Source organism: Metalysinibacillus jejuensis (genome assembly GCF_003057615.1).
GTDB classification, from domain to species: domain Bacteria; phylum Bacillota; class Bacilli; order Bacillales_A; family Planococcaceae; genus Metalysinibacillus; species Metalysinibacillus jejuensis.
Map to the genome: position 1 here is coordinate 1 of NZ_QAFW01000019.1, position 43,495 is coordinate 43,495.

Here is a 43,495-nt window from a genome sequence, read left to right on the forward strand (position 1 = left end):
CCTAAACGTTTTGAAAGTGTCGAATAGTCCACTGATTTTAAGCCGTGTGCGGGTGCAACATCCGCAGCGTGGCGCATACTTTTCCATTCAAATGTAGCAGCACCAACCAAGTAGTCTAAAAGTGTCGTTACATTACATTTACGAGCCGTATCTTCAAACTGAAACTCAGCTAGAATCCCGTCCAGTTCTTCCTGTGAAATAAAGTTTTGAAGTAATGTGAAAATCGTGGTATTCTTAGCCATGAGAGATTCCTCCTCGTAAATGTTGGTGTGGTAACTTACATTTTACATGGAATCTCTCTTTTTTATTAGTTTTTTATAGGAAAATTTAGTTAATCAACAGACGTGTAAATATATAAAACAAACCATGGTAGAACTTTTTTAGGGGGAGTAAGCATTGGCTAAAAGTCAGTTACTAAAAGATTTTGTGAAAAACGAAGGGAATTTAGAAACGATTTTACTTCGTTACATTGATAAACAAAATGAAATCTCTAATGTCGGATTTTAACCATTTGTGTTTTGCAACAGAAAAGTGGCTCTTACGCACTTTTGGTGTTCAGAAAGCGTGGATATGTATAAAGAAATTAAATGTTATTTCAGAAAAATATCAATGTCGAAAAAGGACTCTTTTTTCCAATAATGTAACGCTGGCTCGTCCATATAAACGACGCTTTTCCGTTTTTAATCGATTCACATGTCCTTCGACGAAACCGTTTGTATAAGGATAGTCAAATGCATTTTTCACCGCTTTTAAATCCTGTCTTAAACGTGACGCATAGGCATAGAATGGTTGTGTTTGAGCGAAAAGCTGTTCGGTTAGCCACGTCAAAAATCGTGAATAATCACGTGCTTCTACAGCTTTTCGAAAAGTTTGTACTTGCTCATAGATTTCTTTTAACATCGGATATTCAAGGAGTACATAGGCGAGCCATTGTGCTTGGTCCGTTGTCAGTTGCTCGGCCCATTTCCAAAGTAACGCACTCACTTGTGGTCGCTTCATTAAATCTCCCTGCTCGCTGTCTAGATTTAGTTTTCTTGCTTTACGAATCGATTCCACCGTCATACGTGTGGCACCATAAGTACCTGAAAAACCTTCTTTTACAAGTTGCGCATGGATGTTTTTAACGGTCATACGTGTTGTCTCTAACTCGACAATGCGTGCATGAAATGGATGTGGTGTTTTTCTACGAGCTGCTTCTAACCAAGCGTCGCCAGCAGTCACATATTTTTTTATGGTTCGAGAATCTAGCTGAAAATAGTGAGCTAATTGACGAATGGAATTCCCTGACTGATAGGCTTCTCTGACACGTACGATCAATCGTTTTTTCTGTTCTTTTCTTTCAATTGCACGTTGTTCAGCTTTAGAAAGTGGCAAGGTTGGTGATTCTTCGGTTGTGTTTTTGCGTTCGATTGAGGACGGAATAGCGGATAAAAGTAAATCGTCTAACCGCTTTTTACAATTTTTAATGAAATGCCAACGATCTGATATTTGGATAATCTTTGGATTTGCTTCATCAATGGCTTCTTTAAAGGCAAGTAAACCGTCTCGACTCACAATTTGAATATGAGGATGTTGTTTGAGCCAACGAGAAATAGTTTCTGGCTGCCGATCCGGTAACACAGCGACAATACGGCTCGTAACGAAATCGCAAACAATCGTTCCATAAGTATGTCCTGTTCGCCAAGCAAACTCATCGATTCCAATGACAGCCGAAATCGCTCGTGGTGTGACGTCTGTTCGATAAATAAGACGTAGTAGCGTATCATGGCTAACGGAAATACCAGCCGTCTTCGCTAATTTCGCTGCCACTACGCAACTTGTAGCGAAAGCGAAGTGCTGTAATAAATGAAGAACACGCAGCGTTTTCCTCGCATAAGGCGTAAGCCAAGAAAAGCGTTCTGTAAAAATTCGCTGAGAACAAGTTGGCACATGACAGCGCCATTTTGAAGCCGTCAAATGAATGTCAACAGAAAAATTAGCACAAGGAAGATCTTGAATATGCCGTGTATACGTACTATGTTTTTTCGTTGTTTGACGACCACACTGCGGACAAGTAGCGGCTGATTTTGTACTAGCTAACGCAACCTTATAGCCGTTTGATTGTTCTGTGATGGAAACGAGACGGACGAAGGAATCTGGGAATTGCCATGGGATAAGCATATAAATCAATCCTTTTTATATGATATACCCGTATAATATCGAGATGAACCTTGCACCAACTTTGCGTAAGAACCACTTTTATTTTGCAATAAACACCATTTTTCAAACAATACAATCCTTTCAGTGCAGTCTATTTAATTGTATCTACTAAACAATACACATGGAAAGAATACATGGCAATATGCTATTATTAAACACGTTGATATTTTTTAGTGCATATAATGGAAGGATGAAATAAATATGAATAACGAGCTACCAAAGACCGTGAGTCTATATACGTTAGGTTGTAAGGTAAACCATTACGAAACAGAGGCCATTTGGCAATTATTTGAGGCGGATGGCTATGAGCGTGTTGACTTTGAGCATCAATCAGATGTCTATGTCATTAATACATGTACGGTAACAAATACGGGGGATAAAAAATCACGTCAAGTCATTCGTCGTGCAATTCGCCAAAATCCTGATGCAGTAATTTGTGTAACGGGCTGTTACGCACAAACATCACCAGCAGAGATTATGGCAATCCCAGGTGTTGATATTGTTGTTGGTACACAAGACCGCACAAAAATGCTAGGTTTAATTGAAGAATACCGCAAAGAGCGTAAGCCAATTAATGCCGTGCGTAATATTATGAAAAACCGCGTCTATGAAGAATTAGACGTACCAGCGTTTACTGACCGTACGCGTGCATCACTTAAAATCCAAGAGGGATGCAATAACTTCTGTACGTTTTGTATTATCCCTTGGGCGCGTGGTTTAATGCGCTCGCGTGATCCGCAAGAAGTAGTTAAGCAAGCACAGCAATTAGTTGATGCAGGCTATCTTGAAATCGTATTAACAGGTATTCACACAGGTGGTTATGGTGAAGATTTAAAAGACTATAATCTTGCGCAATTATTACGTGACTTAGAAGCAAATGTGAAGGGGCTTAAACGTCTGCGTATTTCTTCTATTGAAGCTTCACAGTTATCAGATGAAGTGATTGATGTGCTACGTGAATCAAAAATCGTTGTTAATCATTTACACATCCCAATTCAATCGGGTTCAGATACCGTATTAAAACGCATGCGTCGTAAATACACGATGGACTTCTTCTCTGACCGTATTACACGCTTAACAGAAGCACTACCAAATTTAGCGGTAACATCTGATGTGATTGTAGGTTTCCCAGGTGAAACAGAAGAAGAATTTATGGAAACGTATAACTTTATCCGCGACCATAAGTTTTCAGAGCTACATGTTTTCCCTTATTCAAAACGTACAGGTACGCCAGCAGCGCGTATGCCAGACCAAATTGATGAGGAAATTAAAAATGAACGTGTACATCGCCTAATCGCGTTAAATGACCAGTTAGCGAAGGAATATGCGAGCCGTTTTGAAGGCGAAGTTGTTGAGGTTATCCCTGAAGAGAAGTTTAAAGATAACGACGGTCAAGATTTATACGTAGGCTATACCGATAATTATTTAAAAGTTGTATTTGAAGGCAATGAAGCGATGATTGGTGATATCGTAGCGGTAAAACTGACGAAATCAGGCTATCCTTATAATGAAGGTCAAGTATTACGTACAATTGAACAACATTAAGTGTTAGAGGTGCTACACTATGGTAGTACCTCTTTTTTGAGTCCATAGCCCTATAATTAGCAAGAACGTATGTTTAAAAAATAAGGCATAGGGAATAGAATAGAAAAACGTAAGATAGAGGGGGCTCCTCGTAATGGACAAGGAGTTATGCGAAGTTAAAATACCGAATGATGTAGTAGGTAATATTAAACAGTTTCGAAATTATGATGAAGTACGCATTAAAAAATATGTGTTACGCGATGGTTATCTTTCTTTATATATGACACAAGCCGACAAAGCGCTCGCGCTACAAGAATTTAAAGAACTATTTAGCACATTTTATGAAGTCGTACAGGCGCAAGCATTGCCTGAAGCACAAGCGTATTGTAATTTTATTGTAAGTGAAGATTTACGCGTCTTTACGTTTTATATGAAAGATCAAGCGTATTACCGCGATCTTTTAACCGCGGTAATTGAACCGGCTTTATTAATGGAAGCGTTTTATTATCAACTTTATGAAGGAAATGAAGCACCGCAAGTTACGACTCGCTATGTGTCGTCTGACGGCGCTATCATATATGCAGAAAAAACGTATGACCATATCGAAGAACCTTCACGCAATCAGACAGATGTATGATATAGTAAAGAGGTACGTACAACTAAAAGGTGGATTAAGGAGTTTACTTATGACAACAAATTATGCTCAATATATTGATCACACATTATTAAAAGCAGACGCTACGCGTGAGCAAGTAGCGAAAGTTTGCGAAGAAGCCAAACAGTACAATTTTGCATCGGTATGTGTCAACCCAACATGGGTTCATTACTGTGCGGAGGCGTTAAAAGGTACAGACGTGGCCGTATGTACAGTAATCGGTTTTCCGTTAGGCACAACAACTTCAGCGGTCAAAGCATTTGAAACAAAAGACGCTATAGCAAACGGCGCAACAGAAATCGATATGGTGATTAATATCGGTGCGTTAAAAGACGGCAATGATGTGCAAGTTGAAGCGGATATTAAAGCGGTAGTTGAAGCTGCAAATGGTACGTTAGTAAAAGTAATTATTGAAACATGCTTATTAACTGACGAAGAAAAGGTGCGCGCTTGTCAATTAAGCAAAAAAGCAGGCGCAACTTTCGTTAAAACATCTACTGGATTTTCAACAGGAGGTGCGACAGCTGAAGACGTAGCTTTAATGCGTAAAACAGTGGGCGATGCGCTCGGTGTTAAAGCTTCAGGTGGTGTGCGTAGCAAAGCCGACTTACAAGCAATGGTAGCCGCTGGTGCGACACGCATTGGCGCAAGCTCAGGTGTTGCGATTATGAATGATAAAACGTCAAAAGAAAATTATTAATTGTTGACCAAAAAGATGGAGTACGGTATAATTTTCTAGTACACAACGTACATGAATTTGTATGTCTGTGTTGATGTGTGTTCGGAGGGAGGGAAAGAGAGATGTCAAAAACTGTAGTTCGCAAAAACGAATCGCTTGAAGATGCTCTTCGCCGCTTCAAACGTACTGTATCAAAAAGTGGTACAATTCAGGAAGTTAGAAAGCGCGAGTTTTACGAAAAGCCAAGTATTAAACGTAAAAAGAAATCAGAAGCTGCACGTAAACGTAAGTGGTAATTTAGTTCTTTACTCAATCCCGCACGTTATTCAACACGCAATTTGATTTTACTGAACAGACAATTGATATGCCTAGTACGAATTTATTCGTACTAGGCATTTTTCGTATCGTTACATTTGCGTATGCGCCGCTATATCGTATGACGTATGTTAGCGGAAGTGCTAAAATCGACGCAACTTTTAATTTTTTGAAACTTTTTAATTTTTCTCACGTAGAATAAGTAAAGGCTTACAAGGAAGGAGGTTGTTAGTGTGAAGGTGAAACATTTTGCGAGGTTATTGTGCGCATTCATCCTCAGCACTGTGTTATGGATTCCAGCGCTTACAACAGCAAGTGCGGCAACTTACACCGCTAATGCTGTATATCATATTCCCATTCATGAAGAGGTTGAAAAAGGCTTATACGCTTTTTTACAACGTGCTTTTAAAGAAGCTAAAGAAAACCAAGCGGATGCTATTGTGCTAGATATTAATACGCCAGGTGGTTTTACGTCTGCTGCCGGGCAAATTGCGATGTTGATGCAAGAAACAGATATTCGTACCATTGCTTACATTAATAAAGATGCGCTATCTGCTGGGGCTTTTTTAGCGCTGTATGCCGATGAAATTTATATGGCACCAGGCGCGACGATGGGCGCAGCGGCGGTCATCGATCAAGCAGGCAACGCGGCGGATAAAAAAGCACAAAGCGCATGGTTAAAGCAGATGAAAGCGGCAGCAGAGTCATCAGGGCGTAACCCTAAGTATGCGATGGCAATGGCTGACGACACGATTGATGTTTCGGAGTACGGTGCACCTAAAGGAAAGTTGTTAACACTTTCGCCATCAGAGGCGCAAGAAATTAACTATTCGCAAGGTACGATGGCAACATTAGGCGATGTGTTAAAAGCAACTAAGCTTGACGGACGTGACGTGGTAGAAGTGACACCAACCTTTTTTGAAAATGTAGCACGCTTTATTACTAACCCTATTATTGTTCCTATTTTATTATCGATTGCGAGTTTAGGTCTTGTGCTTGAACTGTATTCGCCTGGTTTTGGCATTCCTGGTACGATGGGGCTTTCGGCGCTAGGGCTGTTTTTCTTCGGTCACCTTGTCGCTGGCTTTGCGGGCTATGAGTCGTTACTATTATTAGTATTAGGGATTGCGCTAATCGGTGCAGAATTTTTTATACCTGGTGGCATTATTGGTATGATAGGTACAGTGATGGTCATTGCGAGTTTATTGACAGCAGGTGCAGACGTTACCCATATGATGTTGTCCATTGTCATTGCAGGATTTGTCGCAATTATAGGGATGGTGGTTATTATGAAAGTGTTTGGTAAAAAGTTATCGATGTTAAATCGTCTCGTATTAAAAGATGCAACCACAACTGAAGACGGCTACGTGTCAAATGTTAATCGCATTGATTTGATTGGGCGCGTAGGGATAACGGCAACACCACTTCGTCCTGCAGGTGTGATTACTATTCAAGATGAGCGCTTAGATGTCGTAAGTGAAGGTGCTTATATTGAAGCAGACGAACGTGTAGAAGTAATTAAAGTAGAAGGTTCACGCATTGTCGTGAGAAAAACTAAGGAGGCATAACGAATGGATTTATCAACAATTAGTTTAGGTATCGGTATCGTAGTAATTTTAATTGTACTTGCGGTATTCTTTACATTCGTACCTGTCGCGCTATGGATTTCGGCATTAGCAGCAGGCGTTAAAGTAAGTATTTTCACATTAATTGGTATGCGCTTACGTCGTGTAATTCCGTCGCGTATCGTAAACCCGTTAATTAAGGCACATAAAGCAGGTTTACCTGTAACGATTAATCAGTTAGAGAGTCACTACTTAGCAGGTGGTAATGTTGACCGCGTAGTCAATGCGTTAATTGCAGCGCACCGTGCTAATATTGAATTAACATTTGAACGCTGTGCAGCTATCGACTTAGCAGGTCGTGATGTACTAGAAGCGGTACAAATGTCAGTAAACCCTAAAGTAATCGAAACACCATTTATCGCAGGTGTTGCGATGAACGGTATCGAAGTAAAAGCAAAAGCACGTATTACAGTGCGCGCTAACATCGAGCGTCTTGTTGGTGGTGCGGGTGAAGAAACAATCGTTGCCCGTGTTGGTGAAGGTATCGTATCAACCATTGGTTCTTCAGTAAGCCACACACAAGTATTAGAAAACCCAGATATGATTTCGCAAACCGTACTCGCAAAAGGTTTAGACTCAGGTACAGCTTTCGAGATTCTATCTATTGACATTGCAGACGTTGATATCGGCAAAAACATCGGTGCTGAGCTACAAATTGAGCAAGCGCAGGCTGACAAAAACATTGCACAAGCGAAAGCTGAAGAGCGTCGTGCAATGGCGGTAGCAAAAGAGCAAGAGATGATCGCTAAAGTACAAGAAATGAAAGCAAAAGTAGTTGAGGCAGAAGCAGAAGTACCATTTGCGATGTCTGAAGCATTACGTAAAGGTAATTTAGGCGTAATGGACTTTATTAACTATAATAATATTCAAGCAGATACATCAATGCGTGAGTCAATCGCTAAAGGTGCAAAGCTTGATAAGCATGACGACCAAGAGTAATCAAAGGAGTGACACCGCATGGAACCGTTAGTTTTCTTAATTATCGCTGCGGTTGTCAGTGCGATTATTGATAAGTCTAAGAAAAAAGAGCAACAATCGCCAAAACCAACCCCAGTGCAAAAGGTAGAGCCTACAGCACCACCTGTGAAACAAGAGCGTCCGGTTGCGATGCCTAAACCTTTATTTCCTACAGAAAAGCGCCCGACATTTGAAGAATTTGCGCGTGAGATTTTAGGAGAGCTAGAGCCAAAAGCACCGGCAGAGCCTAAGCCAGCGCCAATACTTGAGCCGCAGCCGGAGCCCGTTATGGAATCTGTTACGCGGGTTAGGGAGTCAATGCAGGAGCGCATGGAAAAATCATCGGTAGTAGATACTACGGTAAAGCCTATCGAAGTCGTGCGTAAATCGCCTAAACATCAAGATTTAATACAGGCAGTGATTATGTCTGAGGTACTTGGCCAGCCAAAATCACGCAAAAATCGTCGTTAATTATAGTCAGCAACACGAAAACTCGTGTTTGCTGGCTGTTTTTTTATGGATGGACATATACTGACCGCTAACCTTGTTATACTAAAAATATATATAAATGGTAGGTGATGACGGTGAATTATAAAAATAAAACACAACGTGTAACATGGATGTTTAGAGAATTACAAGAAGGTAAAATTTTAAAAAAGAAAGAATTAGCACTACAATTTAATGTGAGTTTAAAAACGATACAACGAGATATCGATGAGTTACGCAGTATTTTTGGTGAAGATTACTCTCCGTATCATCTCGTTTACAGTAAAGCGCAAGGTGGCTATGTTTTAGATGCAGAGACGACGGACATTTTAAACGAACAAGAAATTTTAGCTACGCTTAAAATATTGTTAGAGTCCCGTGCATTTTTAAAAGAAGAGATGAAAGCGATTTTAAAGAAGATGTATCGCCATTTACCGCGTGAACGCCAGCGCATGATCGATGCTTATGTGAGCAATGAAATGCATTATTACGTAGAGCTTACTCATCGCTCTTCTATCATGGATAAAGTGTATGAGCTAGCAGAGGCGAGTCGCGGCAAACAAGCGGTAATGATCATGTATAAAAAAGAGCATGAACCTGAAGCGAAGGCTTATCATATTGAGCCGTTGGGTGTTGTTTTTTCCGAATTTTATTTTTATGTAATTGCGGAAAGCCATAACCCTGAGCGTCCTCATCCGGTCGCTTATCGCATTGATCGCATTGAGCATATTCATTGTAAGCAACGTTTTGAACGCTCAGAAACACAGCGCTTTGAAGAAAGTAAATTTCAGCAACGCATTCACTTTATGCATACTGGTGAAGTAGCGGTCGTGAAGTTACGCTTTAGCGGTACCTCGCCCGAAGCAGTGCTTGACCGCTTGCCGACGGGTAAAATTATTAAACGCGAAGCCAGTGCCGTAATAATTGAAGCTGAGGTGTATTTACGAGGTATTGAAATGTGGTTGCTTAGCCAAGGTGAAAACATGGAAGTGCTCGCTCCAGCAAGTTTACGAAAGCGCATGCAAGAGCGTGCAGAAAAATTAGTTAATTTGTATAAATAATATGGCAAAACCTTTTACAGATAAGCGTTTGAGTGATACAGTTAAACTGTGAAAAATCTGTAGTAAGGGGATTAGTGAATGTCAGAAAATAAAGCAACTTTGCAAGTCGATGACCCAAATGAAGCCATTATGCTACTTGGGATGGCAGATGCCAATATTAAAATGATTGAAGAAGCTTTTCATGTGCAAATTGTCACACGCGGTGAAAGTATCCAACTCATGGGTGAAGACGACGCAACCCAGCGTGCCACTGATGTGCTGAATGCTTTACTGCAGGTCATTCGTAAAAATAGCAATATTGATATGCGCGATGTTGCTTCAGCTATCGAAATGGAGCATAAAGGCACCTTAGCTTTTTTTAGCGCGTTATATGATGAAGAAATTGCGCGCAGTGCCAAGGGGAAGCCAATCCGTGCTAAAACGATTGGGCAGCGCGAGTATATTCGTGCCATACGCCATCGCGACGTAGTCTTTGGCATAGGGCCAGCAGGTACAGGTAAAACGTATTTAGCTGTCGTTATGGCAACGCAAGCATTGCGTACGGGACAAGTGAAAAAAATTATTTTAACACGCCCAGCCGTAGAGGCAGGCGAGTCGCTCGGTTTCTTACCAGGTGACTTAAAAGAGAAGGTCGATCCGTATTTACGTCCGCTGTATGATGCGCTGCACGATATGTACGGGGCGGAGCAAACGGACCGCTTAATTGAACGTGGTACAATTGAAATTGCGCCGCTTGCCTATATGCGTGGTCGTACGTTAGATGATGCTTTCGTCATTTTAGACGAAGCGCAAAACACGACGCACCCGCAAATGAAAATGTTTTTAACGCGCTTAGGTTTTAACTCTAAAATGGTTGTAACTGGTGATAAAACGCAAATTGACTTGCCGCGCAATACGAAGTCAGGGCTCATTATTGCGGAGCGCATTTTGCAAAATGTTGAGGGAATTCATATTCAAACATTAGAGCAAGGCGATGTCGTGCGTCACCCGATGGTAGCTAAAATTATTCAAGCGTATACAGAGAACGAAAATGAAATGTGACAGCTACAAATTTTGTAGCTGTTTTTTTGGCTTTTTTACGGTAAAACGGCGCATAACTTGTTATGATAAGTAATGGAAGGAGTGCGTTTTGTGGAAAAACAAATCGATAAAATAATGAAGTTAATTAATTTTCGTTATTTTTTAGTCGTTGTACTTGCCTTAACCGGATTATTGCAATTTAGTTTAATGCTTGGCAATGTACAAGGCACCACGTATAATTTTAAACCTTTGCAATTAGCACCAGAGACGGTTCGATCAACGAAAACGATTGAAGATACCGTTAAAACCGAACAAGAAAAAGCGAAGGCTGCGCTAGAAGTAAAACCTGTGTATGTTTTTTCGGACGCCATTGTAGGGCAACGAACCGCAATTGTTACCTCGCTATTTGATTATATAACGACTGCACAAGAAGAAGCCGACACCAAAGAGGCGCAACTAAAAGCACTAAAGAAAAAGCTAGCTTCTGTAGATAATAAAGAAATTAAAATCGATTTATCGGATGAGCAACTAACCGCGTTACTCGCGCTCGATAATAAACAGCTCGTGCACGCTAAAAAAGAAGTGGTGAGCTTTGTGAAAGCGGCGCTCGAACGCCCGATTCGTACAGAGCGTGTAGCGAGTGAGCAAGATGCGGTAGAGTCTAAAATACGCGCGCGTTTGCCGCTAAATTTAGCAGCACAAGATGCCATCGTACATATTGGTCGAGCGAGCATCGTAGAAACAGAAATACTAGATAAGGACCAAACGAATAAACTGATAGAACAGGCGCGAGCAAGCGTTGAGCCAACGCGTGTGTTACAAGGGCAAATTATCGTGCAAGAAGGCCAAATTATTAACGATGATATGTATCGTCAGCTCGAGTTACTCGGCATGACTGATAATCAGCGTTCTTTAAAGCCAGTAGCTGGTTTAGCGCTCTTTATTTTACTGGAGATGACCTTTATTTATATGCTGTTTGAGCGAGAGCCATTAACGCTGCGCAAAAAGCGTAACGCGCTGCTGATTACGATGATTATTTATGCGATGTCCATCGTTTTAATGAAGCTCGTTAGCTTAATTGCCAATGATTTTGATATGCTCATTTTCTTCGTTTTCCCGACGGCTTTAGCGACCATGCTCGTACGCATGCTAGTTAATGAGCGCACCGCTATTTTAATTACCGTGCTCATTGCAGCGGCAGCGGGTGTTATTTTCCAAGAAGGCTATTCGGCTGTATTACAAATGGAAATGGCGCTCTATATTATTTTCGGTGGCTTTGCGAGCTTGTTCTTTATGCGCACGGTCGAAAAACGTTCGCATATTTTAACGGCAAGTGGTATTGTTTCGCTCGTTAACCTTGTGTTTATTATGTTTTACTTATTGATGACACAGTCAAACTATGGCATGAAAGAGCTGTTATTTTATGCAGTAGCGGCGTTTGCCTCGGGCTTTATGTCAGGAACGCTCGCGATGGGCTTATTGCCATTTTTCGAATCAGCGTTCGGGGTATTATCGGCCCTGCGCTTAATTGAGCTATCTAACCCTAACCACCCGCTATTGAAAAAATTACTCGTTGAAACGCCAGGCACGTATCATCATAGTGTGATGGTAGCTAATTTAGCTGAGGCGGCATGTGAGGAGATTGGGGCAGACGGCTTGCTAGCGCGCGTTGGTTGTTATTATCATGACGTAGGTAAAACAGTACGCCCGACCTTCTTCATTGAAAACCAAATGGCAGGCATGAACCCACACGATGCGATGGCACCTGAAAAAAGTGCTGAAATTATTATGGCGCATACGACAGACGGTGCTGATTTACTGCGCAAACATAAAATGCCGCAAGAAATTATTGATATCGCGCTTCAACACCATGGTACGAGTTTATTAAAGTTTTTCTGGTATAAAGCGAAAGAAGAGGGGAAAGAATTAGACGAAGCCGACTTCCGCTACCCTGGTCCTAAGCCACAAACGACCGAGGCGGCAGTCATTAGTGTAGCCGATAGCGTAGAAGCTGCGGTGCGCTCAATGAAAGAGCCAACACCTGAGAAAATTCGTAAGCTGGTGCAAGCCATTATTGATGATCGTTTAAAAGATGATCAATTTGATGAATGTGATATTTCCATTAAACAATTAAAAACGATAGAAGAAGTACTATGCGAAACATTGAACGGGATTTTCCATTCACGCATTGAGTACCCTGAAATGAAGTAAGGAGCGAATGGTATGGTAACGATTGATTTTTTAGATGAAACAGCTGAGGTGAAGCCAGCTCATCAACAACTTGTGGATGCGATTTTACGCCACGCACTCACGCACTTAGGCATTAAGGAAGACGCGGAGATTTCGGTAACATTTGTAACGAATGCGGCCATCCAAGAAATTAATCGCGACTACCGCGATAAAGATGCACCGACCGACGTCATTTCTTTTGCCCTCGAGGAAGAAGAAGACATCGTCGTACCAGGTATGCCACGCATGCTAGGTGATATTATTATTTCGACGGAGCGCACAGCGGAGCAAGCAGCGTCGTACGGACATACCTTTGAGCGTGAACTCGGATTTTTAGCCGTGCACGGTTTACTGCATTTACTTGGCTATGACCATATGAATGAAGCGGATGAGCGTGAAATGTTTAGTAAACAAGACGAAATTTTAACTACTTTCGGTTTAGCGCGCGAATGAACGTCACCAAATTTATTCGTTCATTTGGTTACGCCTTTGCCGGCATACGCAGTAGCTTTAGCGAACAAAATTTTCGCTCGCATTGTTTAAGTGCCATCGTCGTCATTATTGCCGCGTGGTGGACTGGTTTTACATTAATCGAGTGGTGTGTGTTATTGCTCGTCATCGGCGTGATGCTTGCGCTAGAAATGCTAAATACAGCGATTGAGCGCGTGGTAGATTTAGCATCGCCTGACGTGCATCCACTTGCTAAACAAGCGAAGGATATTGCTGCAGGTGCTGTGTTAGTATTTGCTTGCATTAGTGCACTAATTGGCGCATTATTATTTTTACCGAAATGGTTATAAGGAGCTTTTAAATGGAAAAATTACTTCAACTAGCAAAACAAGCGCGTGAACATGCGCACGTACCGTATTCTAAATTTCCTGTAGGTGCAGCAGTACTAACGAAAGATGGTACCGTATACCAAGGATGCAATATTGAAAACGCGAGCTTCGGCTTAACAAATTGTGCAGAACGTACCGCGATTTTTAAAGCTGTATCAGAAGGGCAAAAAGCGTTTGAGGCCATTGCGGTCATCGCAGATACAGAAGGACCTGTATCTCCTTGTGGCGCTTGTCGTCAAGTTATGGTAGAATTTTGCGAACCAACGATGCCGGTTTATTTAACGAATTTAAACGGCGATGTACAACAAACTACAGTAGGTGAGCTGTTACCAGGCGCATTTACAACGGAGGACTTACAAGATGCAGGAAACTAATTTTAAATCAGGCTTTATTTCAATTATTGGCCGCCCGAACGTCGGCAAATCCACTTTTTTAAACCGTGTCATCGGTCAAAAAATTGCGATTATGTCAGACAAGCCGCAAACGACACGTAATAAAGTACAAGGCGTCTTAACGACGGACGATAGCCAACTCATTTTTATTGATACACCAGGGATTCATAAACCGAAGCATAAGCTAGGTGAGTTTATGTTAAAAACCTCAAAAAACACATTGCGTGAAGTAGACGTTATTATGTTTATGGTGAACGCTGAACAAAAGCTAGGGCCTGGTGACCAATTTATTATGGACTTACTCGAAGGTAATGACACGCCAGTGTTTTTAATTATTAATAAAATTGACCGCGTGCACCCTGATGAGTTACTGACGATTATTGATCGCTATAAAGAAAAATATGACTTTGCAGAAATCGTACCTATCTCAGCACTTGAAGGGCATAACGTTGACAATTTATTAACGACGTTAAAAAAATATATGCCAGAAGGCCCGCAGTACTACCCAGCAGACCAAGTGACGGACCACCCTGAGCGCTTCATTATTTCAGAGTTAATCCGTGAGAAGGTTCTCCATTTAACACGTGAAGAAATCCCGCATTCGGTCGCGGTAGTTATCGATAAAATTAAGCGTGACGAAGATAACCCTGAAAAAATTCGTGTGCAAGCGACGATTATGGTAGAGCGCGACTCGCAAAAAGGTATCGTAATCGGTAAGCAAGGTGCCATGTTAAAACAAGTAGGTACGCGTGCACGTAAAGATATCGAAATGCTACTGGGCTCAAAAGTATATTTAGAGCTATGGGTAAAAGTACAAAAAGATTGGCGTAATAAATCTACACATTTACGCGACTTTGGCTTTAACGAAGACGAATATTAAGCAAGAGGAGGGCTTATGGCCTTCCTCTTTTTAAAGGAGTGAGGCGCAGATGTTACACAAATGGGAAGGCTATGTTTTGCGCACGCATGACTACGGCGAAGCGAATAAAATCGTTGTGCTCATGACGCGTGAGGCGGGGAAAGTAGCAGTTATGGCGCGCGGGGCACGTCGTCCGAAAAGCCGTTTAGCTGCAATGACGCAAGTGTTTACGCACGGGCAGTTTATGGTACAGCGCTACACGGGCATGGGCACGTTAAATCAAGCCGAGCCGCTAGAAGCACTGCGTCATTTGCGCTCGGATATTATCGCGATGGCCTACGGTAGCTACATTGTAGAGCTACTCGACCGTGTCGTTGAAGAAGGCAACCCGGAGCCGTTTGCATTTGATGTGTTGCAATATGCGTTGCAAGCGATAGATGAACAAGACGACCCTGAAGCGGTGGCGCTCGTTGTAGCGTGGAAGTTGCTATCGTATACAGGCGTGCAACCGATTTTACACGCCTGTGCAGGGTGCGGTGCAACAGAAGGCGAATTTGCCTTTTCATTTACGCAAGGCGGCTTTTTATGTCACAATTGCTTTTCATTAGATCCGTATATTATTCGGCTAAAGCCCGTACATGTGCGTTTAATTCGCATGTTTTATACGGTGCCGATCGATCAAATTGGCAAAATTACGCTCAAGCCGGCGACGAAACGCTTAATCAAAACGATTATTTCTACCATTTATGAGGAGCAAACCGGCATTCAGCTGAAGTCGAAAAAATTTATTGATCAACTAGATAAAATGCAACTACCAGCGCAACGAGAGTAGGCCACAAAGCGTGCAATTCCTTCGAGGGATTGCACGTTTTTTATTAGCATTGTAGCTAAATGCGATGTAAGCGAAAGTGTATTAAGTCACGTAGTTACAATTGTGCGAATATAGTAGTGACACGTTCGATGATAACTTTGCTACCGAATGATATTTTGTAGAGGGTAGACGATTTTTGCCTAAATTAGTTGGAATTGCTACAACTCCAATACTATATAAAGTTTTAGCAATATTTTTAATGTCGTGGAACGTCGCACTTTGTACATCATAGGCTTGTGAAAGCTCTTCCCCTACGTTTAAAAAAACGCTAATCATTTACCTCTAGTCCATTAGTGGCTAGAGGTTTTTTGCTGTGTTGCTTCTCGCTATGATGAATGTTTGTAGGCGTCTATTCATGTAAGTTATTTCTTTACTTAAGCCACTTAAGCGGTGTATTATGCATAAATGTTGTATAATGAAGATGTAGCATTCCTACAAAAATCATCAGGAAGAAGGGAACGGTTTGTTTAAAGATGATCGATTTGCGCATTATAATGCAGCTGGCTTTCGTCGTGACATGGTGGCAGGGATTACGGTAGGTATCGTAGCTATCCCCCTTGGCATGGCGTTTGCGATTGCTTCTGGTGTGAAACCCGAATACGGCTTGTATACGACAATTATTGCCGGATTTCTCGTTGCACTACTCGGCGGCTCTCGCTACCAGGTTGCAGGACCGACAGGCGCATTTATCCCAATACTGCTCGCTATTGTGTTGCAGTACGGATATGAAGATTTATTAATCGCAGGCTTTTTAGCGGGTATCTTTTTGCTCATTATGAGTGTATTAGGGGTGAGCCAGCTCATTCAGTTTGTGCCTCGCTCAGTGACGATAGGTTTTACCGCAGGCATTGCCGTCATTATTTTTAGTGGGCAGATTGCCAATTTCTTTGGCTTAACGGATGTCAAAAAATATGAGTATTTTCACCAAAATATGCTCGAGCTTTGGCACCGAGCGAGCACGTATAATGGCTATAGTATAGCGCTTGCTCTTATCGGCTTTGCGACGATTTTACTCGTGACGAAGTTTGCGAAGCGCTTACCTGTACTACTTGTGGCGCTCGTTGTACCGACGGCTATTTCCGTACTATTTTTTGATGGAAAAGTAGATACGATTGGTACGGCATTTGGCGGTATTCCGAGTGCGTTACCGTCATTTATTTGGCCACAAATCACGTTTGAAAAAGTAATGTATTTATGGCAACCTGCGCTCATTATTGCTGCGCTCGGCGCTATTGAGTCGCTATTATCGACTGTAGTGGCAGATGAAATGACGCATACGAAACATAATGCGAAGCGCGAGCTATTCGGTCAAGGGATTGCCAATATGGTAACGCCGCTATTCGGTGGTATTCCCGCTACGGGTGCCATTGCACGTACGGCGACAAATATTCGTTCGGGTGGCGTTAGCCCCGTGTCGAGCATGGTGCAAAGTGTTTTTGTGCTACTTTTCGTCGTACTGCTCGGCCCGTATGCTTCATACATCCCGCTTGCCGCGATGGCACCTATTTTAATGCATGTATCATGGAATATGGTATCGCGCGACGCGTTTATGCAAATTGGGCGTGTGAAATCAGGCGATGCAGTCGTGCTATGGGTAACTTTTTTACTGACTATCTTCGTGGATTTAACGACAGCTGTCCAAGTCGGGATTTTACTCGCAGCAGTCTTTTTCTTAAAGAAAATGATCGGCGAACTGCGCTTTCACGTCGTGGCACCGACCGCTGCGGAGACGAGCCAATTTGGTAGTGCTGTAACGAAATGTGTCGTAAAAGGTCCGCTCTTTTTCGGTACCGCTAAACGCTTTGAAGAAGCATTTCCGGATTGGTTAACGAGCGACATATTATTGCTAGACTGTGCGGGTGTATCTGCACTGGATGCGACAGGGGAAGCGGCGCTCGCGAGCTTAGTTGCACGTGCGCAGGAAGAGGATATCCGTCTCATTATTAAAAAGTTGCCGCTTGAACAACGCTCGTGGTTAAAACGAAGTGGTTTGTATACGCAAATTGGTGAACATAATTTTTATAATGCTTAAAGAGAAAACGCATGAAATCGTAGGAGGGGAAAGTGCCTCCTTGATTTCATGCGTTTCTTTAACGTAACTGGAATTGTGTAACTTCATCTTGCAAGTCTTGTGCGACATTTGCGAGTGATTGTGTACTTGTAGAAATTTGTTGCATAGCAGCGAGTTGTTGTTCCGTAGCAGCGCCAGTATCTTGAGCGGTGTTAGCAGATTGCTGTGCTAAATCTTGCAATTGATTCGTACTGCGTAAAACTTCCGATGCCATCGCTTGAATTTGCTGTACAGCTGCAGACACCGTCTCTACACGGCCGTTGACATCATCAACAGATTGTTCAATCGTCGTAAAGACGTCGCGGGAGGCAGCGGAGCGATTTAGCCCTTCTGCGACCGTTGCCTGACCAGTTTGAATAGATTGTACCGCTTGTTCAGCAGCTTGACGTACATCTTGAATCATCGTTTCGATACGCGTAGCCGATTGCTTTGATTCTTCAGCGAGCTTACGTACTTCATCAGCTACGACAGCGAAGCCTTTGCCGTTTTCGCCAGCGCGTGCCGCTTCGATGGCTGCATTGAGTGCAAGTAAATTCGTTTGTTCCGAAATGCCTGTAATTAGCGCCGACACTTCCTCAATTTCAACCGCACGTTTGGCCATCACTTCCATAATCGAAGTAGACTCACCAATCGTCGTATCAATTGCTGTCATATGCGTAGATACTTCATGCACGACGTCTACGCCTTCATGGACTAGACTGCGCATTGTCGTTGCAGCTTGCAACATTTCTTCATTGCTTTCGGCAATTTGATCAATGCCTTCACCGACTTCATGCAATGAGTCAATGGACTGTAAAATATAATTCGCTTGTGTTTCACTTGTCGTCATATTTTGCTCTGCCGCTTGCGCTACCATTTCTGAAGAAGCTAAGCTTTGTTCGGCACTCGCAGACAATTCTTCAGATTGTGCGGCAAGTTCGGTAGCGGAGTGTTCCATTTTGCGAACGACGCCATTCCACGTCTGCAGTAAAGTGTTAACGGCTGTAGCCATTGCTCCTAATTCACCTTCTGCTTTCACGTCGAGTGGGGCGATGTTTAAGTTACCTTTTGCCATCTCTTCAATCGTACGTGTCGTAGCAATGACGGGTGGCGAAATGCCGCGGTTCGCCACATACGTAATCACTAAGCTTGCGAGTAGCGTTACGACAAGTGCACCTGCGATAAACCATAATGATTTCGTCGTTATCGCATTCAGCTCGTTATTATGTTCAGCTAAATCCGCTTCGATTTGGTCTTTTAAAGCGAGTGTTTCGCTAAGTAGCTTCTCATTCGCTTCTGTGCCGATGGCTAACACTTCATTTAAACGAGCTTCATTCGTTAAATTCGTTAAAATTTGGTCGGAGCTGGTCGTATAAAGCGTTGCCGCATCAAGTATCGTTTGGACAGCTGGTTCATACTCCTTATGTACCATCGTTTGTAGCGTAGTAAGTATGTCGTGTAATTGTTGTTGCTCATTGTCGACAGTTTCAATATAAGCGTCGTCTTGATAAAGTAAAAATCCTCGTATGCCTGCTACAATTTGCCCTTGTAAAATCATGACGTTTTCTAAATGGTTAACTTGCTCTACGTCATCCTCTAATAGCCCCGTGTAGTTGTTATTGATAATGCGTGCGGTATTGATGCCAATCCCGCCGATAAGTAGTGTTAATAAAATTAAAATAGAAAATGAAACTAACAATTTCCCCCGAATCGTCTTTAACATTGTCTTCATAACTCCTTTACATTTATGTCTTATTACTTACTATTATCGGGTACGAATAGTATAAAGTCAAAGTAGCTGTTTAGGTAAAAAGATATTATTAAGAGAATGTTACTACTGGTGCTAATAAACTGGTTCCAAAGTCTGGAAAACGATAAAAAAACAAGTTATGACATCAAATTGTCATAACTTGTTTGTAGTACATATTTTAGGCGTTTGGATAAATCATCGTTTTAGGGTCAACATATTTATCAAATTCTTCGGCGGTTAATAAGCCAGATGCGAGTGCCGCTTCTCGTAAAGAAGTCCCTTGTTCATGTGCGGCTTTAGCAATTTTTGCGGCATTTTCATAGCCGATATAAGGGTTTAAAGCCGTAACTAACATCAAAGAATTATCAACATTGCGTGCGAGCACTTCGAGATTTGGCTCGATACCAATAGCGCAATGTTCATCAAATGACTGCAAGGCATCGGCTAGTAAGCGTACGGACTGCAAGAAGTTATAAATAATGACCGGCTTAAAGACGTTTAGTTCAAAGTTACCTTGGCTCGCAGCGAAGGCAATCGTTGCGTCATTGCCGACGACTTGTGTAACTACCATCGTTAACGCTTCACTTTGTGTAGGGTTCACTTTACCTGGCATAATCGAAGAGCCTGGCTCGTTCGCTGGAATGATAAGTTCACCGATACCACTGCGCGGGCCACTCGCTAAAAAGCGTACGTCATTGGCAATTTTCATCGCATCGGCAGCGAGCGCTTTAATTGCGCCGTGTGTCGTCACGACTTCATCATGGCTCGTTAGCGCATGGAATTTATTTTCAGCCGACGTAAAGTTAATGCCTGTTTCTTCGCTAATATAACTTGCGGTGCGATCGCCGAACTCAGGATGCGCATTAATACCTGTGCCTACCGCTGTACCACCGATTGCGAGTTCTTTCATATAATTGACGTTTGTCGCAATCATATGAGCTGATTTCTTAAGCATAGCGACCCAACCGCTAAACTCTTGGCCGAGGGTAAGGGGTGTAGCATCTTGTAAATGCGTACGTCCAATTTTAATAATATCGTCAAACTGTACCGCTTTATCTTCAAGTGTTTCGGCTAAGCCGCGCACGCGTGGCAATAAGTAATTTTCGACTTTTATTACACCAGCTACGTGCAGTGCGGTAGGAAAAGTATCGTTTGAACTTTGTGATTTATTGACGTCATCATTCGGATGCACGCGGTCACTGCTCGCTTGATTGTGTAAAATTTGGTTAGCGCGGTTCGCAATGACTTCGTTAACGTTCATATTCGTTTGTGTGCCGCTTCCTGTTTGCCATACGACAAGTGGGAAGTGATCGTCCCATTGCCCAGCGATAATTTCGTCTGCTGCTTTAACGATGGCTTTCATTTTATGTTCACTTAGCTTGCCTAAATCAAAATTAGCACGTGCAGCGCTTTTTTTTAGGATGGCTAAGGCGTGAATGACTTCAATTGGCATTAACGTATCGCCAATTTTAAAATTCATTTTACTGCGGCCGGTTTGTGCGCCCCATAATTTATTTGCGGGTACTTGTACTTCACCCATTGTGTCTTTTTCAATACGGTAATCCATCGTACATCTCTCCCTTAATTGTCATTCTATTTAATGATAACAATTCTCAATTAATAGCGTCAAGTTGTCTGCTTATCCTATTCCTTTTTAGGCAAAAAGAAAACATTAGCGCAAAATACGCTAATGTTATTCTTCGACGGGTTGCGGCATGGCACTCCGAATTTTGAGTTTCATCTCGATATTTTGTAAAAAAATATCTAAAAAGTATTTAAGCTCATTAAACTCTTCGGTATTTTGATCTTGCGTGTACGCAATATAATCGCTACCTAAAGCTTGGGCGAGATCGCGCTGAACGAGTACAAATAAATCGGGGAAGTATGTTTCGGCACATTCGACAAGCGGCATTTTACGAATGACTTCTGCACGTTCAGGCTGCTCGAGCTTAGCGAAGTCTTTTACTAAAATTTCGAGTGCGAGACGGTAACCTGCTGCAGCAAGCTCAGTATGGCGCTCAAGCTCTGCGGTATGGGCTTGACGATAAATTTGAATAAACTTAGGTGAGAACTGCATAATTACAGGTGAAATTTCCATATTAACGGCAGGCGGATAAATCGACTTAAATGTCGTCGCTTGCGTTTGTTTATCCAACAAATGCGTTGTTAAAAATTTGCCTTCACAGCCTTTGCACTTATGTAATAAAAAAATAAATTCCTCTTGTTTTGTATAATCAATGCCTGATGCGCGTAGTGAATAGGGCGCTACAGTAATGCCGCAGTGCGGGCATTGTTGCGGGATTTTGTAAGTACGCCCACCGTAATGGGGGATACTGCTTTGAAATGTAACGCTTTGTAAAGTCATAGTCATATTCAAGGCCTCCTAATACGGCTATTGTACCAAATAATGCACGAAAAAAGCATAACCATTTCCATTCTGTGCGCTTTTTCTTTTCGAACGTCAAAGAAACTGTTACTATATAAAATAGTATGCATGAGTGAGAGTGGTGAAACAAATGGAAAATCAAGATCAAACAACAAAGCCGGCAGGGCGTTATTTACGCATTAAGCCCTTTACTTTTTTAATGCTTGTTTTTGTTGTTATCTTACTGACAGCTGGCTTAACGATTTTTGCCCTAACCTTTGGTGAAGAGAAAGTCGTAGAAGTGAAAGTGCCTGTCGAACGTCAAGAGTTTGCGCAATTATACGATGCTTTTGATGAATTAAAAAAACAATACTATGTTGAAGTAGACGAAGAAAAATTAGTTGAGGGTGCCGTTAACGGAATGGTTGATGCGCTAGATGACCCATATTCTGATTTTATGACAAAAAAAGAAGCCGAAGAATTTAATGAAAGCTTAAGTGGCAGCTTCCAAGGCATTGGCGCTGAGGTGCAAGATCGTAATGGGCAAATTACAATTGTTTCACCAATAAAAAACTCGCCAGCTGAGCGAGCGGGGTTATTACCAAACGATATTATTGTAGAAGTAGATGGCAAAAATATTGAAGGTAAAACAACGACTGAAGCGGTATCAATGATCCGCGGTGAAAAAGGTACCGAAGTGAAATTATTAATTAAACGCGGAGAAGCAAGCCCGATGACCGTAACGATTAAACGTGACGACATCCCGCTTGAAACAGTGTATGGTGAAATGCTACCAAACGGCATTGCGCACGTACAAATTACTTCGTTTAGTGAAACGACTAAAGATGAGCTTGTCGCAATTTTAGATTCGCTTGAAGGGCTAAAAGGTATCGTGTTAGATATGCGTCAAAACCCTGGTGGCTATTTAGATCAAGCGTATGCGATCGCCAACTTATTTTTAGAAGATGGCAAACCTGTTTATCAAATTCAATTACGCAAAGGTGAGCCGCAAATTAAATATGCGAAAGGCCCGAAAATTTATGATGTACCTGTAACGGTAGTCGTAGATGAGGGAAGTGCATCCGCTTCTGAAATTGTAGCTGCTGCGCTTCAAGAGTCAGCCGACGCTAAAGTTGTAGGTGTGCAGTCATTCGGTAAAGGCACAATGCAAACGGTTGAGGAGTATAAAGACGGCTCTAGTCTGAAGTTTACGCAAGGTAAGTGGCTAACGCCAAAAGGTAACTGGATCAACGAAAAAGGGGTAACGCCAAATGTTGAAGCGAAATTACCTGACTTTGCGACATTGCCGTATTTAGATACGAAAACCGAGCTGAAAAAAGGCATGGTGAGCGAACAAGTGCAAACGGCTAAAAAAATGCTAACGGCGCTTGACTTTAAACCGGGTGAAGGCAACGTGTTTGACGATGCTACAGTAAGTGCTGTATATGCGTTCCAAGCGGCGAATAACCTACCGCAAGACGGCGTGTTAAAAGGCGAAACGACACAAAAGTTAATGGAGCAATTACGCGATAAATTAAAAGCCGACGACCCGCAATTAAAAGCGGCTGTCGATGCATTAAAATAATAAGGTGGAGGGGGTGGCCGAGCTACTCCCTCTTTTTTTAGGAGGAAATGACATGAAGGATGTCTATTTATTTAGTGGATTTTTAGGTAGTGGTAAAACATCGATGTTGACGGACGTACTGCGTCAATTAAAAGAAGCCAACTTGCGCCCAGCTGTCATTATGAATGAGTTAGGTAAGTTAGCGTTTGATACGCAGGCGGTAGATGAAGACATTCCGCTCCGTGAAATGTTAGAAGGGTGTATTTGTTGTACGGGTTCAGAAAAAACCGAAGCGCAAATTCAAACGTTACTACATGAAGATAATTTTGACGTGCTCGTTATTGAAACAACAGGGGCAGCCCATCCTGTAGAAGCACTCGATGCGGTATATTCGCCGCTCTTTGCCGAGCAACTGCGCGTTAAAGGCATTGTAACTGTAGCAGATAGCCGTCTGTTTTTAGATCGTCATACGCTACCTGTACAAATGCGCTCCTTGTTTTTAGAGCAAATTCGTCATGCGCATTTACTGCTTGCTAATAAAATGGATTTATTAACGGAACAAGAGCAAGCGACTGTTGTGACTGAAATGCAAGGCATTAATCAACATGCGTTTATTTTACAAACGACAAATGGCAAAGTGCCGCTCGCTTTACTGCAAAAATTAGAAGCGACGCCAACCGCACCACATGAGGCGGCGCCGATTAGTAAACTGCATTTATCGACCCGCGTCGTTACGTTTACCACACCAGTGAGCCAAGCGGCGTTTGAAGACTGGGTGCGCCAATTGCCTGCGACCATTTACCGCATGAAAGGGTATGTGCTTGTAGAAGGGAATGCTAAGCCGATGCTATTTCAATACGCGTATGGCATGGTGCAGTGGCTCCCTGAATATATTAAAATGAAGCCGCAACTTGTCATTATTGGCGAGGATGTGCAGGCGCTTGAAGTTCCTGGTTGTTGTTAACTAGGTCGCAAGTTGTGAATTTTCCGAAAATCTCAAAAAAAGAGAATAGGCTGGGGGGCTTTTTTCTCACGTGCGATGTATGCTACAATAAATGAATGAAAAAAGCAAAACGTTCACAACGAAGCACGAAAGTTAGCTGAAGAACAGGAGCATAACGATTGGAACACAAAACAATTATTTTAACAGGTGGCGGCACAGCGGGGCATGTGTCACTTAATCAAGCAATTATTCCGTCACTCTTACAAAAAGGGTATGACGTTCATTATATTGGTTCAACAGATGGTATCGAGCAAGAATTAATCGGAGACGCGTTTCCGAAAGTGCCTTTTTACGGCATTGCAAGCGGCAAATTACGCCGCTATTTCTCTTTAAAAAACTTCACAGATCCGTTTCGCGTCGTTCGCGGTGTTGCACAAGCTTTTAGCATCATCCGTAAAGTGAAGCCGAGCGTGGTATTTTCTAAAGGGGGATTCGTGTCGGTACCGGTTGTTATTGCAGCGAAGTTAGCCAATGTACCGATCGTCATTCATGAGTCAGATGTGACACCAGGGCTTGCCAATAAAATCGCCTTGCCGTTTGCCTCACATGTTTTTACCGTATTTGAAGAAACATTGAAGCATTTACCATCAGACCGTTCAACGTGCACAGGCTCGATTATTCGCTCAAGCCTTTTTACCGGTGACCGCGATAAAGGTATTGCGCGCTGTGAGTTTACAGGTGATAAAGAAATTTTATTACTCATGGGCGGTAGCCAAGGGTCAAAATTACTCAATGATATTGTGCGCGATAACTTACCGCGTTTACTCGCACGCTTTGATATTATTCATCTTTGTGGTAAAGGTAATGTCGACGTTAACCTATACAATACACCAGGGTATAAGCAGTTTGAGTACGTGACCGACGAACTTTCTGACTTACTACATGCGTCAGATTACATCGTATCGCGTGCGGGCTCTAACGCCATTTTTGAGTTTTTAACCTTGCATAAGCCGATGTTACTCATCCCACTATCAGCGAAACAAAGCCGCGGCGATCAAGTATTAAACGCTAACTTGTTTAAGCGCCAAGGTTTTGCGGAAGTAATAGAAGAGGAAGCGTTAACTCAAGAAACGTTCTTCGAGGGCTTGAAAGCATTAATTGACAAGGCGCCGACGTATATTGAGCGCATGGCGGATACCCAGACGCCAAAAACGCCCGAAGAGATGGTGGAGTTAATTATCCAATACGAAAAATGAGGGGATGCTATTGTTTATTTTACAGATTTCCCGAACGAGAAAGCCCTTGCCTTTAGGCTTGGGATGAAAGTGAGGTCAGATAAGGAACGCCTACTAGGGTGTTCTAATTATCTGAATTTTTCTATGTCTTTTTATTGTAGTTAGAGTGATTAACTGATATAATCAGTAGTATGAAAAACGGTTTTGGCATGAGCCGATGCGAACGCTAATGATGGCAATGGTCGTCTTGTTCGTTAAAGTCTAAAGGAAATAAGATAGTGTCTTTGTGTTGTACCCAACCAGTAACATCGGTTGATGGGAGAGCAAAGAAGAAATCTTTTGTACTTTAGAACCTCACTTATTTATGAGTGGGAGTGTCAGCCGTCCACGATCAACTGCAATTGCAATTGTTAGAGCCACATGATGCCGAGGCACTCGTAACGCTAATTACAGCAGAGCATATGCATTTAAAGCAGTGGCTAGGTTGGCTTGAAGAGGTACCTTCGCTCGAACAACAACGCGCATTTATCGCCCAAAGCTTACAGCAGTTTGCCAGTGGCGAAGCGCTCGTTACAGGCATTCGCTATGCGGGGGTGTTATGCGGTGTCATAAGTGTCAACCGCTTTGATCATCAAACAAAGACCGCTACGCTCGGCTACTGGTTAAGTGAGCGCTACACAGGTCAGGGCATTATGACAGATGCGGTGCGTGCGATGATGTCGCTATGCTTTTTTGAGCGCGCGATGCAAGTCGTCGAAATACGCGTCGCACAACATAACGTCAAAAGCCGCATGGTCGCAAAGCGTTTAGGCTTTACAGAAGCAGAAACCGTACCAGCAGCGGAAAATTTGTATGGTCGTTTCGTCGATCACGTCGTATACCGCATGACGCGTGAAGCGTATAATCACGGATGAAAAAAGCCCGTAGCAACTGTCAATGTAGACAACTGCTGCGGGCTTTCTTTTGTATTACATTGCCTCGTGGGCAGCGTCTGCATCGGCATTCGCTGTTACAAGGTAGAATAAGTCACGTGGAATTTGGTATAATTTAAATTTTTTGTCGCCAGCATTAATTTGCTCAAGTAGTGTAGGGTGTGTATCATTCGCCTCTACAACGTATGGCAGTTTTGCTGCTGCTTTTTGTGATTTAACGTTCTCTTCGCGAATGCGTAAGAAAACAGTTTGGAAATCTAATTCAAAAAATAATTCAGATAGAAAATCGTGCTTTGCTTTTTGGTTATACCCCATGCCTTGGAACGGAAGCCCAATCCATGTGCCTAAAAAGCCAGCGCCATCTTCAATGTCGAATAAGCTAATTGTCCCAATTACTTGACCCCAATCATCAGTAATTGTGCGTGAAATAGCTGTGCCTACAGCTTCTTCTTCCATTAGCTGTTTCGTCATAAACCAGTACTCATCAGCGGATGTTGCTTTTTGACGAACATACGGGAAAACGGTCGGGTGCGATAATAACTCATATAATTCATTGCATTCTACTAACTCACGTTTTTTTAACATGCGAAACGCCTCCTTTTAAGGTCGAAAATTAATTCACTAGACGAAGCGACATCTTCTTTACGTCAAACTTTTCCCCAAGGTGAAAAAGGATAAACCTGCAAAGGAAAATAAATTATTACTATAATGAAAGTGTAATCGTTATTTTTCGAAAATGCAATTATTTTCTAGTATTTGTTCCGTAAATACTCATAAATGACTACTCATTGATTGTAAATATTATTTCATCATGCGTTTTTCTCGTAATGATTTCACGTCCAGCAAGAAGTATCATAAGTCAAAAAAAACAAGAAAGCTATAGTTATTTTTCCTGCAGAAATGGAAAATATTTTCGTCTGACACGAATTTGTCACTTGCTTTAAATATAGGGTTAAACGTGTCGTGTTTTTGCTAAAGAAAGCGTACAATTACTACTAAAGAAGGTGATAGCATGCAAAGAATTTTATTGGTAGAAGATGAAGCGAGTATCGCGCGCTTTATTGAGCTCGAACTGCAGCATGAAGGCTTTGACGTTACGGTGTTGCACGATGGACGCGAGGGGCTAGAAGCGGCGCTTACTGAGCCGTTTGATGTGCTGCTGCTCGATGTGATGTTACCGCAGTTAAGCGGCACGGAAATTTGCCGGCGCGTGCGTAAACAATCCGACGTGCCTATTATTTTAGTGACGGCGCGCGATGCGGTAACTGACCGTGTGAGCGGTTTAGATGCGGGGGCTGATGATTACATCGTCAAGCCTTTTGCAATTGAAGAGTTGCTTGCGCGTATTCGTACGATTTTACGCCGCGTGACGCCGCCAACAGAAACAACGTATGAGGTAGGTGAGGTCGTCGTCTACCCAAAGCAGCGGGCAGTGACGGCGGCGCAACAAGCGGTAGAGCTAACGAAAACAGAGTATGATTTATTAGTGTATTTAATAGAACACCGCAATCAGGTGTGTAGCCGCGACCAAATTTTAACGGCAGTATGGGGCTTTGACAGTGAAGTGGAAACGAATGTCGTGGACGTTTATATTCGTCATTTGCGCGCCAAGCTCGGCAATTATTTAACGATTGATACGGTGCGCGGTGTAGGGTATGTGATGCGCGCATGACGCTTAAACAAAAGTGGGCACTAACGGCAGGTTTATTAATCGTTGCGACGTATGCCGTCGTATGTATCGTGCTCTACGGCTTCGTTTACAACTGGTTATTGACGGAGGAACGGGCAAAGGCAGAACGCACGCTGGTCGATGTTACTTCTTATATAAATGACGGCTTGTCTATGGAAGAGTTACGTAGACAGCGCGGCATGTTAACGACGATTATTGATCAGCAAGAGACCGTTCGCATCTTTAATCAAGACGGCTTAGAAGTCGTGCGCATTAATGATAAATCTTCTGCCCAGCCACTTGAGTTAGCATTTGTCGAGCGCGTGGTAGATGGTGAGCGCGCTTTCGTAACGACGCTGCCGATACAAGTGGGCATGATGCAAGGCTATATTCAGCTCGTACATCCGTTAACGCAATTTTTAGCGATGATGCGCTATTTACTGACAGCGATGTTGCTTGCAGGCGTGATTGCGTTAATTATTGCGGTAGCTGGCGGGTACTATCTGGCAGGCTTCTTTATGCGCCCCGTGCTGACGCTGCGTGATGCGATGCGAGAAGTGGCAGAGACGGGCTTTGAAAAACGTACCGCGCTCGTAGCACGCGATGATGAAATTGGCGAATTGATCGTCGTCTATGAGCAAATGATAGCGGAGCTTGAAGCGGCTTTTTTACAGCAACATCAATTTGTGTCGGATGCTTCACACGAACTGCGCACGCCGCTCCACGCGGTAGAAGGGCATTTATCGCTACTGAAGCGCTGGGGTAAAGATGATCCTGCTGTACTCGACGAATCACTGACGCTAGCTTTAGCAGAAACAGCGCGCATGAAGACGCTAATTGAAGCGCTCCTTGCACTCGCGCGCCGAACGTCGAGCGATGAGCCGGTGAAGACGCAACTTAACGATACGATTGCTGCGGTGGAAAAAACGGTGCAAGCCGCTCATCCGCACGTGAGAATTACGACAAACCTTGCCGAAAACGTCGCTGTAAAAATTACTGCGAGCGGTCTCACACAAATTTTGCAAAATCTTTTAGTAAATGCGGTACACTATAGTAAGCAAGACCCAATCATCACTATTACGACTACAATTTCGTCTCGTAGCGCAGTCGTCACTGTCGCAGATAACGGCATCGGCATACCCGCGCAAGATTTACCGCACATCTTCGACCGCTTTTATCGTGCTGACCATGCGCGCAAACGCATCGATGGTAGCGGTCTTGGGCTGAGCATCGTGCGCATGCTTGTGGACAAGTACCAAGCGGATATTTCAGTGACGTCTGGCGAAGCGGGCACCGTGTTTACATTGACCTTGCCGCGCTGCCTATGAGGAAAGTTGCTGAATTTGACGAAAAGTATTGTATTTTTTGTGAAGAGTAGTAATATTGATATGAAAAAAAGTTCTTCTACATTGTAAGCGCTCGCTATTTGCTGTAAAAATGACTGAATAGTATCGCTTTCGGTAGGTTTAGCATCGATTGGTGTGAGTCGGAGCAAACATCGTGCAACACACTGTAAAGAATGATAGAATGTTATATGAAATGCAACATAAAATTTAACTATTGTAAATGCCGCACAAGGCAAAAATTTGGAGGTAATTTTTCATGTCGAACAATGTTACACCTTGGTCAGCTTTCGAAGGTCCTAACTTAGGGTATGTAATGGAGCAATACGACTTATTTTTACAGTCACCTGAAGAAGTCGAGCCAGGCCTAGTCGCTTTATTTGAGCAATATGGTGAACCAATCTTCGCGGACGGCACTCAACCTGCAGCCCCAACAGCAGCGCAAGCGCCAGCCAACGTTACAAAGATTTTAGCAGCGATGAAATTAGCAGAAGAAATCCGTCACCTAGGGCACTTAGCAGCAGACATTTACCCACTGAAAGACCGCAAGCTTGATTTTTCACATATCGAGCCAAAAGCCTTTGGTCTAACAGACGCAGACCTTGCAGCCCTACCGGCGACAATTTTCTTTGAAACTGTCCCAGCAGGTGTTACAAACGGTAAGCAAGCAGTAGATTATTTACGTGGTATTTATACAGGCAAAATTGCTTTTGAATACGACCATGTTGTAGTAGACGATGAGCGTAATTGGTTACGCGCTAAAATTGAGTCAGGCGCATTAAATGCACCGCTTACTACAGAAGAGAAAAAAGCCCTTCTTGAGCGCTTAACTCGCGTAGAAGGTTTCGAAAAATTCATCCACAAAACATTCGTTGGTCAAAAACGTTTCTCAATCGAAGGTTTAGACACACTTGTTGTATTAATTGATGAGTTAGATCGCTTATCACAAAAATCACACATGAACGTTTTACAAATTGGTATGGCGCACCGTGGTCGCCTAAACGTATTAACACATGTGTTAAACAAACCGTATGCGATGATGTTTGCTGACTTTGCGCACGTGTCAAATGAGTACTTCTTACCAGAAGACGGCTCGTTAGAAATTACAAAAGGTTGGACAAATGACGTTAAATACCATATGGGTGCAACATTAACAAAAACAGCAGACTATAAAGTGAAGTTAGCGTACAACCCTTCTCACTTAGAAGTAGCGAGCCCAGTCGTTACAGGTCAAACACGCGCAGCGCAAGATGATACATCAAAAGCGGGCGAGCCAACGCATGACGCGAAAAAAGCAATGGCTATCCTTGTGCATGGTGACGCAGCATTCCCAGGTCAAGGTATCGTAACGGAAACACTTAACTTCGCGAAAACAGAAGGCTTCTCAACAGGCGGTTCTGTACACATCATCTCAAATAACATGATCGGCTTTACGACAGAAACGTACGATTCTCGTTCTTCTGTTTACTCTTCTGACCCAGCAAAAGGTTATGAAGTACCAGTTGTACACGTTAACGCAGATGCACCAGAAGCAGTCGTACAAGTAGCGCGTTTAGCGTTTGAATACCGCGAAAAATTCGGCAAAGATATTTTAGTCGACTTAATCGGTTACCGCCGCTACGGTCATAACGAAACAGATGATCCAACAGTAACAAACCCAGAAACATACAAAATCGTGCCTAAGCACCCAACTGTACGCGCTCTTTACGGCGAAGCATTAGCAGCTGAAGGCGTAGTAACAGCAGATGCTGTAGCACAATTAGATACAGACATTTACGCAGAAATGCAAAAAGCATACGATCACGTGAAAGAAGTTGGCGAAACGAAAGAGCCAATTACAGTTGAAATGCCACAAGCAGTTAAAGATGGCTACCCAGCTGACGTTGATACAACGGTTGACGCGAGCGTATTAAAACAAATGAACGATGAGTTATTAGCATGGCCAGAAGGTTTTGAGCCACAAAACAAATTAGGTCGTATTTTAAAACGTCGTGAAGAAGCATTTGAAGAAGGTAAAATTGACTGGGGTCACGCAGAAACATTAGCGTTCGGTACAATCGTACAAGACGGTAATCCTGTGCGCTTCTCAGGTCAAGATGCACAGCGCGGTACGTTCTCACAACGTCACCTTGTTATTCACGATAAAAACAACGGTGCAGAGTACACACCACTTCACGGTATTACAGGCGCTAAAGCGTCGTTTAAAGTTTACAACTCACCACTTACAGAAGCGGGCGTTGTAGGCTATGAGTACGGCTACAACATGGAAAAACCAAACACGCTATCAGTATGGGAAGCACAGTTCGGTGACTTCGCTAACATGGCACAAGTGATGTTCGATAACTTCATTTCATCAAGCCGTGCAAAATGGGGTCAAAAATCAGGTTTCGTAATGTTATTACCACACGGTTACGAAGGTCAAGGACCAGAGCACTCATCAAGCCGTATGGAACGATTCCTACAATTATCAGCAGAAAACAACTGGACAGTAGCAAACTGCTCGAACGCAGGTAACTACTACCACTTATTACGTCGCCAAGCAAAAATGCTAGGTACAGAAGCGGTTCGTCCATTAGTTGTCGTATCACCTAAATATTTATTACGTCACCCATTAGCTGCTGCAACGAAAGAGCAATTAGCTGAAGGTACATTCCAAACAGTTATCGAGCAACCAGGCTTAGGTACTAACACGAAAAAAGTAGAGCGTATTTTATTTGCAAGCGGTAAAGTAGCAATCGACCTTGCTGACCGCATTAAAGATGGCGAAGGATTTGATTACTTACACATCGTACGTGTTGAGCAATTATATCCATTCCCACAACAAAAAATTGCCGATATTATCGCACGCTTCCCTAACGCTAAAGAGCTTGTTTGGGTACAAGAAGAACCGAAAAACCAAGGTTCATACTTATATGCAACACAATATATGTATGAGCTAGCTGAAGGCAAAAAACTTTCATACGTTGGCCGCCCAGCAATGTCATCAACAGCAGAAGGCGATATGGATGCACATAAAGCAGAGCAAGCGCGTCTTATCGAAGAAGCAGTAGCACAATCAAAATAAAAGCGTAGCCGCAATTTCCGCCGCGCACTGGAACCACAGAGCGCAATGCCCTGCATTGTGTGAAGTGATGAAGTGACGCCGAGGAAATAGGCGAAGCTAGCCAAAAATAAAAGCGTAGCCGCAATTTCCAAAACGCGCTAGAACTATAGCGCGTTGCGGCGATGGCTGTATGTTAAATGAAAATGTAACCAATGCCAAAACCTTGAATAATCAAGGCGGCTTCATTAAAATAATGGTTGAATGGTTGTTTTAAATCAAAGGAGGAAATTATAGTGGCTGAGATTAAAGTCCCTGAGTTAGCAGAATCGATTACGGAAGGTACAATTGCCCAGTGGGTGAAAAAAGTAGGCGACCGTGTAGAAAAAGGCGAATTCATCGTTGAGCTTGAAACAGACAAAGTAAATGCTGAAATTATTTCAGAAGAAGCAGGTGTTTTAACTGAAATTAAAGCACAAGAAGGCGACACAGTTGATGTTGGTCAAGTTATCGCAATCGTAGAAGCTGGAGAAGGCGCTGCACCAGCACCACAAGCTGAAGCACCAAAAGAAGAAAAAGCACCAGCTCAAGCTGAAACGACAGCACCAGCACCACAACAAGTGGAAGAAACAACAACAGGCGAACGCGTAGTTGCTTCACCAGCAGCACGTAAATTAGCGCGTGAAAAAGGCATTGATTTAGCAGCGATTTCACCGGTTGACCCACAAGGTCGCGTACGTGTACAAGACGTTGCAGCACACGGTTCTCAACCTGCGGCAGCACCAGCACAACAAGCACCAGTGGCAACAACAGGCGCAATGATCTTCACACCAGCTGAAGAATCAGGTCGCGTAACAGTAGAAAAAATGTCTCGTCGTCGTCAAACAATCGCGAAACGTTTACTAGAAGTTAAACAATCAACAGCGATGTTAACGACATTCAACGAAATCGACATGACTAACATCATGGCATTACGTAAACGCAAACAAGAGCAATTCGTAAAAGAAAACGACATCAAATTAGGTTTCATGTCAATCTTTACAAAAGCTGTTGTCGCAGCACTTAAAAAATATCCTTACGTTAACGCACAAATTTCTGGTAACGAAATCCACTTAAACAACTTCTTTGATATCGGTATTGCTGTATCAACTGAAGAAGGTTTAGTTGTACCAGTAGTACGTGATGCAGACCGCAAAAACTTCGCAGCTATCGAGCGCGATATTAAAGAATTAGCGGGTAAAGCACGCGACAAAAAATTAGGTCTTAACGATATGGCAGGCGGTTCATTCACAATCACGAACGGTGGTGTGTTTGGTTCATTAATGTCTACACCAATCATGAACGGTACACAACCAGGTATCCTTGGTATGCACTCAATCGTTCAACGCCCAGTAGCAGTGAACGGCGAAATCGAAATCCGTCCAATGATGTACGTGGCACTTTCTTATGACCACCGTATTATCGACGGTAAAGACTCTGTAGGTTTCTTAAAAACGGTTAAAGAATTAATCGAAAACCCAGAAGATTTATTATTAAACTCATAAAATTGACAAAGGGTCGCGCTAACTTCTGTTAGGGCGGCCCTTTTTTTAGTGGCTAAAAAATTGATAGGCGGCATACGTTACGAGTGGGAGCGTCATAATAACGAGTGCGCCAATTATCGTGTATAGTTTTTTATCAAGAGGGTAGCGCAAATGATACGCATAAGCAAGCAATGTCGTGACGAGTAGGAGTAGGGCGAGCGTAATGCCATTAAGTGTTGTTAAGCCGTGTTGCCAGTTTTGGACAGTGCCGTACAGCGCGATCAATAACACAGCGCTCATCAGCAAAAAGTGTAACCATTTTTTCATATCATCCCTCGCTTTCTCTATTCTTTTCTCGTTTTCCGTATTGTTAAACATTATACATAATTTTACTAGTTAAGCAGTATAGTACCGTAATAAATATACAGAAAACTACATGAAAATTCACCCTATTTTCAGAAAAATGGCGAAATAGTGTTGACAATGTGAAAAAATTACGATAACATGACAAGTAATTAAATAAACAAATACCTCATCAATTTTGATTGAGGTAGAGGCGCGATATTTATTAGATTACAGCAGAGTGTAAGCAACGATGAAGCTATAATGAAGGAAATATCGCCGAAGTGTATAAGTGAGCTTTACGCTTATATGCTGGGGTTGCAGTTAACAATTGCAACACTGTCTTAGTAAACGTTATTCCTTTTTACTAAGTTGAGCTATCTCGAGTAGGAATGTGATGTGGAATTTTGGGGCAATATGTAGGCGACCTAAAGATTTTCACGTAGGGTCGTTTTTTTGTATTGTTTATAGGTAAAAAGAGGAGGAATTGGCAATGAATAAAAAAATGCTACTTATGATTGTCGCAATATTCACAACAATCGTACTTGCTGCATGCGGTGGTAAGGATAAAGACGATGCGGCAACAGACGGCGACGCAAGTGATGACAGCAAAGAATTTCGCGTAGGGATGGAGGCAGATTATCCACCTTACAACTGGACACAAAATGACGATGCTAATGGCGCCGTTGCTATTAAAGGCAGCAAAGAGTTTGCGGGCGGTTATGACATCGCTTTTGCTAAAAAAGTAGCAGAAGGCTTAGGTAAAGAGCTTGTTATCGTAAAAATGGGCTGGGATGGTTTAGTACCAGCACTACAATCTAATAAAATTGATGCGATTATGGCGGGTATGTCACCGACAGCTGAGCGTAAAAAAACGATTGATTTTACGGATATTTATTACCAATCTGACTTTGTACTAGTAGTACGTAAAGATAGCGACTATATTAAAGATCACTATAAAGAAGGCGAAAAATTCGTCGAAATGGATTCGATTCAAGCGTTTAAAGGGGCTAAGTTAACAGGTCAATTAAATACATCACACTATGATGTGATTGATCAAATCGACGGCGTGAAAAAAGAAACAGCGATGGACAACTTCTCAGCACAACGTGTAGCGTTGCAGTCAGGTAAAATTGACGGTTATGTTTCAGAGCGTCCTGAAGGGATTTCGGCATCACAAGCACTAGAAGACTTCACGTATGTTGTATTTAAAGAAGGCTTTGAAGCAGACCCAACAGAGTCTTCAATCGCGGTTGGTTTACGTAAAGACGATGCTAACAAAGCTAAAATCGATGAAATTTTACAAGGTATCTCTGAAGAAGAGCGCCAAAAAATTATGGAAGACGCAATTCAGCAACAACCATCAGCAAAATAAGCAGATGGTAAGGGGGCGTAAATGTACGCCTCTCTTTTTTATTAGCGATGAGCAGGGGGAGACAGACATGAGTTTAGATTGGATTATTTCCATTGTAGAGAACAACTGGCACTTATTATTACGTGCTATGGGCATCACATTGCTTATCGCGTTAATTGGTACAGTTATTGGTGCACTTATCGGATTTGTGATTGGTATAATTGATACAATTCCTAAAACAAAATCACCAAAGCAAGTATTGCTTAAAGTGGTACGCTTTATTTTAGCGTGCTATGTAGAGTTTTTCCGTGGTACACCAATGATGGTACAAGCCATGGTCGTTTATTACGGCTTAGATATGGCACTTGGCATTGATTTAAACATTTTAACGGCAGGTATTTTAGTCGTTTCGCTAAACACAGGTGCCTATATGGCAGAGATTGTACGCGGTGGTATCGTGTCGATTGATAAAGGGCAGTACGAAGCAGCGCAAGCGATCGGTATGAGCCATGTGCAAACGATGATGCACGTCGTATTACCACAAGTAGGACGCAATATTTTACCAGCAACAGGCAACCAACTTATTATGAATATTAAAGATACAGCGGTACTTAGCGTGATTGGCGTTAATGAGTTATTCTTCCAAACGAAGTCGATTGCAGGCGCTAACTTCCGCTACTTTGAAGCCTTCTTTATCGCAAGTATTTTATACTTAGTGATGACCTTTACCGCGACGCGTATTTTACGCTGGATGGAACGCCGTTTAGACGGCCCACAAGCATTTGAGAAGAAGGAGGTAGCGTAATGGAAACAGTCATTGATATTAAACATTTAAGCAAATCCTTCGGCAGTAATGAAGTGTTAAAGGATGTTAATTTTGAGGTGAAGAAGGGCGAGGTTGTGACGTTAATTGGCTCATCTGGCTCGGGTAAATCAACCTTACTGCGCTGTGTTAATCTTCTTGAAACGCCAAATGGTGGCGAAATCATTTATAAAGGCAATGATATTTTAAAAGAAATGAAAAACGTAGAGCAATACCGCACACACCTTGGCATGGTGTTTCAGCAATTTAACTTATTTAATAATTTAACCGTGCTAGATAATTGTATTGTAGGGCAAGTGAAAGTGCTAAAGCGCAGTAAAGCCGAAGCGATTAAAGTTGCAGAGGAGTATTTACAGCTTGTCGGCATGGAGGCGTATGTGAATGCGCGTCCGCGTCAGCTGTCAGGCGGGCAAAAGCAGCGTGTAGCCATTGCGCGTGCGCTGTGTATGAACCCTGATGTCATGCTATTTGACGAACCAACGAGCGCGCTTGACCCAGAAATGGTAGGCGAGGTACTAAAAGTAATGCGTAAGCTTGCGGATGATGGTAACACGATGTTAATTGTGACGCATGAAATGCAGTTTGCGCGTGAAGTATCTGATCGCATTGTTTTTATGGATAAGGGGGTTATTGTCGAGCAGGGCACGCCTGATGAGGTGTTACTTAACCCGCAACATGACCGTACAAAAGCGTTTTTACAACGCACATTTGCTTAATAGACGCGATGTACTCTTTAGCGGCTGTATTATCGGCAGTAATGAGTACGATTTCTTCGCAGCTTATCGTAACGTCATCGGCGCTTGTCGAAGACTTATACAAAGCGTTTAATAAAACACCGAAATCAGATAGTTACTATGTATTTTTAGGACGCTTAGCGGTATTTTTCGTGTCAGTCGGCGCAGTAGTGACGTTTGTGTGGGGGAAGGCGAAATGGCTAGGGCTTTATGAAATCATTCCGGGCTTCTTCTTAGGATTGCTTGCTATTGTAGTCGTAAGCTTACTAACGTACCGTCCAAATAAAGAAATTGATGAAACATTTGACGCAGCAATTGCGCATTTAAAAGAGGAAATGAAAAAATAAGTACAAAAAGAGGCTGTCCCATTAACGGGGCAACCTCTTTTGTCGTTTACGCTTTATTAATTTTTAAGATTTTATTAATACGGAAGGCGAAGAACCCTGCAAAGACGCCTAAAATAATATCTTTCGGTAGTGGGCCAAGCATCCAAGCCCAAGCCATCCAGTAGTTAAAACCTTCTGGTGCGCCTGCCCACAACATGTACGCGCCGTACATCCAGTTCGTACCGATGACGTACGTAATTACGGTGCTGACAAGTGAAGCGATGACATAACTTTTAACCGTGCCATTTTTTTCTGTCATTTTGCCAATAATGTAGGCAATTAAAATAAAGACGATGATAAAGCCAAACGTTGGTGCGAGTAACATCGACATGCCGCCTTTAAAGCCTGCGAATACCGGTGCACCTGCTAAGCCGATTAATGTGTAAACGAGCATAGCGATCGCGCCTTTACGCGCCCCTAAAATTAACCCGGCTAGTGTAGCAAAAAAAGATTGTAGCGTAATAGGTACGCCACCTACGACTAAGAAAGGGGCGAACGTTGTAATGTTTGCGCCAATCATCATTAATGTTGCGAACAGTGCGCAATATACCATATCAAGCGTGGAGAACCGACTGCCTGCACGCGCTTGTTGAACCGTTGTTGCCATTTTAATCACTCCAAAAAAATAGTATGGTTATAGTTTAGTGGAGTAAAGTCTGTAAGTCAACTACATATTTAACTTAGTTAACACAAATGGTTAACGGCGCGAATTCCATTCTGAAAAAATCACAAAAGCGATGACGACGGCAAAGGCGATGGCATAAAACCACGGCGGTACGCTCATAAATTTCACCTCCAGCTCTCCACAAACACGCTAAAATCGTATACACTAGAGAAGACGAATTTAACACGAGGAGAGATTGCTATGCTTCATAATACATGGAAAGATGCGCCAACGCTACGCACAGTAACTTGTACGCATACGAATGCAGCAAAATATTTAGTATCAAATGTTTTAACGGTAGGAAAAGAATACGAAGTGAAAAACGAAACGGACGAATTTATTTTTGTCATTGACAATACCGGCCATATTGGCGGTTATTATAAAACGTATTTTAAATAAAAAGCGACTCCCGCTGTTCAACGCTGAAGCAATTTGGAGCGCATGCCGCTGAAAACATGTTTTTGTTTTCAAGGCTTGTGCGAAAATGGCGAAGCGTTAGCGGGAAGGCGCTGGATTGAATAAAAAGCAAAAAACACCGTTTAGCCCCCGTGAACTTTGGAAGGCGTCACCTAGAAGTTCCACTTCTAAGGTGGCGACTGAAAAGTAGAGGGGGTTGGTGTTTTATTGCTGGATTGAATAAAAAGCATCTCCCGCCGTTCAGCCCCGCCAGGTTTGGAAGGGTGCGCGGAGAAGTTCCACTTCTCCAGCGTAACCTGAAAACAGGAAGGGGCTGGTGGGAAAGATGCTGGATTAAATAAAAAGCATCTCCCACCGTTCAGCCCCGCCAGGTTTGGAAGGGTGCGCGGAGAAGTTCCACTTCTCCAGCGTAACCTGAAAACAGGAAGGGGCTGGTGGGAAAGATGCTGGATTGAATAAAAAGCGACTCCCACCGTTCAGCCCCGCCCAATTGAGAGAGTCGCGGCGGAGAAGTTCCAAAGTAGTGGAGATGCAACGATCACTGAGCTATAGTATGCAATAATATCAAAAGGCGAAAGGGTAGCGATTACCCCTTCGCCTTTTGTTTTACAGTAGTTTTGTAAGGTTTGCCATTTCAATTGCAGCTACTGCTGAATCATAGCCTTTGTTGCCAGCTTTTGTACCAGCGCGTTCAATAGCTTGTTCGATGGTTTCTGTTGTGACAATACCGAAAATGGTCGGTACGCCAGATTGTAAGCCGACTTGTGCAATGCCTTTAGCCGCTTCATTACATACATAATCATAATGCGTCGTTGCCCCGCGAATGACGGTGCCTAAGCCGATAACAGCATCATATTTTTGACTTTCGACCATTTTTTTAGCGAAAAATGGTACTTCAAATGCGCCAGGTACCCAGGCAACTTCAATGTTAGCGTCGTCAACACCGTGACGTTTTAAGCCGTCAATAGCACCAGCGAGTAATTTGTCGTTAATAAATTCATTGAAGCGGCCTACAACGATGCCGATTTTTAAATCTGTACCTACGAGTTGTGCTTGTAAAATATTTACCATGAAAAAATCCTCCTTATAATAGGTGTTGCATTTTTTGTTGTTTTGTTGCCATATACTTCGCGTTTTCTTCAGCAAGCCCTACAATAATAGGTACGCGTGCGGCTACGTTAATGCCGTAACGTTCGAGCTGGGCTACTTTATCAGGGTTATTCGTTAATAAACGTACCGTCGTCACACCTAAATCTTTCAGCATTTGAGCGCATAGGCGGTAGTCGCGTAACTCGCTCGCAAAGCCTAACATTTCGTTAGCTTCGACAGTATCATACCCTTGTTCTTGCAGTTCGTACGCCTTTAATTTATTAAGTAAGCCGATGCCGCGACCTTCTTGACGCATATACAAAACAGCGCCTGTTCCGTCTTGTTCAATCATCGCTAGTGCCGCTTCAAGTTGTGGTCCGCAATCACAGCGTTTTGAACCAAATACATCGCCCGTTAAACATTCCGAATGAATGCGTACGAGTGGTGCTTCGGCTTGATGCAATTCACCTTTTGTAATGGCGATATGCTCCTTATGGTCGAGCGTATTGCTGTAGCCAATCATCGTAAAGTTACCTTGTGCGGTAGGCATTGCTACGCTCGCCTCGCGCGTAATTACTTGTTCTTTTTCGAGGCGGTAATTGATTAACGCTTCGATTGTAATAATTTTCATATTAAGCAAGGCGGCCATTTTTTGTAGCTCAGGTAGGCGAGCCATCGTGCCGTCTTCATTCATAATTTCGCAAATGACACCTGCGTGGGTGCTCCCAGCAAGCATCGCTAAATCTACAGCTGCTTCGGTATGACCAGGGCGTGCGAGCACACCGTCTGGCTTAGCGATAAGAGGGAAGACGTGTCCTGGGCGGCGGAAATGTTCCGCTTTAGCAGTAGGATCAATCAGTTTTTGAATCGTTGTGGCACGCTCAAATGCGCTAATGCCTGTTGTAGTATCAATATGGTCAACACTTACGGTAAATGCTGTTTGGTGAAAATCGGTATTGCGTTCGACCATAGGCGCAAGCTGTAAATGGCTCGCAATTACTGGGCTTAGGGGTGTACAAATTAAGCCTTTACCAAATGAAGCCATAAAGTTAATGACTTCAGGTGTAGCGTGTTCGGCAAGCGCAATAAAATCGCCTTCGTTTTCACGGTTTTCGTCATCTACGACGATAATAATTTTGCCCTCTTTTAAATCTTCGAGTGCTTCTTCGATTGTATGAAACATACTATGACCACCTTAAAATCCGTTTTGTCGTAAAAAATCTGTTGTAATGGTACCGCTTTGTTTTTGCAACTTGCGAGCTACGTATTTGCCTAAAAGATCCGTTTCGATATTGACGCTAGCGCGCTCGCCTTTAAAGCCGAGTGTCGTTTCGTCAAACGTATGCGGGATAAGGGATACCGTAACTTGCTCAGGTTGTAAATCAAAAATCGTTAAACTGATGCCGTCAATGGCAATCGAGCCACGTGGGATACACGTTGCGCTCGCTTCTTTAGAAATTTTAATATCGAAATAAACCGCGTTGGCGTAAGGGCGTTTGCGTAAAATTGTTCCTACTTCATCCACATGACCTGCGACGAAGTGACCGCCAAAGCGCCGGTTAGCTGCCATGGCACGCTCGACGTTAACGTTATCGCCTGTTTGCAATGACGATAAGGTCGTAGCGCGGACTGTCTCTGGCATAACGTCGGCTGTAAAACTTTTTGCTGTAAAGCTTGTCACCGTAAGGCAAACGCCGTTAACTGCGATGCTATCGCCAATTTGCATATCGGTCATAATGGTGTTAGCACCGATTGTAAACGCGATAGCTTCGGGGCGCTTGGCCATTTTTTCGATAGTGCCTAGCTCTTCTATAATGCCTGTAAACAAAGGCTCACCTCATTTTAGCGTCATCGTAATTTTAATATCTTCGCCAATGCGCGTTACCTCATCGAACGTAAAGGGACGGGGTAGGGCAGACGTCACCATTGGCAGTGCGCTGTCGCCGAGTAGCTTTGGCGCGACGTACGTAATCATTTTTTGCACAAAACCTTGTTGTAAAAAAGCATCCGCAATGCCGCAACCTGCCTCGACATACAGCGTCATAATGCCTTCGTCTGCAAGGCGACGTAAAATATTGCCGAGTGAACAATTGTCGAGTACGAAGACGCGCACATTCGGTAAATCGCGCGGTGCTGTCGTAAAGAGCCACGTCGGTGCAGCGTGATCGGTAAAGACAGTAGCGTTCGCTTTAATTTTGCCGAAGCGGTCGATAATGACGCGCACCGGTTGTTTTTTCGTTATGCTTAGGCGATTCGTTAAGCTCGGGTCGTCGATGCACACGGTGTTCGTGCCGACTAAAATGGCATCGTGCTGCGAACGCGCTAAGTGTACGTCTTCCTTCACTTTTTTACCTGTAATAAACGTTTGCTCGCCCTCGCTCGCGGTAATTTTGCCATCGAGTGAAATGGCTTGCTTTAGCGTAACGTACGGCTGATGTTGTGAAATGAAATGGAAAAACGGTGCGTTTAACGCTTTCGCTTCGGTTTCGCATAAGCCCACGCTCACCGCAATGCCCGCTTCCTCTAAGCGCCTTGCGCCTTTTCCTGCAACGAGCGGGTTAGGGTCGAGCGTTGCTACAAAAACATGGGCCACTTGCGCTGTGATAAGGGCATCTACGCAAGCACCTGTTTGCCCAATGTGATTGCACGGCTCGAGTGTTACATACACGTTAGCACCTTTTGCTTTGTCGCCTGCGATTTTTAAGGCGTTCACTTCGGCATGCGCATCGCCTGCTTTTAAGTGGGCACCGAAACCGATAATGTCCTCACCCTTAGTGATGACACAGCCGACAAGCGGGTTCGGGGATGTTTGATTTTTACCAGTTTCCGCAAGTTGTAAAGCAAATTGCATAAATTGTTGATCTGTCATAACATCACCTCCAAAAATAATAAAAAGCCCACTGCATGATACAGGGGCTTGTGAAGTAGGCATTGCGAAATAAACCAGCCTATACGCTAGTTTTTTGCCACTTCCTTCTCTCATCCAGACTGTACTGTCGGCTTTGGAATTTCACCAAATCCTGCTCCGTGGAGCTCGCGGGCTATACCGCCGGTTGGGACTTGCACCCGACCCCGAAGGAAAACTATGCAATTGAAAAAGACCACACAAATGTTTTTGTGGGGTCAGAAAATAAGCTACGCGAAAGCACGTAACTTTTACTTCCTTCTCTCATCCAGACTGTACTGTCGGCTTTGGAATTTCACCAAATCCTGCTCCGTGGAGCTCGCGGGCTATACCGCCGGTTAGGATTTTCACCTGACCCCGAAGGAAACGATTCGTATGTGACACCAATTATACATGAATGTTCAGAAAAATCTAGTAAAGAATTTTAGCGCCACGACGAGCGGCATAAAAAAACCGTAGAAATACGAATATTTCTGCGGGTGTTTATAAGTCGCGACGTGAACTACCCACCACTTATTGACCTTGCGGTCTAATTGAAGTGGGGGCTTCTCGACTTATCGTTGCTTTTACTAGCCAACGAAAACTGACCGAGCTAACCCTCTTGTTCCAAGAGTTTTTGTTTCTATGCTAATGCCAATAGGCGAATGCCTTCATTT

40 protein-coding genes, 1 pseudogene and 3 riboswitches are annotated in these 43,495 nt (G+C 43.0%); of the genes and pseudogenes, 29 read left to right on the forward strand and 12 right to left on the reverse strand.

From position 1 onward, the window contains the following. Together DDE80_RS07780 and DDE80_RS07785 are read right to left on the reverse strand one after the other, a co-directional pair. A pseudogene (locus tag DDE80_RS07780) lies at positions 1 to 242 on the reverse strand (IS4 family transposase); the annotation flags it as partial. A 364-nt stretch (positions 243 to 606) separates the two neighbouring features. Further along, complete coding sequence (locus DDE80_RS07785) at positions 607 to 2,160, reverse strand: ISL3 family transposase (protein ID WP_108307104.1); 1,554 nt, start codon at positions 2,158 to 2,160, stop codon at positions 607 to 609. Between the two features lie 240 nt (positions 2,161 to 2,400). Here DDE80_RS07785 and mtaB point away from each other — a divergent pair, with 240 nt between their 5' ends. The 16 genes from mtaB (at position 2,401) to DDE80_RS07870 (ending at position 17,743) form a co-directional block, all read left to right on the forward strand. After that, on the forward strand, positions 2,401 to 3,744 hold the full coding sequence (mtaB, locus tag DDE80_RS07790) for a tRNA (N(6)-L-threonylcarbamoyladenosine(37)-C(2))-methylthiotransferase MtaB (RefSeq protein WP_108307105.1): 1,344 nt from the start codon (positions 2,401 to 2,403) through the stop codon (positions 3,742 to 3,744). Positions 3,745 to 3,877: 133 nt separating this feature from the next. Then, complete coding sequence (locus DDE80_RS07795) at positions 3,878 to 4,360, forward strand: hypothetical protein (protein ID WP_108307106.1); 483 nt, start codon at positions 3,878 to 3,880, stop codon at positions 4,358 to 4,360. 49 nt (positions 4,361 to 4,409) lie between these two features. Then, the gene (gene deoC, locus DDE80_RS07800) at positions 4,410 to 5,078 is read left to right on the forward strand and encodes a deoxyribose-phosphate aldolase (RefSeq protein ID WP_108307107.1); all 669 of its coding nucleotides are present in this window, start codon (positions 4,410 to 4,412) and stop codon (positions 5,076 to 5,078) included. Between the two features lie 101 nt (positions 5,079 to 5,179). After that, a complete protein-coding gene (gene rpsU / locus DDE80_RS07805; protein ID WP_036144734.1) occupies positions 5,180 to 5,353 on the forward strand; it encodes a 30S ribosomal protein S21 in 174 nt (57 codons plus the stop codon). Positions 5,354 to 5,605: 252 nt separating this feature from the next. Next, positions 5,606 to 6,940 carry an NfeD family protein gene (locus DDE80_RS07810; protein WP_427901800.1) on the forward strand — a complete coding sequence of 445 codons (1,335 nt, stop codon included), beginning with the start codon at positions 5,606 to 5,608 and terminating at the stop codon, positions 6,938 to 6,940. Between the two features lie 3 nt (positions 6,941 to 6,943). After that, positions 6,944 to 7,936, forward strand: coding sequence for a flotillin-like protein FloA (gene floA, locus DDE80_RS07815; protein ID WP_108307108.1), 993 nt, complete (start codon positions 6,944 to 6,946; stop codon positions 7,934 to 7,936). An 18-nt stretch (positions 7,937 to 7,954) separates the two neighbouring features. Then, positions 7,955 to 8,425, forward strand: coding sequence for a hypothetical protein (locus DDE80_RS07820; RefSeq protein ID WP_108307109.1), 471 nt, complete (start codon positions 7,955 to 7,957; stop codon positions 8,423 to 8,425). A 113-nt stretch (positions 8,426 to 8,538) separates the two neighbouring features. Further along, positions 8,539 to 9,501, forward strand: coding sequence for a helix-turn-helix transcriptional regulator (locus DDE80_RS07825; protein WP_161952297.1), 963 nt, complete (start codon positions 8,539 to 8,541; stop codon positions 9,499 to 9,501). Between the two features lie 78 nt (positions 9,502 to 9,579). After that, a complete protein-coding gene (locus DDE80_RS07830) occupies positions 9,580 to 10,542 on the forward strand; it encodes a PhoH family protein (RefSeq protein ID WP_108307111.1) in 963 nt (320 codons plus the stop codon). Positions 10,543 to 10,632: 90 nt separating this feature from the next. Next, a complete protein-coding gene (locus tag DDE80_RS07835; RefSeq protein WP_108307112.1) occupies positions 10,633 to 12,732 on the forward strand; it encodes an HD family phosphohydrolase in 2,100 nt (699 codons plus the stop codon). 12 nt (positions 12,733 to 12,744) lie between these two features. Then, positions 12,745 to 13,203 carry an rRNA maturation RNase YbeY gene (gene ybeY, locus DDE80_RS07840; RefSeq protein ID WP_108307113.1) on the forward strand — a complete coding sequence of 153 codons (459 nt, stop codon included), beginning with the start codon at positions 12,745 to 12,747 and terminating at the stop codon, positions 13,201 to 13,203. Beyond that, positions 13,200 to 13,550, forward strand: coding sequence for a diacylglycerol kinase family protein (locus DDE80_RS07845; protein WP_108307114.1), 351 nt, complete (start codon positions 13,200 to 13,202; stop codon positions 13,548 to 13,550). Before ybeY ends, DDE80_RS07845 begins: the two co-directional genes overlap by 4 nt. A gap of 11 nt (positions 13,551 to 13,561) precedes the next feature. Continuing rightward, the gene (locus DDE80_RS07850; RefSeq protein WP_108307115.1) at positions 13,562 to 13,963 is read left to right on the forward strand and encodes a cytidine deaminase; all 402 of its coding nucleotides are present in this window, start codon (positions 13,562 to 13,564) and stop codon (positions 13,961 to 13,963) included. Further along, positions 13,950 to 14,861 (forward strand): GTPase Era, encoded by a 912-nt coding sequence (gene era / locus DDE80_RS07855; RefSeq protein ID WP_108307116.1) that lies wholly within the window; start codon positions 13,950 to 13,952, stop codon positions 14,859 to 14,861. Before DDE80_RS07850 ends, era begins: the two co-directional genes overlap by 14 nt. A gap of 49 nt (positions 14,862 to 14,910) precedes the next feature. Further along, positions 14,911 to 15,672, forward strand: coding sequence for a DNA repair protein RecO (gene recO, locus DDE80_RS07860; protein ID WP_108307117.1), 762 nt, complete (start codon positions 14,911 to 14,913; stop codon positions 15,670 to 15,672). A gap of 502 nt (positions 15,673 to 16,174) precedes the next feature. Continuing rightward, positions 16,175 to 17,743, forward strand: coding sequence for a SulP family inorganic anion transporter (locus tag DDE80_RS07870; protein WP_235612299.1), 1,569 nt, complete (start codon positions 16,175 to 16,177; stop codon positions 17,741 to 17,743). A gap of 58 nt (positions 17,744 to 17,801) precedes the next feature. Here DDE80_RS07870 and DDE80_RS07875 read toward each other — a convergent pair whose 3' ends face one another. From DDE80_RS07875 to DDE80_RS07885, 3 genes are all read right to left on the reverse strand, one after another. Beyond that, positions 17,802 to 19,493, reverse strand: a complete 1,692-nt coding sequence (locus DDE80_RS07875; protein WP_108307119.1) for a methyl-accepting chemotaxis protein — start codon at positions 19,491 to 19,493, stop codon at positions 17,802 to 17,804. Positions 19,494 to 19,689: 196 nt separating this feature from the next. Further along, the gene (gene fumC / locus DDE80_RS07880) at positions 19,690 to 21,078 is read right to left on the reverse strand and encodes a class II fumarate hydratase (protein WP_108307120.1); all 1,389 of its coding nucleotides are present in this window, start codon (positions 21,076 to 21,078) and stop codon (positions 19,690 to 19,692) included. Positions 21,079 to 21,204: 126 nt separating this feature from the next. After that, on the reverse strand, positions 21,205 to 21,882 hold the full coding sequence (locus tag DDE80_RS07885) for a hypothetical protein (RefSeq protein WP_108307121.1): 678 nt from the start codon (positions 21,880 to 21,882) through the stop codon (positions 21,205 to 21,207). A 145-nt stretch (positions 21,883 to 22,027) separates the two neighbouring features. Here DDE80_RS07885 and DDE80_RS07890 point away from each other — a divergent pair, with 145 nt between their 5' ends. The 4 genes from DDE80_RS07890 (at position 22,028) to DDE80_RS07905 (ending at position 26,532) form a co-directional block, all read left to right on the forward strand. After that, positions 22,028 to 23,461, forward strand: a complete 1,434-nt coding sequence (locus DDE80_RS07890; protein ID WP_108307142.1) for a S41 family peptidase — start codon at positions 22,028 to 22,030, stop codon at positions 23,459 to 23,461. Positions 23,462 to 23,513: 52 nt separating this feature from the next. Further along, complete coding sequence (locus DDE80_RS07895; protein WP_108307122.1) at positions 23,514 to 24,404, forward strand: CobW family GTP-binding protein; 891 nt, start codon at positions 23,514 to 23,516, stop codon at positions 24,402 to 24,404. Positions 24,405 to 24,562: 158 nt separating this feature from the next. Next, complete coding sequence (locus DDE80_RS07900) at positions 24,563 to 25,639, forward strand: undecaprenyldiphospho-muramoylpentapeptide beta-N-acetylglucosaminyltransferase (RefSeq protein WP_108307123.1); 1,077 nt, start codon at positions 24,563 to 24,565, stop codon at positions 25,637 to 25,639. 353 nt (positions 25,640 to 25,992) lie between these two features. Then, positions 25,993 to 26,532, forward strand: coding sequence for a GNAT family N-acetyltransferase (locus DDE80_RS07905; protein ID WP_161952298.1), 540 nt, complete (start codon positions 25,993 to 25,995; stop codon positions 26,530 to 26,532). 54 nt (positions 26,533 to 26,586) lie between these two features. Here DDE80_RS07905 and DDE80_RS07910 read toward each other — a convergent pair whose 3' ends face one another. Beyond that, a complete protein-coding gene (locus DDE80_RS07910; protein ID WP_108307125.1) occupies positions 26,587 to 27,135 on the reverse strand; it encodes a GNAT family N-acetyltransferase in 549 nt (182 codons plus the stop codon). Positions 27,136 to 27,562: 427 nt separating this feature from the next. Here DDE80_RS07910 and DDE80_RS07915 point away from each other — a divergent pair, with 427 nt between their 5' ends. The 4 genes from DDE80_RS07915 to odhB all read left to right on the forward strand — a co-directional run bounded on the left by DDE80_RS07915 (position 27,563) and on the right by odhB (position 34,146). Then, the gene (locus tag DDE80_RS07915; RefSeq protein ID WP_108307126.1) at positions 27,563 to 28,222 is read left to right on the forward strand and encodes a response regulator transcription factor; all 660 of its coding nucleotides are present in this window, start codon (positions 27,563 to 27,565) and stop codon (positions 28,220 to 28,222) included. Next, positions 28,219 to 29,547 (forward strand): sensor histidine kinase, encoded by a 1,329-nt coding sequence (locus DDE80_RS07920; protein ID WP_108307127.1) that lies wholly within the window; start codon positions 28,219 to 28,221, stop codon positions 29,545 to 29,547. The genes DDE80_RS07915 and DDE80_RS07920 overlap by 4 nt, the downstream gene beginning before the upstream one ends. 274 nt (positions 29,548 to 29,821) lie before the next feature. Then, on the forward strand, positions 29,822 to 32,626 hold the full coding sequence (locus DDE80_RS07925; protein WP_108307128.1) for a 2-oxoglutarate dehydrogenase E1 component: 2,805 nt from the start codon (positions 29,822 to 29,824) through the stop codon (positions 32,624 to 32,626). 272 nt (positions 32,627 to 32,898) lie between these two features. After that, on the forward strand, positions 32,899 to 34,146 hold the full coding sequence (gene odhB / locus DDE80_RS07930) for a 2-oxoglutarate dehydrogenase complex dihydrolipoyllysine-residue succinyltransferase (protein ID WP_108307129.1): 1,248 nt from the start codon (positions 32,899 to 32,901) through the stop codon (positions 34,144 to 34,146). 45 nt (positions 34,147 to 34,191) lie between these two features. Here odhB and DDE80_RS07935 read toward each other — a convergent pair whose 3' ends face one another. After that, positions 34,192 to 34,452 carry a hypothetical protein gene (locus DDE80_RS07935; protein WP_108307130.1) on the reverse strand — a complete coding sequence of 87 codons (261 nt, stop codon included), beginning with the start codon at positions 34,450 to 34,452 and terminating at the stop codon, positions 34,192 to 34,194. 216 nt (positions 34,453 to 34,668) lie between these two features. Then, positions 34,669 to 34,855: riboswitch (Lysine riboswitch) on the forward strand. A gap of 105 nt (positions 34,856 to 34,960) precedes the next feature. Here DDE80_RS07935 and DDE80_RS07940 point away from each other — a divergent pair. The 4 genes from DDE80_RS07940 (at position 34,961) to DDE80_RS07955 (ending at position 37,725) form a co-directional block, all read left to right on the forward strand. Continuing rightward, the gene (locus DDE80_RS07940) at positions 34,961 to 35,842 is read left to right on the forward strand and encodes a transporter substrate-binding domain-containing protein (protein ID WP_108307131.1); all 882 of its coding nucleotides are present in this window, start codon (positions 34,961 to 34,963) and stop codon (positions 35,840 to 35,842) included. A gap of 67 nt (positions 35,843 to 35,909) precedes the next feature. Continuing rightward, positions 35,910 to 36,626, forward strand: a complete 717-nt coding sequence (locus DDE80_RS07945; RefSeq protein WP_108307132.1) for an amino acid ABC transporter permease — start codon at positions 35,910 to 35,912, stop codon at positions 36,624 to 36,626. Next, the gene (locus DDE80_RS07950; RefSeq protein ID WP_108307133.1) at positions 36,626 to 37,360 is read left to right on the forward strand and encodes an amino acid ABC transporter ATP-binding protein; all 735 of its coding nucleotides are present in this window, start codon (positions 36,626 to 36,628) and stop codon (positions 37,358 to 37,360) included. The genes DDE80_RS07945 and DDE80_RS07950 overlap by 1 nt, the downstream gene beginning before the upstream one ends. 8 nt (positions 37,361 to 37,368) lie before the next feature. Next, entirely contained in the window at positions 37,369 to 37,725 is a 357-nt protein-coding gene (locus tag DDE80_RS07955; protein WP_108307134.1) for a sodium:solute symporter family transporter, read from the forward strand. 46 nt (positions 37,726 to 37,771) lie between these two features. Here DDE80_RS07955 and DDE80_RS07960 read toward each other — a convergent pair whose 3' ends face one another. After that, on the reverse strand, positions 37,772 to 38,371 hold the full coding sequence (locus DDE80_RS07960; protein ID WP_108307135.1) for a biotin transporter BioY: 600 nt from the start codon (positions 38,369 to 38,371) through the stop codon (positions 37,772 to 37,774). A gap of 258 nt (positions 38,372 to 38,629) precedes the next feature. On the opposite strand from DDE80_RS07960, the gene DDE80_RS07965 reads away from it, so the two are divergent. Further along, positions 38,630 to 38,827, forward strand: coding sequence for a DUF6501 family protein (locus DDE80_RS07965; protein ID WP_108307136.1), 198 nt, complete (start codon positions 38,630 to 38,632; stop codon positions 38,825 to 38,827). A 624-nt stretch (positions 38,828 to 39,451) separates the two neighbouring features. On the opposite strand, the gene ribH is transcribed toward DDE80_RS07965, so the two are convergent. Genes ribH through ribD form a run of 4 tightly spaced genes read right to left on the reverse strand, consistent with a single transcriptional unit; the run spans position 39,452 to position 42,803 of the window. Beyond that, positions 39,452 to 39,916: a 6,7-dimethyl-8-ribityllumazine synthase gene (gene ribH, locus DDE80_RS07970; protein WP_108307137.1), complete on the reverse strand. Its 465-nt coding sequence runs from the start codon at positions 39,914 to 39,916 to the stop codon at positions 39,452 to 39,454. A gap of 13 nt (positions 39,917 to 39,929) precedes the next feature. Beyond that, positions 39,930 to 41,117, reverse strand: a complete 1,188-nt coding sequence (locus tag DDE80_RS07975; RefSeq protein ID WP_108307138.1) for a bifunctional 3,4-dihydroxy-2-butanone-4-phosphate synthase/GTP cyclohydrolase II — start codon at positions 41,115 to 41,117, stop codon at positions 39,930 to 39,932. 12 nt (positions 41,118 to 41,129) lie between these two features. Then, positions 41,130 to 41,762 (reverse strand): riboflavin synthase, encoded by a 633-nt coding sequence (ribE, locus tag DDE80_RS07980; protein WP_108307139.1) that lies wholly within the window; start codon positions 41,760 to 41,762, stop codon positions 41,130 to 41,132. 9 nt (positions 41,763 to 41,771) lie between these two features. Then, positions 41,772 to 42,803, reverse strand: coding sequence for a bifunctional diaminohydroxyphosphoribosylaminopyrimidine deaminase/5-amino-6-(5-phosphoribosylamino)uracil reductase RibD (gene ribD / locus DDE80_RS07985; RefSeq protein WP_161952299.1), 1,032 nt, complete (start codon positions 42,801 to 42,803; stop codon positions 41,772 to 41,774). 98 nt (positions 42,804 to 42,901) lie between these two features. Next, positions 42,902 to 43,018: riboswitch (FMN riboswitch) on the reverse strand. Between the two features lie 73 nt (positions 43,019 to 43,091). Next, positions 43,092 to 43,208, reverse strand: a riboswitch (FMN riboswitch). Positions 43,209 to 43,495: the final 287 nt, after the last annotated feature.

Coding starts and splice junctions, on each gene's coding strand:
- DDE80_RS07785 (WP_108307104.1), bottom strand. CDS start 2,160: ATGCTTATCCCATGGCAATTCCCAGATTCCTTCGTCCGTCTCGTTTCC.
- mtaB (WP_108307105.1), top strand. CDS start 2,401: ATGAATAACGAGCTACCAAAGACCGTGAGTCTATATACGTTAGGTTGT.
- DDE80_RS07795 (WP_108307106.1), top strand. CDS start 3,878: ATGGACAAGGAGTTATGCGAAGTTAAAATACCGAATGATGTAGTAGGT.
- deoC (WP_108307107.1), top strand. CDS start 4,410: ATGACAACAAATTATGCTCAATATATTGATCACACATTATTAAAAGCA.
- rpsU (WP_036144734.1), top strand. CDS start 5,180: ATGTCAAAAACTGTAGTTCGCAAAAACGAATCGCTTGAAGATGCTCTT.
- floA (WP_108307108.1), top strand. CDS start 6,944: ATGGATTTATCAACAATTAGTTTAGGTATCGGTATCGTAGTAATTTTA.
- DDE80_RS07820 (WP_108307109.1), top strand. CDS start 7,955: ATGGAACCGTTAGTTTTCTTAATTATCGCTGCGGTTGTCAGTGCGATT.
- DDE80_RS07830 (WP_108307111.1), top strand. CDS start 9,580: ATGTCAGAAAATAAAGCAACTTTGCAAGTCGATGACCCAAATGAAGCC.
- ybeY (WP_108307113.1), top strand. CDS start 12,745: ATGGTAACGATTGATTTTTTAGATGAAACAGCTGAGGTGAAGCCAGCT.
- DDE80_RS07845 (WP_108307114.1), top strand. CDS start 13,200: ATGAACGTCACCAAATTTATTCGTTCATTTGGTTACGCCTTTGCCGGC.
- DDE80_RS07850 (WP_108307115.1), top strand. CDS start 13,562: ATGGAAAAATTACTTCAACTAGCAAAACAAGCGCGTGAACATGCGCAC.
- era (WP_108307116.1), top strand. CDS start 13,950: ATGCAGGAAACTAATTTTAAATCAGGCTTTATTTCAATTATTGGCCGC.
- recO (WP_108307117.1), top strand. CDS start 14,911: ATGTTACACAAATGGGAAGGCTATGTTTTGCGCACGCATGACTACGGC.
- DDE80_RS07875 (WP_108307119.1), bottom strand. CDS start 19,493: ATGAAGACAATGTTAAAGACGATTCGGGGGAAATTGTTAGTTTCATTT.
- fumC (WP_108307120.1), bottom strand. CDS start 21,078: ATGGATTACCGTATTGAAAAAGACACAATGGGTGAAGTACAAGTACCC.
- DDE80_RS07885 (WP_108307121.1), bottom strand. CDS start 21,882: ATGACTATGACTTTACAAAGCGTTACATTTCAAAGCAGTATCCCCCAT.
- DDE80_RS07890 (WP_108307142.1), top strand. CDS start 22,028: ATGGAAAATCAAGATCAAACAACAAAGCCGGCAGGGCGTTATTTACGC.
- DDE80_RS07895 (WP_108307122.1), top strand. CDS start 23,514: ATGAAGGATGTCTATTTATTTAGTGGATTTTTAGGTAGTGGTAAAACA.
- DDE80_RS07910 (WP_108307125.1), bottom strand. CDS start 27,135: ATGTTAAAAAAACGTGAGTTAGTAGAATGCAATGAATTATATGAGTTA.
- DDE80_RS07915 (WP_108307126.1), top strand. CDS start 27,563: ATGCAAAGAATTTTATTGGTAGAAGATGAAGCGAGTATCGCGCGCTTT.
- DDE80_RS07920 (WP_108307127.1), top strand. CDS start 28,219: ATGACGCTTAAACAAAAGTGGGCACTAACGGCAGGTTTATTAATCGTT.
- DDE80_RS07925 (WP_108307128.1), top strand. CDS start 29,822: ATGTCGAACAATGTTACACCTTGGTCAGCTTTCGAAGGTCCTAACTTA.
- DDE80_RS07935 (WP_108307130.1), bottom strand. CDS start 34,452: ATGAAAAAATGGTTACACTTTTTGCTGATGAGCGCTGTGTTATTGATC.
- DDE80_RS07940 (WP_108307131.1), top strand. CDS start 34,961: ATGAATAAAAAAATGCTACTTATGATTGTCGCAATATTCACAACAATC.
- DDE80_RS07945 (WP_108307132.1), top strand. CDS start 35,910: ATGAGTTTAGATTGGATTATTTCCATTGTAGAGAACAACTGGCACTTA.
- DDE80_RS07950 (WP_108307133.1), top strand. CDS start 36,626: ATGGAAACAGTCATTGATATTAAACATTTAAGCAAATCCTTCGGCAGT.
- DDE80_RS07955 (WP_108307134.1), top strand. CDS start 37,369: ATGTACTCTTTAGCGGCTGTATTATCGGCAGTAATGAGTACGATTTCT.
- DDE80_RS07960 (WP_108307135.1), bottom strand. CDS start 38,371: ATGGCAACAACGGTTCAACAAGCGCGTGCAGGCAGTCGGTTCTCCACG.
- DDE80_RS07965 (WP_108307136.1), top strand. CDS start 38,630: ATGCTTCATAATACATGGAAAGATGCGCCAACGCTACGCACAGTAACT.
- ribH (WP_108307137.1), bottom strand. CDS start 39,916: ATGGTAAATATTTTACAAGCACAACTCGTAGGTACAGATTTAAAAATC.
- DDE80_RS07975 (WP_108307138.1), bottom strand. CDS start 41,117: ATGTTTCATACAATCGAAGAAGCACTCGAAGATTTAAAAGAGGGCAAA.
- ribD (WP_161952299.1), bottom strand. CDS start 42,803: ATGACAGATCAACAATTTATGCAATTTGCTTTACAACTTGCGGAAACT.